The 57,671-nt window shown below is 49.7% G+C and carries 53 protein-coding genes (2 of these 53 running past the window's edge); 51 read left to right on the plus strand and 2 right to left on the minus strand.

The genetic code is table 11. The annotated features are described in order from the left end of the window. The 29 genes from NE473_RS00835 to NE473_RS00975 form a co-directional block, all read left to right on the plus strand. On the plus strand, positions 1–435 hold the 3' end of the coding sequence (locus tag NE473_RS00835) for an NAD(P)/FAD-dependent oxidoreductase (RefSeq protein WP_155560666.1). The gene continues 1,170 nt to the left of window position 1, outside the view; 435 of the gene's 1,605 nt are visible here — the last part of the coding sequence; its start codon lies off the left edge, out of view; it ends in the stop codon at positions 433–435. Positions 436–553: 118 nt separating this feature from the next. Continuing rightward, positions 554–1,417 carry a glutamate 5-kinase gene (gene proB, locus NE473_RS00840; protein WP_022032558.1) on the plus strand — a complete coding sequence of 288 codons (864 nt, stop codon included), beginning with the start codon at positions 554–556 and terminating at the stop codon, positions 1,415–1,417. An 11-nt stretch (positions 1,418–1,428) separates the two neighbouring features. After that, positions 1,429–1,650, plus strand: coding sequence for a DUF896 domain-containing protein (locus NE473_RS00845; RefSeq protein ID WP_022032557.1), 222 nt, complete (start codon positions 1,429–1,431; stop codon positions 1,648–1,650). Continuing rightward, positions 1,628–2,182, plus strand: a complete 555-nt coding sequence (locus NE473_RS00850) for a 5-formyltetrahydrofolate cyclo-ligase (RefSeq protein ID WP_006774737.1) — start codon at positions 1,628–1,630, stop codon at positions 2,180–2,182. Before NE473_RS00845 ends, NE473_RS00850 begins: the two co-directional genes overlap by 23 nt. Positions 2,183–2,216: 34 nt before the next feature. Next, on the plus strand, positions 2,217–3,470 hold the full coding sequence (locus NE473_RS00855) for a glutamate-5-semialdehyde dehydrogenase (protein WP_022032555.1): 1,254 nt from the start codon (positions 2,217–2,219) through the stop codon (positions 3,468–3,470). Positions 3,471–3,703: 233 nt separating this feature from the next. Further along, complete coding sequence (miaB, locus tag NE473_RS00860) at positions 3,704–5,146, plus strand: tRNA (N6-isopentenyl adenosine(37)-C2)-methylthiotransferase MiaB (RefSeq protein WP_256265132.1); 1,443 nt, start codon at positions 3,704–3,706, stop codon at positions 5,144–5,146. A 46-nt stretch (positions 5,147–5,192) separates the two neighbouring features. Next, on the plus strand, positions 5,193–7,838 hold the full coding sequence (gene mutS / locus NE473_RS00865; protein WP_412350404.1) for a DNA mismatch repair protein MutS: 2,646 nt from the start codon (positions 5,193–5,195) through the stop codon (positions 7,836–7,838). 63 nt (positions 7,839–7,901) lie between these two features. Further along, positions 7,902–9,890 carry a DNA mismatch repair endonuclease MutL gene (mutL, locus tag NE473_RS00870; RefSeq protein ID WP_055648869.1) on the plus strand — a complete coding sequence of 663 codons (1,989 nt, stop codon included), beginning with the start codon at positions 7,902–7,904 and terminating at the stop codon, positions 9,888–9,890. Further along, on the plus strand, positions 9,884–10,861 hold the full coding sequence (gene miaA / locus NE473_RS00875; protein WP_256265154.1) for a tRNA (adenosine(37)-N6)-dimethylallyltransferase MiaA: 978 nt from the start codon (positions 9,884–9,886) through the stop codon (positions 10,859–10,861). The genes mutL and miaA overlap by 7 nt, the downstream gene beginning before the upstream one ends. Continuing rightward, positions 10,839–12,119: a methionine gamma-lyase family protein gene (locus NE473_RS00880; protein WP_006774746.1), complete on the plus strand. Its 1,281-nt coding sequence runs from the start codon at positions 10,839–10,841 to the stop codon at positions 12,117–12,119. Before miaA ends, NE473_RS00880 begins: the two co-directional genes overlap by 23 nt. 132 nt (positions 12,120–12,251) lie before the next feature. Further along, complete coding sequence (locus NE473_RS00885; protein ID WP_006774747.1) at positions 12,252–12,503, plus strand: DUF4321 domain-containing protein; 252 nt, start codon at positions 12,252–12,254, stop codon at positions 12,501–12,503. Positions 12,504–12,552: 49 nt separating this feature from the next. After that, entirely contained in the window at positions 12,553–13,248 is a 696-nt protein-coding gene (radC, locus tag NE473_RS00890; protein ID WP_006774748.1) for a RadC family protein, read from the plus strand. After that, the gene (gene mreC / locus NE473_RS00895; protein ID WP_055648871.1) at positions 13,249–14,181 is read left to right on the plus strand and encodes a rod shape-determining protein MreC; all 933 of its coding nucleotides are present in this window, start codon (positions 13,249–13,251) and stop codon (positions 14,179–14,181) included. Between the two features lie 48 nt (positions 14,182–14,229). Further along, positions 14,230–14,748, plus strand: a complete 519-nt coding sequence (mreD, locus tag NE473_RS00900; RefSeq protein ID WP_006774750.1) for a rod shape-determining protein MreD — start codon at positions 14,230–14,232, stop codon at positions 14,746–14,748. Further along, on the plus strand, positions 14,741–17,605 hold the full coding sequence (locus NE473_RS00905; RefSeq protein WP_022032548.1) for a penicillin-binding transpeptidase domain-containing protein: 2,865 nt from the start codon (positions 14,741–14,743) through the stop codon (positions 17,603–17,605). Before mreD ends, NE473_RS00905 begins: the two co-directional genes overlap by 8 nt. Before the next feature lie 31 nt (positions 17,606–17,636). Continuing rightward, positions 17,637–18,302: a septum site-determining protein MinC gene (locus NE473_RS00910; RefSeq protein ID WP_055648872.1), complete on the plus strand. Its 666-nt coding sequence runs from the start codon at positions 17,637–17,639 to the stop codon at positions 18,300–18,302. 33 nt (positions 18,303–18,335) lie between these two features. Further along, the gene (minD, locus tag NE473_RS00915; RefSeq protein ID WP_022032546.1) at positions 18,336–19,127 is read left to right on the plus strand and encodes a septum site-determining protein MinD; all 792 of its coding nucleotides are present in this window, start codon (positions 18,336–18,338) and stop codon (positions 19,125–19,127) included. Positions 19,128–19,137: 10 nt separating this feature from the next. Then, positions 19,138–19,416 (plus strand): cell division topological specificity factor MinE, encoded by a 279-nt coding sequence (gene minE / locus NE473_RS00920; protein ID WP_002604016.1) that lies wholly within the window; start codon positions 19,138–19,140, stop codon positions 19,414–19,416. A gap of 2 nt (positions 19,417–19,418) precedes the next feature. After that, a complete protein-coding gene (locus tag NE473_RS00925) occupies positions 19,419–20,549 on the plus strand; it encodes an FtsW/RodA/SpoVE family cell cycle protein (RefSeq protein WP_006774756.1) in 1,131 nt (376 codons plus the stop codon). Positions 20,550–20,563: 14 nt separating this feature from the next. Continuing rightward, positions 20,564–20,959, plus strand: a complete 396-nt coding sequence (mgsA, locus tag NE473_RS00930) for a methylglyoxal synthase (RefSeq protein ID WP_006774757.1) — start codon at positions 20,564–20,566, stop codon at positions 20,957–20,959. A gap of 28 nt (positions 20,960–20,987) precedes the next feature. Further along, positions 20,988–21,938 carry a D-alanyl-D-alanine carboxypeptidase family protein gene (locus NE473_RS00935; protein ID WP_055649015.1) on the plus strand — a complete coding sequence of 317 codons (951 nt, stop codon included), beginning with the start codon at positions 20,988–20,990 and terminating at the stop codon, positions 21,936–21,938. 89 nt (positions 21,939–22,027) lie between these two features. Continuing rightward, complete coding sequence (locus NE473_RS00940; RefSeq protein ID WP_055648873.1) at positions 22,028–22,447, plus strand: hypothetical protein; 420 nt, start codon at positions 22,028–22,030, stop codon at positions 22,445–22,447. Between the two features lie 880 nt (positions 22,448–23,327). Next, positions 23,328–24,767, plus strand: a complete 1,440-nt coding sequence (locus tag NE473_RS00945) for a biotin/lipoyl attachment domain-containing protein (protein WP_055648875.1) — start codon at positions 23,328–23,330, stop codon at positions 24,765–24,767. 14 nt (positions 24,768–24,781) lie between these two features. Continuing rightward, a complete protein-coding gene (locus tag NE473_RS00950; RefSeq protein ID WP_055648876.1) occupies positions 24,782–25,486 on the plus strand; it encodes a YggS family pyridoxal phosphate-dependent enzyme in 705 nt (234 codons plus the stop codon). Further along, positions 25,483–26,004, plus strand: coding sequence for a cell division protein SepF (locus tag NE473_RS00955; protein ID WP_022032542.1), 522 nt, complete (start codon positions 25,483–25,485; stop codon positions 26,002–26,004). Before NE473_RS00950 ends, NE473_RS00955 begins: the two co-directional genes overlap by 4 nt. 151 nt (positions 26,005–26,155) lie before the next feature. Next, positions 26,156–27,244 (plus strand): 3-dehydroquinate synthase, encoded by a 1,089-nt coding sequence (gene aroB, locus NE473_RS00960; RefSeq protein ID WP_055649016.1) that lies wholly within the window; start codon positions 26,156–26,158, stop codon positions 27,242–27,244. A gap of 10 nt (positions 27,245–27,254) precedes the next feature. After that, a complete protein-coding gene (lspA, locus tag NE473_RS00965; RefSeq protein WP_006777007.1) occupies positions 27,255–27,773 on the plus strand; it encodes a signal peptidase II in 519 nt (172 codons plus the stop codon). Continuing rightward, positions 27,770–28,684, plus strand: coding sequence for an RluA family pseudouridine synthase (locus NE473_RS00970; protein ID WP_055649017.1), 915 nt, complete (start codon positions 27,770–27,772; stop codon positions 28,682–28,684). Before lspA ends, NE473_RS00970 begins: the two co-directional genes overlap by 4 nt. A 114-nt stretch (positions 28,685–28,798) precedes the next feature. After that, positions 28,799–29,440, plus strand: a complete 642-nt coding sequence (locus tag NE473_RS00975) for a cytidylate kinase-like family protein (RefSeq protein ID WP_055648877.1) — start codon at positions 28,799–28,801, stop codon at positions 29,438–29,440. A gap of 93 nt (positions 29,441–29,533) precedes the next feature. On the opposite strand, the gene glmS is transcribed toward NE473_RS00975, so the two are convergent. Then, a complete protein-coding gene (glmS, locus tag NE473_RS00980) occupies positions 29,534–31,351 on the minus strand; it encodes a glutamine--fructose-6-phosphate transaminase (isomerizing) (RefSeq protein WP_055648878.1) in 1,818 nt (605 codons plus the stop codon). Between the two features lie 490 nt (positions 31,352–31,841). Between glmS and NE473_RS00985 the strand changes: the two genes are divergently transcribed. The 13 genes from NE473_RS00985 to NE473_RS01045 all read left to right on the plus strand — a co-directional run bounded on the left by NE473_RS00985 (position 31,842) and on the right by NE473_RS01045 (position 49,337). Beyond that, complete coding sequence (locus tag NE473_RS00985) at positions 31,842–32,942, plus strand: ABC transporter ATP-binding protein (protein WP_006777003.1); 1,101 nt, start codon at positions 31,842–31,844, stop codon at positions 32,940–32,942. 15 nt (positions 32,943–32,957) lie between these two features. Further along, positions 32,958–33,824 carry a carbohydrate ABC transporter permease gene (locus tag NE473_RS00990; protein ID WP_022032536.1) on the plus strand — a complete coding sequence of 289 codons (867 nt, stop codon included), beginning with the start codon at positions 32,958–32,960 and terminating at the stop codon, positions 33,822–33,824. 32 nt (positions 33,825–33,856) lie between these two features. Further along, the gene (locus tag NE473_RS00995) at positions 33,857–34,732 is read left to right on the plus strand and encodes a carbohydrate ABC transporter permease (protein WP_118041451.1); all 876 of its coding nucleotides are present in this window, start codon (positions 33,857–33,859) and stop codon (positions 34,730–34,732) included. Positions 34,733–34,786: 54 nt separating this feature from the next. Continuing rightward, complete coding sequence (locus NE473_RS01000) at positions 34,787–36,151, plus strand: ABC transporter substrate-binding protein (protein ID WP_256265133.1); 1,365 nt, start codon at positions 34,787–34,789, stop codon at positions 36,149–36,151. Between the two features lie 19 nt (positions 36,152–36,170). Next, positions 36,171–36,908, plus strand: coding sequence for a glycerophosphodiester phosphodiesterase (locus tag NE473_RS01005; protein ID WP_055648882.1), 738 nt, complete (start codon positions 36,171–36,173; stop codon positions 36,906–36,908). 94 nt (positions 36,909–37,002) lie between these two features. Continuing rightward, positions 37,003–38,820, plus strand: coding sequence for a C40 family peptidase (locus NE473_RS01010; RefSeq protein ID WP_055648883.1), 1,818 nt, complete (start codon positions 37,003–37,005; stop codon positions 38,818–38,820). 97 nt (positions 38,821–38,917) lie between these two features. Next, positions 38,918–40,474, plus strand: a complete 1,557-nt coding sequence (locus NE473_RS01015) for an LCP family glycopolymer transferase (protein ID WP_055648884.1) — start codon at positions 38,918–38,920, stop codon at positions 40,472–40,474. A 195-nt stretch (positions 40,475–40,669) separates the two neighbouring features. Next, entirely contained in the window at positions 40,670–41,575 is a 906-nt protein-coding gene (locus NE473_RS01020) for a hypothetical protein (RefSeq protein ID WP_055648885.1), read from the plus strand. Positions 41,576–41,846: 271 nt separating this feature from the next. After that, complete coding sequence (gene ybiA, locus NE473_RS01025; RefSeq protein ID WP_055648886.1) at positions 41,847–42,434, plus strand: riboflavin biosynthesis intermediates N-glycosidase; 588 nt, start codon at positions 41,847–41,849, stop codon at positions 42,432–42,434. Continuing rightward, positions 42,421–43,338 (plus strand): NUDIX hydrolase, encoded by a 918-nt coding sequence (locus tag NE473_RS01030; RefSeq protein WP_055648887.1) that lies wholly within the window; start codon positions 42,421–42,423, stop codon positions 43,336–43,338. Before ybiA ends, NE473_RS01030 begins: the two co-directional genes overlap by 14 nt. Further along, positions 43,338–44,159, plus strand: coding sequence for a TIGR02452 family protein (locus NE473_RS01035; protein WP_055648888.1), 822 nt, complete (start codon positions 43,338–43,340; stop codon positions 44,157–44,159). The genes NE473_RS01030 and NE473_RS01035 overlap by 1 nt, the downstream gene beginning before the upstream one ends. A 173-nt stretch (positions 44,160–44,332) precedes the next feature. Continuing rightward, positions 44,333–47,917, plus strand: a complete 3,585-nt coding sequence (locus NE473_RS01040) for a response regulator (RefSeq protein WP_055648889.1) — start codon at positions 44,333–44,335, stop codon at positions 47,915–47,917. Between the two features lie 82 nt (positions 47,918–47,999). Beyond that, positions 48,000–49,337 (plus strand): MATE family efflux transporter, encoded by a 1,338-nt coding sequence (locus NE473_RS01045; RefSeq protein WP_305148602.1) that lies wholly within the window; start codon positions 48,000–48,002, stop codon positions 49,335–49,337. Positions 49,338–49,369: 32 nt separating this feature from the next. Here NE473_RS01045 and NE473_RS01050 read toward each other — a convergent pair whose 3' ends face one another. After that, a complete protein-coding gene (locus NE473_RS01050; protein ID WP_055648890.1) occupies positions 49,370–50,212 on the minus strand; it encodes a YitT family protein in 843 nt (280 codons plus the stop codon). 116 nt (positions 50,213–50,328) lie between these two features. On the opposite strand from NE473_RS01050, the gene NE473_RS01055 reads away from it, so the two are divergent. The 9 genes from NE473_RS01055 to NE473_RS01095 all read left to right on the plus strand — a co-directional run. After that, entirely contained in the window at positions 50,329–51,504 is a 1,176-nt protein-coding gene (locus tag NE473_RS01055) for a hypothetical protein (RefSeq protein WP_055648891.1), read from the plus strand. Between the two features lie 66 nt (positions 51,505–51,570). After that, positions 51,571–51,936 carry a hypothetical protein gene (locus NE473_RS01060; RefSeq protein ID WP_055648892.1) on the plus strand — a complete coding sequence of 122 codons (366 nt, stop codon included), beginning with the start codon at positions 51,571–51,573 and terminating at the stop codon, positions 51,934–51,936. Beyond that, positions 51,902–53,527, plus strand: coding sequence for an RtcB family protein (locus NE473_RS01065; protein WP_242866044.1), 1,626 nt, complete (start codon positions 51,902–51,904; stop codon positions 53,525–53,527). Before NE473_RS01060 ends, NE473_RS01065 begins: the two co-directional genes overlap by 35 nt. Before the next feature lie 62 nt (positions 53,528–53,589). Next, positions 53,590–54,213, plus strand: a complete 624-nt coding sequence (locus NE473_RS01070; RefSeq protein ID WP_055648893.1) for a DUF4317 family protein — start codon at positions 53,590–53,592, stop codon at positions 54,211–54,213. Positions 54,214–54,634: 421 nt separating this feature from the next. Beyond that, complete coding sequence (locus tag NE473_RS01075; RefSeq protein ID WP_256265134.1) at positions 54,635–54,928, plus strand: hypothetical protein; 294 nt, start codon at positions 54,635–54,637, stop codon at positions 54,926–54,928. Positions 54,929–54,984: 56 nt separating this feature from the next. Then, entirely contained in the window at positions 54,985–55,671 is a 687-nt protein-coding gene (locus NE473_RS01080) for a P-loop NTPase family protein (protein ID WP_256265135.1), read from the plus strand. Continuing rightward, positions 55,671–55,802, plus strand: coding sequence for a hypothetical protein (locus NE473_RS01085; protein WP_256265136.1), 132 nt, complete (start codon positions 55,671–55,673; stop codon positions 55,800–55,802). The genes NE473_RS01080 and NE473_RS01085 overlap by 1 nt, the downstream gene beginning before the upstream one ends. Continuing rightward, positions 55,799–56,452 carry a hypothetical protein gene (locus tag NE473_RS01090; protein WP_256265137.1) on the plus strand — a complete coding sequence of 218 codons (654 nt, stop codon included), beginning with the start codon at positions 55,799–55,801 and terminating at the stop codon, positions 56,450–56,452. Before NE473_RS01085 ends, NE473_RS01090 begins: the two co-directional genes overlap by 4 nt. A 22-nt stretch (positions 56,453–56,474) precedes the next feature. After that, a protein-coding gene (locus NE473_RS01095; protein ID WP_256265138.1) for a hypothetical protein crosses the window boundary here: on the plus strand, positions 56,475–57,671 show its 5' portion. The gene runs 348 nt beyond the window's last position; only the first 1,197 of its 1,545 coding nucleotides appear in the window; its start codon is at positions 56,475–56,477; its stop codon lies beyond the right edge, outside the window.

The raw sequence follows: 57,671 nt of genomic DNA on the forward strand, positions 1-57,671 counted from the left end.
CGTCTGGAGGAAGCTGCCTATCGGTGCGGCGGGGGGAAAATCCCGGTGCAGTTATACGGTGATTTTAAGAAGAAAAGGACAACCACAGCCTTTGGAGATGTTACGCCGGCGTTTGAAGGTAAGTATGCCATGGCGAACCTGCGGGAATTTTTCCCGGATACGCTGTCGGAATCTCTGATTGAAGGAGTAGAGGTGTTTAACGGGCGGATCGCCGGCTTTTCCAGAGGCGACGCCATTCTGGCCGGCGTGGAGAGCAGGACATCGTCGCCGGTACGCATACCGAGAGACGAGCGGTTTGAGAGCAGCGTAAAAGGCCTCTATCCCTGCGGAGAAGGCGCGGGCTATGCAGGCGGAATCACATCGGCTGCCATGGATGGGATTAAGACGGCGGAGGCGGTTGTATCGTGTTATGCGCCCCATCACGGTATGGCATGAGGAAAGCAGCTGTTCAGCCGGACGTTCTGCACGGCATCAGCGCCGTTTCATTGACGAATGGAAAAAAATGTTGTAAGATATGAGACAAAAAGACTGAACGAACATGATTGGAGACACCATGAAAACCGAAGTGCGGGAAAAGCTGAAGGATAAACAGAGGATAGTCATAAAGATCGGTTCGTCTTCCCTGACCCATACGTATACGGGAGACTTGAACCTGATGAAGATCGAGAAGCTGGTGCGCGTCATCAGTGATTTGAAAGGGGAAGGGAAATCCGTGGTCCTGGTTTCTTCCGGGGCAATCGCGGTGGGACGCCAGGCGCTCGGCCACCATACAAGACCGGTTACCATCTCCGAGAAGCAGGCGTTTGCGGCGGTAGGTCAGGCGCGCCTGATGATGGTGTACCAGAAGCTGTTTGCGGAGTATAACCAGGTGGCGGCGCAGGTTCTGCTGACAAAGGATACCATGATCAACGACAGCTCCCGCTATAACGCGCAGAATACGTTTGATGAGCTCTTGAAGCTGGGAACCATACCGATTGTGAATGAGAACGACACGGTTTCCACCTCAGAGATCCCTTACGTCGATAATTTCGGGGATAACGACAGGCTGTCCGCCATCGTAGCGGCTCTGATCGGCGCGGATTTACTCATTCTGCTGTCGGATATCGACGGCCTTTACTCCGATGATCCGAGACAGAATCCGAAGGCGCAGTTTATCCGCCAGGTGGATGAGATTACGCCGGAGCTCATGGATATGGGAAAGGCCACCTCTGGCAGCGATGTAGGGACCGGAGGAATGGCGGCGAAGCTGGCGGCGGCCCGGATTGCCACGGACAGCGGCTCCGACATGGTCATCGCTAACGGGGATGATGTGGAAGTGGTATCCCAGATCATGACGGGAGCTGATAAGGGCACGCTTTTCCTGGCCCATCCCAACTTTGATTTCGATCTGATGCACTACATAAATAACGAATATTAGGAGGATTATCCATGCAGCAGGAAAAAATAGACAGAATCAACACACTCTACCACAAGGCTCAGGCTGTGGGACTTTCAGAGGAGGAGAAGGCAGAACAGGCCGCCCTGCGAAAGGAATACATCGAGGCAATCCGCATGAGTTTAAGAGGAAATCTAAACAGTATTTCGATTCAGGAAGAGGACGGAACTATAACGGATCTGGGGAAAAAGCATGGAAATGTCGGGCAAGAGTGAAGTCAGGGAGTGGGTAAAGGAGAACCGTCTGGCTCTCACACAGAAGCAGGAGCTGGAATGGAATGATGCCATCTGCAAAAAGATTTTAAGCCTCCGGACCATACGGCAGGCGTTCTGTGTCTACTGTTACGTGTCCTTCCGTCACGAGGCAGGAACCGAAAAACTGATCACGAGCCTGCTGGAAATGGGAAAATACGTGGCGGTGCCGAAGGTGGAAGGAAAAAGACTGGTATTTTATGCGATCCAGGGGAAGCGGGATCTGGAAAGCGGCGTCATGGGGATTATGGAGCCTAAATTAAACTGCCTGCGCATCCGTGACGAATTCGCGCCGGTTATTGTGCCGGGAATCGCATTTGACAGGGAAGGACACCGGGTCGGCTACGGCGGCGGATATTACGACCGTTTCTTCGAGGAAGAACCGGATCATCCCAGATTTGGTATCGCCTATCCGTTCCAGCTTTTCGATTCTCTGCCGGCAGAATCTCACGATAAGGGGATGGATCTGGTAATCACTCCATACGATCCCGGCTGAAACCATTCATTTTGATAACAGGGAGGAACGCGATATGACACTTATTGAGACAGGAAAAAGAGCGAAGGAGACGGCGGGAGTTCTTGGAATTCTCGGTTCTGATAAGAAAAACGAGGGGCTGAGGGCTGCTGCCGCTGCTTTGCTGGAAGGCGAGGAAGATATTCTGACCGCCAATCAGGACGATGTGATTAAGGCGACGATAAACGGCATGAGCGCAGGTATGATCGACCGCCTGGAACTGACGCCCTCCAGGATCGAGGCCATGGCTGACGGACTCATCAGTGTGGCCGGTTTGGACGATCCGGTAGGCGAGGTGATCTCCATGAAGGTCCGGCCAAACGGTCTTACCATTGGACAGAAACGCGTTCCCATGGGAGTGGTCGGCATCATCTATGAAGCCAGGCCCAATGTGACTGCGGATGCCTTCGGACTCTGCTTTAAATCCGGCAACAGCGTGATCTTAAAGGGCGGAAGCGATGCGCTGGAGTCCAATAAGGCCATTGTCAGATGCCTCCGCGCCGGCCTTAAAAACGCCGGCCTTCCGGAAGACTGTGTTCAGCTGATCACAGACACCGACCGGGAGGTGACGAAGGAATTCATGCGTCTGCACGACTACGTGGATGTGCTGATTCCGCGAGGCGGAGCCGGACTGATTCGTTCGGTGGTGGAGAACAGTACAGTGCCCGTCATCGAGACGGGGACCGGCAACTGCCATATCTTCGTGGATGAGACTGCGGATTTCAAGATGGCTCTCGATATCATATTCAACGCCAAGACTCAGAGGATCGGCGTCTGCAACGCCTGCGAATCACTGGTGATACACAAAAAGATCGCAGAAGAATTTCTGCCGCTTTTAAAAGCCAGGCTCGATAAAAAACAGGTCGAGGTGCGGGCGGATGAAGAGGCCTGCCGGATCGTGCCCCAGTTTGTTCCGGCGTCGGAAGAGGATTGGGGGACGGAGTATTTAGACTATATTCTGTCTTTGAAGGTGGTAGATTCCATAGATGAGGCCATCGCCCATATCAACCGTTATAATACGAAGCATTCCGAGGCCATCATTACATCGGATTACGGGAATTCCCAGAGGTTCTTAAATGAGATCGATGCGGCCGCTGTCTATGTCAACGCTTCCACCAGATTTACCGACGGGTTCGAATTTGGGTTTGGCGCGGAGATCGGCATCAGCACTCAGAAGCTTCATGCGAGAGGCCCTATGGGGCTTAAGGAGCTTACCACGACGAAGTACATTATCTATGGAAACGGACAATGCAGGCCGCCGGCTCTGTAACTAAGGACGGCAGCGGTGCATTACGGCCTTCGGCCCCGTTTCGCTGCACAGGAAGCTGTTTGCGTATCTGAGTCCGCCTTGTTTACAGGGCGGACTTGATTCTTTTTTTCAGATGGACAGCCGCGGCATTTTTTGTGTTTGCAATAGAATTGATTTATGCTATAATATTCAAAGTCATTCCGGGCTTTTAGGGGAACGGAATGTGGAGTGAGATAAATGGAGGAAATCATTGAATGGATCATTTACATATGACGCATGAAGAAGCTTTAAAAGCGGCACCGGCAGAGGAACCGGGCAGACAGCAGTTTTTTATGGAGCGCTGCCGGCAGCTGATCGATGAGAGGAAGAAAAACGGGACGTATCGCGGAACCTTTCACATCGAGACCTTCGGCTGCCAGATGAACGCCAGGGATTCGGAAAAACTGACCGGAATTTTAGAGGCCTCCGGCTTTACGGAGACGGATACGGAGGAGGCGGATTTCGTCCTCTATAATACGTGTACGGTCAGAGACAACGCCAACCAGCGTGTGTACGGCAGACTCGGATACTTAAACCGTATAAAACAGAAAAATCCGGCTATGATGATCGCTCTCTGCGGCTGTATGATGCAGGAGGAAACCGTGGTGGAAAAGATAAAGAAGAGCTATCGCTTTGTCGACATCATATTCGGGACTCATAATATTTTTAAACTGGCAGAACTGATTTCTGAACGCATGGATGAGAAGAAGATGGTAGTTGACATCTGGAAAGAAACCGACCGGATTGTGGAAGAACTTCCCACGGACCGGAAGTATCCGTTCAAGTCCGGCGTTAATATTATGTTTGGCTGCAATAATTTCTGCAGCTACTGTATCGTTCCTTATGTGCGCGGCCGTGAGAGAAGCAGGAATCCCCAGGATATCGTGGGAGAGATCAGGCGTCTTGTCGCAGACGGCGTGGTGGAGGTGATGCTTCTGGGCCAGAATGTGAATTCCTACGGAAAGAATCTGGAAGAGCCGATGACATTTGCAAAGCTGCTTCAGGAGGTGGAGGCGATCGACGGCCTTCGGCGCATCCGTTTTATGACCTCCCATCCGAAGGACTTATCGGATGAACTGATTGAAGTGATGAAGAATTCTGATAAGATCTGCCACCATCTCCATCTGCCGCTCCAGTCCGGAAGCAGCAGGATCTTAAAGACCATGAACCGGAGATACACGAAGGAACAGTATCTGGAACTGGTGGAGAAGATCAGAGCCGCGGTTCCTGATATCTCTTTAACCACGGACATTATCGTCGGATTCCCGGGAGAGACGGAAGAGGACTTCTCAGAGACCATGGATGTGGTGAGAAGAGTTCGTTTTGACAGTGCTTTTACGTTTATTTATTCCAGGCGTACGGGTACGCCAGCGGCCGCCATGGAAGATCAGATACCGGATGATGTGGTGAAGAACCGGTTTGACCGTCTCCTTTCAGAGGTACAGGCAGTCTCGGCCGAGGTATGCGGACGCGACGTGCACACCGTTAAGAGTGTACTGGTGGAGGAACTGGATGATCATGTGGAAGGCTTCGTAACGGGCCGGCTTGACAACAACACCATCGTCCATTTTAAGGGGGACCGTTCGCTGATCGGTAAGATCGTGGATGTGTACCTCGATGAGTCGAAGGGCTTTTATTATATGGGAACCATGAAATAGCAACAGAACAGTACGACAGAAGAAAAGAGGAAAAAACGTGGCCGGAATGTCACCAATGATGGTCCATTATTTGGAAACCAAGAAGCAGTACCCGGACTGTATCCTGTTTTACAGGCTGGGGGATTTTTATGAGATGTTTTTTGAAGATGCGCTCACCGTCTCTAAGGAACTGGAGATTACTCTGACAGGAAAAGAATGCGGCCTGGAGGAACGGGCGCCCATGTGCGGCGTTCCCTACCATGCGCTTGATAACTATTTGTACAGGCTGGTCCAGAAGGGCTACAAGGTAGCCATTGCGGAGCAGATGGAAGATCCCAAACAGGCCAAGGGACTGGTAAAAAGAGAGGTTATCCGTGTCGTCACCCCCGGAACCATCACCAGCGCCCAGGCACTGGATGAGACGAAGAACAACTATTTAATGGGGATCGTTTATATCGACGAGCGGTTCGGCATTGCCGTTTCCGACATCAGTACAGGCGACTTCCTGGTGACTGAAGTGGCGTCGGAACGGGAACTGGCGGATGAGATCAATAAATTCTGCCCGTCTGAAATTATCTGCAACGATGCATTTTTCGTATCCGGTGTGGACACCGAGGAGGTCAAGAACCGGTATCAGACAGTCATCTCTGCCCTTGACAGCCATTTCTTCTCGGATGAAGGCTGCAGGAAGATCTTAAAGGAACACTTTAAGGTCGGCTCACTCGATGGACTGGGACTGCAGGATTACGATACGGGAGTGATTGCGGCGGGGGCCGTCATGGAGTACATGTACGAGACCCAGAAGAGCACGCTGTCCCATATTACGACCATCACGCCCTATTCTACCGGGGAGTTTATGATTATCGATACTTCTACCAGAAGGAATCTGGAGCTTTTGGAGACCATGCGGGAGAAGCAGAAGAGAGGAACCCTTCTGTGGGTTCTGGATAAGACGAAGACGGCCATGGGAGCCAGACTTTTAAGGACTTACATCGAACAGCCGCTGATCCATAAGGACGATATCATCGCCCGCCAGAATGCCATCGAAGAGCTGAATATGAACTACATATCCAGGGAGGAAATATGTGAATACTTAAATCCCATCTACGACCTGGAACGTCTGATTGGCCGCATCAGCTATAAGACAGCCAATCCCAGGGATTTAATCTCCTTTAAGAATTCCCTGGAGATGCTTCCGTATATCAAAGATCTTATGGGAGAGTTCACGACTCCTCTGTTAAAAGAGCTCTGGGAAGAGCTGGATCCGCTGGAAGATGTTCATGATCTGGTCTCCCGAGCCATCGTGGATGATCCGCCTGTTTCCTTAAGAGACGGGGGAATCATAAAAGAAGGCTACCACGAGGAGACGGACAAGCTGCGCCATGCGAAGACGGAAGGAAAGACGTGGCTTGCACAGCTGGAGTCCAGAGAGCGTGATAAAACAGGAATCAAGAATCTGAAGGTCAAATACAACAAGGTGTTTGGATATTACTTCGAAGTGACGAATTCCTTTAAAGGGATGGTTCCGGACTACTTTGTCCGCAAGCAGACGCTGGCTAATGCCGAGCGGTATACAACGGATGAACTGAAGGAACTGGAGGATATGATCCTGGGGGCGGAGGACAAGCTCTATACGCTGGAATACGGCCTCTTCTGTGAGGTGAGAGACACCATTGCTGCCGAGGTTCTGCGAATTCAGCAGACGGCCCGGGCGATCGCAGGCATCGACGTGATGACCTCCCTTTCCGCAGTGGCCACAAAAAATAACTACGTAAAGCCGCGCATCAACGAAAAGGGCGTGATTGACATCAAGAACGGCCGCCATCCGGTGGTGGAGAAAATGATGCGGGATGATCTGTTTGTTGCCAACGATACGTATCTGGATAATACGAAAAACAGGCTTTCCATCATCACCGGCCCCAACATGGCAGGAAAATCAACATACATGCGCCAGACGGCCTTAATCGTTCTGATGGCGCAGCTGGGCAGCTTCGTACCTGCAGATGAAGCCAATATCGGTATCTGTGACAGAATCTTTACCCGGGTGGGCGCCTCCGATGATCTGGCATCCGGCCAGAGCACCTTCATGGTGGAGATGACCGAGGTTGCCAATATTTTGAGAAATGCGACGAAGAACAGCCTGATCGTTCTCGATGAGATCGGCAGAGGAACCAGTACCTTCGACGGCCTGTCCATCGCCTGGGCGGTGGTGGAGCACATCAGCAATCCGAAGCTTCTTGGAGCCAAGACGCTGTTTGCCACCCATTACCATGAGCTGACGGAGCTCGAGGGAACCATAAACGGTGTCAATAATTACTGCATCGCCGTAAAGGAGCAGGGAGATGACATCGTATTTTTAAGAAAAATCGTGAAGGGCGGAGCGGACAAGAGCTACGGCGTTCAGGTGGCAAAGCTTGCAGGCGTTCCCGATTCCGTAATTGTACGGGCGAAGGAGCTTCTGGTGGAGTTAAGCGATGCGGATATCACGGCGAGGGCGAAGGAGATTGCGGAAGCAGGAGCGGGTACACCGAAGCATGCCGCCGTTCCCAGGCCGGATGAGGTGGATTTACAGCAGATGTCCCTGTTTGACACGGTTAAGGATGATGATATCGTCCGGGAACTGGGGGAACTGGAGCTGGGAAACATGACGCCCATTGACGCCCTAAACACATTGTACCGTTTACAGACGAAACTTAAGAACCGCTGGCAGTAAGACACAGTTACAATTCAGCCGTACGTCTGAATTGCCGCAAGAGATAAAGGAGCGATAAGCCATATGCCAAACATTACGCTACTGGATCAAAATACGATTAATAAGATCGCTGCGGGCGAGGTGATCGAGAGGCCGGCTTCTGTTGTAAAGGAGCTGCTGGAGAATGCCATCGATGCCAGAGCCACGGCGGTGACGGTTGAAATAAAAGAGGGGGGCACCACCTTTATCCGTGTGACCGACAACGGCTGCGGGATTCCGAGAGAAGAGGTTCCCCTGGCTTTTCTGCGCCATTCTACCAGCAAGATCAAGTCTGTGGAAGACTTATTTACGATTTCGTCCCTGGGCTTCCGCGGCGAAGCGCTTGCCAGTATTGCCGCTGTCTGCCAGGTGGAACTGATTACAAAGACCAGCGAAGCCCTGACGGGAAGCCGTTACCAGATTGAGGGCGGCATGGAACGGCCGCTGGAGGAGATTGGAGCGCCGGAAGGGACTACATTTATTGCAAGAAATCTGTTTTATAACACTCCGGCCAGAAGGAAATTCTTAAAAACACCCATGACGGAAGGGTCCCATGTAGCCGAACTGGTGGAAAAGATCGCACTTTCCCATCCGGAGATTTCAATTCGTTTTATCCAGAATAACCAGAATAAGCTGCATACCTCCGGAAACCACAATTTAAAGGACATCATCTATACGGTTTTCGGCAGGGAGATCGCGGCGAATTTACTGGAGGTGGAGGCGAAGAAGCAGGATATCTCCATCAGCGGCTTTATCGGGAAGCCCGTGATTGCAAGGGGAAACAGGAATTACGAAAATTATTTTATTAATGGGCGGTATATCAGAAGCAGCATCATATCGAAAGCCATAGAAGAGGCCTACAAGCCTTTTATGATGCAGCACAAGTATCCGTTTACCATGCTTCATTTCACCATTGAGCCTGAGCTTTTGGATGTCAATGTCCATCCGACCAAGATGGAACTGCGCTTCCGCGACGGAGAGATGGTGTACCGCATGGTCTATGACGCCGTTTCCGGGGCGCTGGCGCACAAGGAGCTGATTCCGGAAGTGGAACTGAATAAGGACAGGACGGATCAGGAGGCGAAGGAGGCGAGGAAACGCGAGCCGTCGCCGGAACCCTTTGAGCTTCGCAGGCTGGAGGCCATGAGCAGGCAGCAGGCGGCGTGTGCACCGGGATCGAAACGGCTGAAACCGGCAGAGCCGTCACTCATGAAAGATCCTGATTTTCTGGCTGAAAACTGGCTGAAGAAGCCGGCTGCGCCGCCAGAAACCAACCCTCTGCGCGGCCCGTCTCAGGAACCTGTCCCGAGCAGCCGGGAAGAAGCGGCGGCCGTTACAAAACCCGCTGCACCGGAAGGTGAAACTATTACACCGGAACATGATAATACAGCCGGAGCAGGAAAGCCGGAGCAGCTGGATCTCTTTGACGGAAAGCTTCTGGAGCCGAAATCAAGGCAGATGCACAAGCTGATCGGCCAGGTGTTCGATACCTACTGGCTGGTGGAATTTAACGAACAGCTTTACATTATTGATCAGCATGCGGCTCATGAAAAGGTTTTATATGAGAAAACCATGGCAACACTTAAAAACAGGGAATACTCATCCCAGATGCTGGATCCTCCTATCATTCTGACTTTGAATATGAATGAGGAGGTGCTGTTAAAAGAGCATATGAAGTATTTTTCGGACATGGGATTCGAGATTGAACCGTTTGGCGGCAGAGAATATGCGGTGAGAGGCGTTCCGGCCAACTTACTGTCCATTGCCAAAAAGGATTTGCTGATCGAGATGATTGACGGGCTCTCTGACGACGTTTCGACCCATAACCCTGACATCATTTATGACCGGGTAGCGACGATGTCCTGCAAAGCCGCAGTCAAAGGCGGAAACCGGCTGTCGGCGGCGGAGGCCAATGAGCTGATTGACCAGCTTTTGAATCTGGAGAATCCGTATGCGTGTCCTCACGGACGGCCGACGATTATCTCCATGAGTAAGTACGAGCTGGAGAAAAAATTTAAGAGGATTGTATCATGAAACCACTGATTATCTTGACGGGCCCCACGGCTGTGGGAAAGACAGCTCTGTCTGTCCGGCTGGCGAAAGCCGTTGGCGGGGAGATCATAAGTGCTGATTCCATGCAGGTGTACCGCCATATGGACATCGGCTCTGCCAAGGTGACACGGGATGAGATGGAGGGGATCCCCCACTATCTCATCGATATCCTGGAACCCACAGGAGAGTTTAATGTCGCCGTATTTAAAAAAATGGCGGCGGAGGCGGTCCAGGAGATCTATTCTCACGGCAGTATACCGATTGTTGTGGGAGGAACCGGTTTTTACATTCAGGCCCTTCTGTACGATATCGATTTTACGGAGCAGGGAGAGGAACGGGAAATCCGGGAGGAACTGGAACGGCTGGGAGAGGAACGGGGATCCGTTTTTCTGCACGATATGCTGGCGGAGATTGATCCGGAGGCTGCCATGGAGATTCATGCCAACAACCGGAAACGCATGATCCGCGCCATTGAGTTTTACAGGCAGACGGGGGAGAGAATCTCCGAACACAACAGGCGGGAACGTCAGAAGCAGTCCCCTTATGACTTTTTGTATTACGTCCTCACAGATGACAGGAAGACACTCTATGAGCGGATTGACAGACGGGTTGACGGTATGATGGAGGCCGGACTGGTTCATGAAGTGGAACAATTAAGAGATATGGGCTGCACGAAGGACATGGTCTCCATGCAGGGACTGGGATACAAGGAAATTCTGGATTACCTGATGGGGAATACGACCCTCGACGAGGCAGCTGCTATTTTAAAGCGGGATACGAGGCATTTTGCGAAGCGCCAGATTACCTGGTTTAAGCGGGAGCGGGATGTGCGGTGGCTGAATCTGGAAGACTTTGGCTGCGACAGAGAAAAAGTTCTGGAGAAAATACTTCAGGATATCAGAGAAACATATGGATTGGAGACAGAAAATCATGGAAATGGATGCGATGTATGAGCAGCTTGGAATCGAAAAAAGGGTTCTGGAGTTCGGAAAGGAGATCGAAGAACATCTTTCTGAACGCTTTGCCGCGATTGATGAGACGGCGGAGTATAATCAGCTGAAGGTGATAAAAGCCATGCAGGACAACCGCGTCAGCGACATACATTTTGCCGCAACCACCGGATACGGCTATAATGATCTTGGCCGGGATACACTGGAAGATGTTTATGCCAGCGTGTTCCACACGGAGAGTGCCCTGGTGAGGCCGGGCTTAATCAGCGGAACCCACGCGCTTCACGTGGCGCTGTCCGGCAATTTACGGCCGGGTGATGAGCTTCTCTCGCCGGTGGGAAAGCCGTATGACACGCTGGAGGAGGTCATTGGAATCCGGGAGAGCACCGGCTCTTTAAAAGAATACGGAGTCGTCTACCGTCAGGTGGATTTACTTCCGGATGGAAGCTTTGATTTTGATGGAATTGCAAAGGCAATCAACGAAAAAACGAAGCTGGTGACAATCCAGCGTTCAAAAGGGTATGCGACCCGGCCGACCTTATCGGTGGAGCGGATTGGTCAGCTGATCGCCTTCATCAGGACGGTAAAGCCGGATGTCGTCTGTATGGTAGACAACTGTTACGGCGAGTTTGTGGAACGGATAGAACCGGCCGATGTGGGCGCGGATATGATGGTGGGGTCTCTCATCAAGAATCCCGGCGGCGGACTGGCGCCGATCGGCGGCTACATCGCGGGAAGGAAGGACTGCATTGACCGCGCCTCCTACCGTCTGACTGCCCCCGGCCTTGGGCGCGAGGTGGGAGCCAGTCTGGGACTGAATCAGTCCTTCTATCAGGGACTGTTCCTTGCGCCAACCGTGGTGGCGGGAGCCTTAAAGGGGGCAGTTTTTGCTGCCAATGTCTATGAAAAACTGGGATTCGCCGTGGTTCCCAACAGCACCGAGTCACGCCATGACATCATTCAGGCTGTGACCTTTGGAAAACCGGAGGGGGTTATCGCATTCTGCCAGGGAATTCAGGCGGCCGCTCCGGTGGACAGCTTCGTCACTCCGGAACCGTGGGCGATGCCGGGCTATGATGCGCCGGTTATCATGGCTGCGGGCGCCTTTGTGCAGGGAGCCTCCATCGAACTTTCGGCCGACGGACCGATAAAACCGCCGTACGCCGTATATTTCCAGGGCGGGCTTACCTGGTACCATGCGAAGCTTGGAATTCTCATGTCCATGCAGAAATTAAAGGATGCGGGACTGATTACGTTATAGGCAGCCATTCGGTTTCCGTTTCCAGCTATGGTGTGAAACGGTAAAAAAGTGTATACACGACAACGTTTCTATGATAGAATAACAAGACAGGCATGGATTTTCCTGCCAAAAACGAACGAGGGGTAGTAACAGATGAAACGAAAAAACTGCTGGGTACTGCTTCTTCTGGTGCTGACGGGGATTGTGCTGGGCGGATTTATCGGGACGATGGCGCAGGATGTATCCTGGTTGTCCTGGCTGAATTTTGGACAGTCCTTCGGTTTCGATTCTCCGTTAATCATTAACTTCGGTATTCTGGTCATCACCTTTGGCCTGAGTATCAGGATCACCATGGCAAGCATCATTGGAGTGGTATTGGCTCTCATTACTTATCGGTTCATTTAACATACATATGTCTTTGACACGTACCTGGAGAGTAGCGGACAGGAGACATATGAGCAGAATTACGATGAAAGACATACCGGCGGATGACCGGCCTTATGAGAAGTGTCTGCAGACCGGCCCTGAGAGGCTGAGCGATGCGGAACTTCTCTCCATCATCATCCGGACGGGATCCAGGGAAGACAGTTCCCTGGCCCTTGCACAAAAGATACTGGCCTTAAACTACCCCAGCGAGGGTATTTTAGGGCTTTTGCATCTTTCGCTCCCCGAACTGACTCAGATCAAGGGAATCGGAAGAGTGAAGGGAGCTCAGCTTCTCTGTATCGGAGAACTGTCAAAGAGAATCTGGAAGAAGGCAGTTCTGGAAGATGTGGCCTCCTTTACCAATCCGGAAGACATTGTCAACTACTACGTGGAAGACATGCGGCACATGGAGCAGGAACAGATCCGCATCATGCTGCTGAACACCAAGGGCGTGCTCTTAAAAGATGTGCTGGTTTCCCAGGGTACGGTGAACGCTTCCGTCGTTTCACCCAGGGAGATTTTCATTGAGGCGCTGAAATACCATGCCGTGAATTTGATTGTGGTTCATAATCATCCCAGCGGCGATCCGGCTCCCAGCAGGGAAGACATCACTCTGACCAGGAGAATTATGGAAGCCGGAGATTTAATTGGAATCCGTATGTTGGATCATATTATTATAGGAGATAATTCCTATACCAGTTTTAAGGAACGGGGAATCATTTAGATGGAATCGAAACGCAGTAAATACGTCCTGATTGCCTTAACGGTGATCTGTGTGCTTTTAATCGGCCTTACATCAATCCATGACGAGTGGCTGACGCCTTTGAGAACCGGAGTCGGTTATTTTCTGATCCCGGTACAGTCCGGAGTGAACCGGGTGGGCTCCGCTATTTACGATGAGATCATGGATTATACAAAACTGAAAGATGCTCTGGAAGACAACAAGGAGATGAAGGACATCATCACCCAGCTTACGGAGGAGAATACAAGGCTTCAGGCGGAGGAATTCGAACTGAAGCGGCTGAGACAGCTGTATGAGCTGGATCAGGAGTACGGCCAGTACCATAAGGTCGGGGCCAGAGTCATTGCCAACGACTCCAGCAACTGGTTCCAGGTGTTCCGTATCGACAAGGGATCGAAGGACGGAATCGCCGTGGACATGAACGTGGTTGCAGGCGGCGGCCTGGTGGGAATCGTCACGGATGTGGGCGCCAATTACGCCACAGTCCGTTCCATTATCGATGATTCCAGCCGTGTCAGCGCCATGGCGATCCAGTCCGGCGACGGCTGTATCGTGGCGGGCGACTTGACATTGTTTAAAGAAGGGCGTCTCCGCATTACCAATGTGCTGAAGGACAGTGATTTAAAGGATGGCGATAAGATCGTCACATCCAATACCAGCTCTGTCTTTGTGCCGGGCGTTCTGGTAGGCTATGCAGCGGAAATTACCAATGACACAAATAATGTGACAAAATCAGGTTATTTAATTCCGGCGGCGGAATTTGACAGTCTGCAGGAGGTTCTGGTCATTACGGACCTCAAAGCGAAGATGATGGAGGAGGCAGGCCCGGAAGACGGTTCCACCGAAGAGACACAGGCCGGCGGGAGTGAAGCGGATGAGGCTTCTTCGGAAGAAGAAACCACCGCGGCACAGTAGCAGCTATGATGACGGAGCGAAGTAACGATATTGAAAGGAGCAGGGGCGATGAAACGAATCATTTTTAATATACTTATGATTATTTTGGCCTTTACGGTTCAGAACTGCATTTTTCCACTGCTTCCTTTTCTGTCCGCATCTCCGAATCTGCTGCTGATTCTGACCTTTTCCTTTGGATTTATCCATGGAAAGGAGGCCGGTATGTACTACGGCCTTCTTTCCGGTCTTCTGATGGACTTATTTTACAGCGGCCCCTTCGGATTCTATACGCTTATTTTCGTTTATGTGGGATATGTAAACGGAATCTGTACCAGATACTACTATGAGGATTACATTACGCTGCCGCTTATTCTCAGCGTGGTCAATGACCTGGCGTATAATCTTTATATTTATGTGTTCCGGTTCCTGATCCGGAAACGTCTCGGAATCGGATATTACTTTATGAACTTAATGCTGCCGGAGATTATCTTTACGGTGGTTACAACACTGCTTATTTACCGTATTTTCCTGATGTTTAACCGTCATCTGGAAGAGATAGAAAAAAGAGGAGATTCATCGATTGTTTAGAGATTTATTAGACATCTTAAAAGACTTTTTGAAGAAAATCATATCGTCAAGACTCCTGGTTCTGGGAGTTATCTGTATCGCCATGTATGCAGGGCTCATCCATAAACTGTTCAATCTGCAGATTGTAAACGGAGAACAGGCGCTGAATGATTATATGCAGCTGACGGAACAGACGCTTACCACAGCGGGGACACGCGGTAATATCTACGACAGGAACGGAAAGGTGCTGGCTTATAATAAGCTGGCTTATTCCGTGACTGTTCAGGATACAGGTGCATATAAAACAACGGCGGATCAGAACGCCATGTATTTAAGGCTGGTCCGTATTTTGGAGAAGCATGGGGAAACGGTACAGGGAAAGTTTGAGGTTGCCCTCGACAGCAACGGGGATATGATCTATACATCCTCCTCGGAGGCTGCCAGGAAGCGTTTCCTGAGGGATTACTACGGATTAAAGAGTGTGGAAGAGCTGGATGACGAGGACAATAAGTATCCTTCCGCAATTTCAGCCAGAGAGCTGTTTGAGAAGGCGTTCACCACAGCAAAATTAAATGAGATGAAGGATGCCGACGGAAATCCGGTCACCATGACGGACCAGGAGGCGCTGGACATCATCAACATCAAGTATGCGCTGCGTCTGATGTCTTACCGCAAATACGAGGCGACAACGGTGGCGACACAGGTTTCTGACGAGACGGTTGCGGATGTCTTAGAGCACACCGCCGATCTGGCAGGAGTCAACGTGGAGGAAACCACGATCCGGGCCTATAATGACAGTATCGCATTCGCCCCCATTATCGGTTATACCGGCAAGGTACAGGAGGACCAGCTGGAAGAACTGAAAAAGAGCCGTCCGGACTATGACGTCAACGATATTGTGGGAACGACGGGGATTGAAGCCGCGATGGAGCAGGAACTTCAGGGAACAAAGGGAAGTAAGACGATCTACAAGGACAGCCGCGGGCGGGTCAGGGAGACTCTCAACGAGACGGAATCCAAGGCAGGCAATGATATCTATCTTACACAGATCGCAGGGCTGCAGACCGGTATTTACCATCTGGTGGAACAGTCTCTGGCCGGAGTTCTGTTAAAGACCATACTGCCCGGCGACGTGGAGATTACGAGTACCACGGACGGATCCAACATGAAGATACCGGTCAAGGACGCGTATTTCCAGCTGATTAATAATAATATTCTGTCTCTGAAGCATTTTGAATCGGAAGAAGCCTCAGATGTGGAAAAGAATATCAACAGTAAATTCTTATCCTCCAGGGATCAGATTTTTTCTGAACTTCAAAATGAGCTTATGAGCAGTCATCCGGCTACGTTAAAGGACTTAGACCAGGATCTGGCCGCCTATATGTATTATATCTACACGTATCTGGCAAGCCCGACCGTGGGCATTATTAAGGAGGACCTGATTGATCAGACGAGTCAGGAGTATCTGGCATGGAAAGCCGATGAGATCAGTCTGCGCGACTACCTGTATTACGGAATTGCAAACGGCTGGGTGGATACGACGAAGCTGGAGACCGGTTCCAAATATTCCAACGCTGACGATACCTTCCGGACCCTGGTGGATTATGTTCTCGCGGAACTGAAGGAAGACCGGAATTTTACAAAGAGAATTTACCGTTATCTGATCAACGACGACGTTATCACGGGACAGGAACTGTGCCTGGCGCTGTTTGACCAGGGAATTCTGGAATACAATGAGGAAGACATCAACCAGTTAAAGGCAACCGGAGATGCCTATGCCTTTCTGATGAAGAAGATATCCACCCTGGAGATCACGCCGGCACAGCTGGCGCTGGCTCCGTGCAATGCGGGCGTGGTGGTAACGGATATCAGGACGGGAGAGGTGCTGGCCCTCGTATCCTATCCGGGATATGATAATAACCGGATCGGTGACAGCGCCTATTTCAGCCAGCTTCAGAATGATTTGTCACTGCCGCTGTACAACAATGCGACCCAGGCAAAGAAGGCGCCGGGTTCTACCTTTAAGCCACTTACGGCTGTTGCCGCACTGGAGGAACACGTCATCGGCATCGATGATACGATCGAGTGTACCGGACGGTATGAAGAGATTGATACACCGATTAAGTGCTGGATCTATCCGGGGCGCCACGGCCCGTTAAATATGGTTGGCGGCCTGCTGAATTCCTGCAACTTTTTCTTTGCGGATCTTGGTCACAGGCTGTCCATGGATGCCGAAGGAAACTACGTTCCGTCTCTCGGACTGGATAAGCTGCACAAGTATGCGGCCATGTTCGGTCTGGATCATAAATCCGGCGTGGAAATCGACGAGCTGGAGCCTCAGATTTCGGACATCGATCCGGAGCGTTCCGCCATGGGGCAGGGAAACCACGCTTATACCAATGTACAGTTATCGAGATATGTGGCGGCCATCGCCAGCAGGGGAAATGTTTTCGAACTCAGTTTACTGGATAAGATCACGGATTCTGAAGGTAATCTGATTAAAGATTATACCCCTGAGATTTCTTCTCATATTGACGCGGCGGATTCAACGTGGGATACTGTACAGCAGGGAATGAGGGAGGTTATCGCCAGTGGTACGGCGAAGAAGCTGTTTGCTGATCTGGAGGTTCCGATTGCAGGCAAGACCGGTACGGCTCAGGAGGCAAAGAACAAACCGAACCACGCCTTCTTTATTTCCTATGCGCCATATAACAATCCGGAGATCTGTGTGACCGTGAACATTCCGTACGGATATTCGGCTTCGAATGCCGCTAATATTGCAAAAAGCGTGTATCAGTATTATTATGGTGAAATTGATCTGGAATCAATTCTGAATGCCGGTGCGCGTGACGCGGCGAATGTCACGATTCGCGATTAAGAAGGGGAAGAGAAAAGGTCAGGTGGATATGATGCATAATACCGTAGTGATTAAAAGCAACAAGGCGGGCATGACCGTTTATCTGGAGCCGGAGGTCCCGTTTCAGACGCTTCTTGCCGATATTGGCAGGAAGTTTGGAGACAACACAAAATTCTGGGGTTCGGCTCAGATGACGCTGACGCTGGAGGGAAGAAAACTGACGGCGGAAGAGGAATTTGCGGTTGTTAACCAGATTATGGAGAATTCCAATTTAGAGATCGTCTGCCTCGTTGATACGGACGCAAACCGCATCGAACGCTGCGAAAAAGCACTGAATGAGAAACTGATGGAGCTGTCCTGCCAGACGGGACAGTTCTTTAAAGGCAATTTACAGGACGGAGAGACGCTGGAATCGGAAGCCAGCATCATTATCATCGGAGATGTGGAGCGAGGCTCCAGGGTCATAGCGAAAGGGAACGTGATCGTACTCGGTGCGCTTAAGGGCACCGTATGCGCCGGAGTTGCGGGCAATGAGGCCGCAGTGATTGTGGCATTAACCATGGCGCCGACGCAGCTTCGCATTGCGGACTGTACCTCCAGGCTGGACGGCCGGGGGAAGAAGCTGAGCCGCGGACCGATGACTGCTTCACTGGATGAAAATAAAGTCTCTATCAAACCAATGAAAAAAAGTGTGGAAATATTCCGAAAATTAATGTAGAATAGAATATGGATTGAATCAGGAGGATATGAGATGAGTGAAATCATTGTCATTACTTCCGGAAAAGGCGGGGTAGGCAAGACAACAACCTCTGCCAATGTTGGTACCGGCCTGGCCATTCTGGGGAAAAAGGTAGTTCTTATCGATACGGATATAGGACTGCGGAACTTAGATGTGGTCATGGGACTGGAAAACCGCATTGTCTACAATCTTGTAGATGTGGTAGAAGGCAACTGCCGTATGAAGCAGGCCCTGATAAAAGACAAAAGATATCCAAATCTGTTTTTACTTCCATCGGCTCAGACCAGGGACAAGACCTCTGTGAATCCGGGCCAGATGGTGAAGCTTGTTGATGATCTGCGGGAGGAGTTCGACTACGTTCTTTTAGACTGCCCGGCAGGCATCGAGCAGGGCTTTCAGAATGCTATCGCAGGCGCAGACAGAGCGCTTGTGGTGACGACACCCGAGGTTTCGGCGATCCGTGACGCGGACCGTATTATCGGGCTGTTGGAGGCTTCCGGCATGAAGACCATCGATCTGGTGGTGAACCGGATCCGTATGGATATGGTGAGACGCGGGGATATGATGTCCCTCGACGATGTGATGGACATTCTGGCCATCGACATCATCGGTGCCGTCCCGGATGACGAGGACATTGTCATATCCACCAATCAGGGCGAGCCTCTGGTTGGCATAGGAACACCGGCCGGACAGGCTTATATGGACATATGCAAACGCATAACCGGCGAAACGGTGCCGCTTCAGAACGTGGCGGCGCGCGGAGGGTTTTTCTTTAAGCTTTCCAGCCTCTTAAAGAGAGCGTAGGAGGGATGAGATGAGCCTGTTTCCTGTATTCCGTAAGAAGAATTCAGGAGAGATTGCAAGAAATCGTCTGAAACTTTTGCTGGTTGCGGACAAGGCGGACTGTTCTCCTGAAGTAATGCAGATGATAAAAGACGACATGATCCATGTGATATCGAGATACATGGATGTTGATTCCGACAGAATAGAGATACAGATGACGAAGATGAAGCAGCCGGACTGCGACAGCTACATGCCGGTGCTTTACGCGAACATCCCTATTCGTGATATACCTGACAAGGGGATATACTGACTATGCTTTTTGACTACAATTTTAAATACTATAATTACCGTTTAGTACTTTACATGGTGGCGTTATCCGTTATTGGAATCCTCGTGGTTGCAAGTGCATCCGGACAGGACTCCTCGACGGTTACAAAACAGATAATCGGTATTATGGTGGGCTTTGCCCTGGCCATAGGGCTTTCCATCATCGATTATCATAGAATTATTAATTTATATGCGCTGGATTACGCAGTATGCATCCTTCTTTTGGGTGCGGTGCTGGTGATGGGGCACACGGCGGGAGGAGCTACAAGGTGGATCGACGTTCCGGGTATCGGGCGGATACAGCCTTCCGAGTTCGTGAAGATCGGGCTTATCGTATTCTTTTCCTGGTATTGGAATAAATATCAGGAAAAGATGAATATGCCTGTTATGGTGGGGATTGCGGCCATACTGGCCGTGATACCCATCGCTCTTATCTTTGCGGAGCCGAACCTGTCGACCAGTCTTGTGGTCATTGTCATCATACTCTGTATGGTGTATACAGCTGGAATCAGCTACCGCTGGATTGGCGGCGTGCTTGCGGTTGCCATACCTGCAGGCGCATTGTTTATCTATCTGCTGACGCAGGGGTTAATCCCCTTTATCCACGATTACCAGGCGAGACGTATTCTGGCGTGGATCTATCCGCATGCGGAACAGTATGCGGAAAATATGTATCAGCAGAAGAATTCTATCATGGCAATCAGTTCCGGACAGCTTCAGGGAAAGGGACTTTTTAATACGACGATTGCATCCGTAAAGGATGGAAACTGGCTGGGAACCACCGGCGAAACGGATTTCATCTTTGCTATCATCGGAGAGGAGCTGGGTTTTATCGGCGGGGTGACCGTCATTGTGCTCTTCGGTCTCATCGTATTTGAGTGTCTTCGCATGGCATATAAATCCAGAGACATGGCGGGGCGGCTGATCTGCACCGGCATGGCGGCGCTTATCGGATTTCAGGCTTTTGCCAATATCGCCGTAGCGACACAGATTTTCCCAAATACAGGCCTTCCGCTTCCCTTTATCAGCTCGGGAGTCAGCTCCCTGATCAGTATTTTTATCGGGATGGGCCTTGTTCTGAATGTTGGATTGCAACGCAAAATTGGTAATTATTAAGGAGGTATATCGTTATGAATATAGGATTAGTTGCACATGATTCAAAGAAAAAACTGATGCAGAACTTCTGCATCGCCTACCGGGGGATTTTAAGCAAACACACCCTGTATGCGACAGGGACCACTGGACGTCTGATTGAAGAGGTCACGAATCTAAATATCCACAAGTATCTGGCTGGTCATTTAGGCGGTGAGCAGCAGCTGGGAGCACAGATTGAGCACAACGAGATCGATCTGGTAATCTTTTTAAGAGACCCGCTCTCAACAAAGGCCCATGAACCGGATCTTGTTAATATCATGAAAACCTGCGACATGCACAACATTCCGCTGGCAACCAATTTAGCAACTGCAGAGCTCTTAATCAAATCTCTGGACCGCGGCGACTTAGAGTGGCGTGAGATGTATAAGTAGGAGTCTGTAAGTGAAGAAGAAAATTACGATGAAAGCCGGCTGCGCATTTTTATGCGTGACGATGCTGTCGGGGTGTTCCAGCTTCAAAAAACTGGATGATCCCTATGATTTTGCGCAGAGGACGGCACTATATGAAGGACATACGCTTTCGGACCGGGCAGAGAGTTTTGCACATGATCTCTGTGTCGTCACGGCGGATACTCCATCCTCAGATCAGGCGGTTACCGCGGAAGCGGCGGCGGTCTTTGACCTGTCGGATAAAACGGTGATTTTCGGAAAAAATCCTTTCGAAAAGCTGTATCCCGCCAGTATCACGAAAACCATGACGGCTCTGCTGGCGATCAAATACGGGAATCTGTCCGATGAGGTTACGGTACCGGAGGAAGCTGTGATCACGGAGAGCGGCGCCACCTTATGCGGGATTAAACCGGGCGATAAACTGACCATGGAGCAGCTGCTCTACGGTCTTATGCTGCCTTCCGGAAACGATGCCGGTGCTGCAATCGCAGTTCACATGGATGGCAGCATTGAAAAATTTGCTGACCGGATGAATGAAGAGGCCAGAAAGCTTGGAGCGACAGGGACTCATTTTGTCAATCCCCACGGCTTAAACGATGAAAACCACTATACGACCGCGTACGATCTGTATCTGATTTTCAATGAGGCTATGAAATATCCTGATTTCAGGAAGGTGATCGGCACATCGTCCTATGATGCTGTCTACGCTCTGGCTTCGGGAGAGACGACGACAAAGACCTGGAAGCAGAGCAACTGGTATATGACCGGTGAACGGAATATGCCGGAAGGACTGACTGCGCTGGGAGGCAAAACAGGCACGACAAGGGCTGCCGGAAGCTGTCTGATCATGGCCAGCAGCGGCTCTTCGGGTATGGAATATATTTCCGTAGTCTTAAAAGCCCCTGATAGAACGGGCCTTTACGATAATATGTCAAATATATTGAATAAAATTGTAGATTAGTCGTTGCGTTTTATGGGGATTTGTACTATAATTACTTTAATATTAATAGACTTTTTATACAAATCATATAACTCAAGGAGGAGATCGCTATGGTGCAGATAATAGCAGGAAAAAAGGGTAAGGGGAAGACAAAACATCTGTTGGACAGGGCCAATTCCGCCATCAGGGATTCCAAGGGATCCATCGTCTATTTAGACAAGAGTTCCAAGCACATGTATGAGTTAAGCAACAAGATCCGTCTCATCAATGTCAATGAGTACCCGATTAAATCGAGTGAAGGGTTTATTGGATTTATCTGTGGAATCATTTCACAGGATCACGATTTGGAAATGATGTTTTTAGACAGCTTTTTAAAACTGTCGTGTTTAGAGGGTGAAGATATTACAGACACCATTACGACTTTGGAAAGAATTGGTGAAAAGTATCACGTGACCTTTGTTCTCAGCGTATCCATGGACGCGGAGAATCTGCCTGAGAAAGCACAGGCCGATGTGGTTGTTTCATTATAATCATACATAGACAAAAGAGGAACGTATCTGACTAACGTTGAGGGTATTGGCGGGAGTCAGATGCGTTTTTTGTTTTTTGGCGGAGGGACGCGGACGTGCCGGAGTCTTGCCGGAAAAGCGGCGGGGGACGGGCGGAGTCCTGGCTCATGTTCCCTCGGGGGCAGGCTCCAGGCCCGGAGAGGACGCTGCGCAGGGGGATCGGGCAAATTCCGCCGAACTCCTGATGAGTTCGCCTCCATGTCCCCTTTCGTCCGGGCGTTGATCGCCCTCCCTCACCCCCTGCTCCGCGCCCTCTCCGGACCAGGAGTCTGCGACCCTCGGTAAAATTCGCCAGGACTCCGTCCGTCCCCCGCCGCTTTTCCGGCAAGACTCCGGCACGTCCGCTGACTTTCTCCCGCTAAAAGGGTTTTGATAATAGACAGATATGGCTAGTAATTTCTTTCTTTTAAATTTTGCCGCTTGGTCATTTAAAAAATAAAGCTGGAAAAAACCAGCGGACGTGACATAGACTTGGCGGAAAGGAGTCATGGAGCGGGTGGGGAGGTTTGGCGATTTTTACCGAGGGTCGATGTGCCTTAGCCGGGAGAGGGCATGGAGCAGGAGGTGAAGGAGGGTGATCAACACCCGAGTGAAAGGGGACATGGAGGCGAACTCATCAGGAGTTCGGCGGAATTTGCCCGATCCTCCTGCGGAATGTCCTCTCCGGGCTTAGGCACATCCCCCGAGGGAACATGAGCCAAACCTCCCCGCCCGCTCCATGACTCCTTTCCTCACAACCTAAACCTCGTCCGCGTATTCTCCGCGTATCTTCCGCGTATCTTTCGCTTGAACTTTTTGCATTTACCTCTTATAATAACTAGAAGGGAAAGGAGGCGCTCTCTTGGCACAACAAAAGGTAAGGCCCCGAAAGAAGGAGGCGGCCCCGAAAAAAAAGAATAAAAAGATCATTAAATACAGGAAGCCGCTTCATATCAATGTCGGAATGATCATCTTTGCATTGATTTTTGTTTATATGGTGTTCAGCGTCTATACCTACATACGGAGGGACAAGATCCAGTTCTATGAAGTACAGGAAGGAAGCATCGTGAATAATACCGATTATACCGGTATTATTTTGAGAGAAGAAGAGGTGAAGACTGCCGACAGATCCGGATACATTAACTATTATGTCCGGGAAGGAAAAAGGGCGTCGGTGGGAACTCGGATCTATTCCATTGATGAAACGGGAAATATCGCGTCATTCCTGGAAGAAAATATGGAGGAAGGCGTTACGCTGACGGCGGAGAATCTGGCTGATTTAAAAAAACAGCTGACGGTATTCAGTCTTACGTATGATGATAACCGGTTTAATTCGGTATACGATACGAAGTATTCGCTGGAAGCTGACGTGATGGAATACATGAATTTTAATGCGCTTGATCATGCGGGTAACCTCCTGGATGAGGCGGGAATTAATTTCCAGCAGGTGCGGGCCGATGAGGCGGGCGTTGTCTCCTACGGCGTGGATACTTATGAGAGTCTTAATATTTCTGGTATTTCGGAGGCGGTATTTGACCGCAGTAAGTATACGAAGACGATTACAAAGGCGGGGAATCTGATTGAAAAAGGGATTCCTGTCTATAAGATGATTACGTCGGATTTGTGGTCGGTGGTATTTCCGATGAGTGATGACGATGTGAAGGCGTATGGCGATAAGACGAGCCTGACAGTTACCTTTTCCGGTCATGACTTAAAAGCCGCAGGTAATTTTTCGATGATTACCGGAACGGACGGGAAACCGTACGGCAGACTGGATTTTGACAAATATATGGTTCAGTTTGCTTCGGACCGCTATGTGGATTTTGAGATTATCTCTGATAAGGTGGACGGGCTGAAGATTCCGGCCAGCGCTGTGACGACGAAGGATTTCTATCTTGTTCCCATGGAGTATTTGACCCAGGGCGGAGACAGCTCCGAAAGCGGATTTAACAAGGAGGTCTATTCGGAGTCCGGAAGCTCTGTGGTATTTGTTCCGGCGACGATCTATTATTCCGAAGAGGACAACTACTATATTGAGATGGGCGGAGAGAATGGCTTTAATGCCGGCGATTATATTGTGAAGCCGGATTCTACGGACCGCTATCAGATTGGGGCGAGCGCGTCCTTACAGGGTGTATACAATATCAATAAGGGATATGCCGTGTTCAAGCAGATCGATGTGCTGGCGTCCAATGATGAATACTATACGATAAAGAAGAATATGACGTACGGTCTGGCTGTATACGATCACATTGTTCTGGATGCGTCGACAGTCAGTGAAGGGGAATTAATCTATCAGTAAAGAGGTGCTGCAATATGGTAAAAGAAAATCTGGAAGAGGTAAACAGACGGATTTCGGAGGCCTGCAGACGGGCAGGAAGAAACCGTGAGGATGTGACGCTAATCGCTGTCAGCAAGACGAAACCGGTCTCCATGCTGGAAGAGGCGTATGAGACGGGCATCCGGGATTTTGGTGAAAATAAGGTTCAGGAGCTGTGTGAGAAGCATGAGGTGCTTCAATCGGATATCCGCTGGCACATGATTGGCCATTTACAGCGAAACAAGGTGCGCCAGGTGATTGATAAGACCGTCCTGATCCACAGCGTGGATTCTGTCAGACTCGCAGCCCAGATCGAAGAGGAGGCTGCAAGAAAGGGGATTTCCACAGACATTCTACTGGAGGTAAACGTGGCGGAGGAGGAGAGCAAATACGGCTTCCGCCTGGCAGAAACGGAGCAGGCGATGAGGGAAATTGCAGCATTTCCCCATGTGCATATCCGGGGATTGATGACAATTGCGCCTTTTGTAGACAATTCCGAAGAAAATCGGCCAATTTTTAAAAAATTATATCAATTTTATGTTGACATGCGTGGAAAAAACATTGATAATGTTACTATGAGTATGCTCTCAATGGGTATGACCGGAGACTATGAAGTAGCGATAGAGGAAGGAGCAACTCTGGTAAGAGTCGGTACCGGCATTTTTGGTACAAGATATAAGATTGGAGAGAATGAAGGATGAGCATAATTAGCAAATTGCTGGAGAGTGTGCATTTAAACGGTGACGATGAAGAGGATGACTACTACTTAGATGACGATTACGAAGATGAAGACGACAGACCTGCCAGAAAAGGACTCTTTGCCAAAAAAGATGACGATGACTATTACGATGATGAGGAAGAGTACGATCAGAAACCGCGCTTTCTGTCACGTTCTCCCAAGGTAGTACCGATGAAACAGCGCTCCATGATGGAAGTATCCATGGTGAAGCCGACGTCCATCGAGGATGCCAAAGAGATTTGTGACTATATGCTGGCCGGGAAAGCAGTAGTGCTGAACATGGAAGGAATCCATACGGAAGTGGCACAGAGAATTATTGATTTTACATCGGGTGCGACATACTCTATGAACGGCAATCTGCAGAAGATCTCGAATTACATATTTATAGCAACTCCGGAATCCGTAGAGCTTTCCGGTGATTTTCAGGACTTGCTGAATAATGGTACGCTGGATATGGGCGGAATGAATCTTCGTCTGTAGCCATGGCGATAAAAGACAATCAGAATTTATGTATAGTACAAGCAGACAATCTTCCAATCACCGGCCTGCCGGCGCCGCGGTATTTTTCGTGACGGGGACCGCCAGGAAGGAAGATTGTTTGCTTTCTATTTTACTTTGGAGGAGCCGCATGATGGAGAAAAGAATTCCGGTACACATGGATGGAAAAAAAGTTTACGATATTGTAATGGAACAATCCTTCGGACAGCTGGAGGAAGAACTGCGCGTGATGAATCTGGGGGACCGGAAGATCTGTGTCGTCACGGATTCCAACGTGGCCCCACTCTATTTGGAGGAAGTGGAGCGAATCGTGTCAGCCTGCTGCAGGAAGACGGAACACTTCATTTTTCCGGCAGGGGAGGAGAATAAGAATTTAAATACGGTGAAGGATCTCTATGAGACCCTGATTTTAAAGAAGTTTGACCGCCATGATTATCTGCTGGCCTTAGGCGGCGGTGTAGTGGGAGATTTGTGCGGCTTTGCGGCTGCCACGTATTTGAGGGGGATTTCATTTATTCAGGTTCCCACCACCCTTCTTTCCCAGGTGGATTCCAGCATTGGAGGGAAGACCGGGGTTGATTTTGATGCCTATAAGAATATGGTGGGCGCCTTCCATATGCCGAAGCTGGTCTATACGAATATTTCTACACTGAAAACCCTTACCGACGTTCAGTTCTCTTCCGGTATGGGGGAGATTATCAAGCATGGCCTGATTAAAGATGCGGCATACTATGATTGGCTGGGAGAACACTGGCAGGAGATCAATGAGAGGAATTTGTCTGTCTGTGAGGAGATGGTGCTGATCAGCAACCGGATTAAGCGCGATGTCGTGGAGGCGGATCCGACGGAACAGGGAGAACGTGCACTGTTAAATTACGGTCATACGCTGGGCCATGCGATTGAAAAGCTGGCTGGTTTTAAACTGATGCACGGCCACTGTGTGGGGCTGGGCTGTATCGCGGCGATGGGCATCTCTGCAGCCAGGGGCACAATGCCGGAAGAGGCGCTTACGAATTTGAAAGAGAGAATGGAGCGTTTTCACATGCCTCTTACAGTCAGCGGACTTTCAGCTGAGGATATTATTGAAACGACGAAGAGCGATAAAAAAATGGATTCCGGAACGATCCGTTTTGTTCTGCTGGAAGAGGTGGGTAAGGCTTATCTCGACAGGACCGTTACGGATGATGAAATGAATGCGGGACTCTCACGCATTTTGGCATAAGGAGACTTACATGAAACAGAAAGCAAAACTTGTTACAGGACTTATCATAGGATTTCTGGCGGCAATCGGGCTGGATCAGTGGACGAAGCTGCTGGCGGTGAATCATTTAAGGAACCAGCCGCCTTACGTGATCTGGGATGGGGTATTTGAATTTTTGTATTCGGAGAACCGCGGCGCGGCCTTTGGAATGCTCCAGGGAAAACAGTGGTTTTTCCTGATTATCGCGGTGATTGTGGTGGCTGCGGCTGTGTACGCGGTTTTCCGCATGCCGGCTTCGAAAAAGTATCTGCCGCTGCATTTGATCGCCATGTTTCTCTCTGCCGGAGCGATAGGAAACATGATCGACCGGTTTACGAGGGGGTATGTGGTGGACTTTTTGTATTTCAAACTGATTGATTTTCCCATCTTCAATGTGGCGGACTGCTATGTGACGGTGTCCATGTTTTTCTTTATCCTGCTGTTCCTGTTTCTGTATAAAGAAGAGGATTTGAATTGCCTGTCAGGCCGGAAGGAAAGGGAAGCGGATTGAAACAGCAGTTTGTGGTAGAAGAGGAAGATAAAGCCATCCGTATCGATAAATACTTGTCAGAACGGTGTCCTGAGCTCTCCAGGTCTTATCTTCAGAAGCTTCTGAAGGCAGAGGCTGTATTTGTAGGCGGAAAGCCGGTTAAGAGCAATTATAAGACGGCGGCCGGAGACTTGATCGAATTGGAGGTTCCGGAGGCTGTAGAGCCCGAAATCGTTCCGGAGGAGATGGATCTGGATATCCTGTATGAAGACTCCGATATTATTCTGATCAATAAACCGAAGGGGATGGTGGTGCATCCTGCGGCGGGACATTACAGCGGAACTCTGGTAAACGGCCTGATGGCCCACTGCCGGGCTGATTTATCCGGCATCAACGGCGTGATGAGACCGGGAATCGTCCACCGCATCGATATGGATACGACAGGCGTTCTCATCGTCTGCAAAAACGATATGGCGCATAACTCCATTGCTGAGCAGTTGAAAGTGCACTCCATAACGAGAAAGTATTATGCCGTGGTTCACGGCGTGATGAAGGAGGATGAGGGGACTGTAAGCGGGCCCATCGGCCGCCACCCGGTGGACAGAAAGAAGATGTGCATTAATGAAAAAAACGGCCGGGATGCCGTGACCCATTACCGTGTGCTCGAGCGCTTCCGCCAGTTTACGTATGTGGAATGCCGATTGGAGACGGGGCGTACCCATCAGATCCGCGTTCATATGGCAAGCATCGGGCATCCGCTTCTGGGAGACGCGGTATACGGTCCGGCGAAGTGTCCTTATAAACTTACCGGGCAGACACTGCATGCGGGAGTGCTGGGGATCGTACATCCGAGAACCGGTGAATATATGGAGTTTACGGCTCCGCTGCCGGAGTATTTTGAAGAATTATTAAGGAAATTACGTACCACCTAGAAGAGTTTCTGGGTGGTATTTTTAAAGAAACTGTTAAAAATATATAAATATATAGATTTTTCTGAAACTTTGATGTATAATAAGCATATAAGATAACTGGAAGGAGCGGTCTATATGAGCGGAAATTTAGTAATTACAATAGGAAGACAATGCGGTAGTTCCGGTAAGATCATCGGACAGAAGTTAGCCGAGGAGATGGGTGTTAAGTGCTATGATAAGGAATTACTTGCACTGGCAGCCAAGAACAGCGGTTTATGCGAGGAATTATTTGAGACTCATGACGAGAAGCCGACTAACAGCTTTCTGTATTCCCTGGTTATGGATACATATTCCATGGGATATACGACGTCCGGCTATATGGATATGCCGATTAATCATAAGATATTTCTTGCACAGTTTGATACCATCAAACAGCTGGCAGATCAGGAATCCTGTGTAATCGTCGGACGATGCGCCGATTATGCACTGGCAGACTATCCGAAGGTCGTGTCTGTGTTTATCACGGCCAGCGACGAGGACCGCATCGCTTCCCTGAAGAAGCTTTATAATGTGGAAGAAGCAAAAGCAAAAGATATTATGGTAAAGACGGATAAAAAACGTGCGAGCTACTATAATTACTATTCCAGCAAGAAGTGGGGCGATACGAGAAGTTACGACCTCTGTATTAACCGGAGCGCGGTGGGTGTGGACGGCGCGGTGAAGATGATTCGTGCGTTTGCGGAAACCAAGCTGGAATGGCTGAAAGAGAATTCATAAAGACAAACAAATGTGTGACCCGGCAACGGGTGCATCAGGGATACAGAGAACGGCCGCAGGAGGAATTGGCGATCCTGCGGCCGTTCTCTGTTTTTATTCCACGGTAACGGATTTGGCCAGATTTCTTGGCTGATCCACATCGAGGTTCTTGCCGGTGGAGGCGTAGTAGGCGATCAGCTGAAGGACAACCGCGATGGGGAAGACGGTAAAACGATCGCCGATCTTCGGAATGCGGATATGAATATCGGCGATCCCTCCGTCTAAGACGGCATCCTCCCTGGTGATGAGAATCACGAAGGCGCCGCGTGCCTTCACCTCCCGGATGTTGGAGATGGTCTTCGCAAAGACTTTTTCCTGTGTGGCAATGGCGATAACGGGCACCTCCTCCGTGATCAGGGCGATGGTGCCATGCTTCAGTTCTCCGGCTGCATAGGCTTCCGCGTGAATATAGGAGATTTCCTTCAGCTTCAGAGCACCCTCCAGGGAGAAGGCGTAATCCAGCCCCCGGCCGATAAAAAATGCATCGGATTTGTTGATCAGATGTGTGACCAGGGCTTTGATGGAATCTTTCTGAGCAATCATGGCTTCCATGGCCGGAATGGCATCTAACAGCTTTTTCATGAAATCGGCGGCCTGGGAGACGCTGTATTTGCCGCGTACGAGGGCCATACGGCAGCCGATCATATAAAGGGCGGCCAGCTGCACGGAATAGGCTTTTGTGCTGGCTACAGCGATTTCAGGGCCGGCATGGGTATAGAGGGTGTAATCGCTCTCACGGGCGATCGTGGACCCTTTTACATTGACGATGGATAATGCGGCAGCGCCGTAATTTTTCGCCAGTCGCATGGCGGCCAGCGTATCGATGGTCTCTCCGGACTGGGAGATGATGATGACCAGTGTATCTTCGCCGATCAGCGGCTCCTCATAACGGAATTCCGATGCCACCGATACGGTAACGGGGATTCTCAGAAGCGGTTCCATCATGCTTCTGGCCACCATCCCGGCATGCATGGCGGTACCGCAGGCGACGATGTGAATCTGGGAACAGGATGTAAAGACATCGTCGGGGATCTGATCATCGGTAAAATCGGGCAGTCCCTTGTTCAGACGGGGGAGTATGGTGTTCCTCAGCGCCTCCGGCTGTTCGTGGATCTCCTTCAGCATGAAATGGGGAAAGCCGTTTTTCATGGCGGCATCCATGTTCCAGTTGACTTCCATCAATTCGGGCATCTCCTCGTGGCGGTGGAGATTGTAGAGATGGACTTTATAGGAGGTCAGACGCACGATGTGATCTTCCGGGACGACAAAGTACTGCCGCGTATAGGGAATGAGCGCCGTTAAGTCGGAGGCTACGAAGGAGCCTGAACGCGTGTAAGCCGCTACGAGAGGACTTACGTTCCGGATGGCATAAATCTCTCCAGGATAGTCTTCGAACATGATACAGAAGCTGTAAGAGCCTCTAATTAAGGCGACAAGACGGGTGATGGCCTCCAGCGGGTCTCCCTGGTAGAGACTGTCGAGCACCCAGGCAGCCACTTCGCTGTCCGTCTCGGAGTGAAGCCTGCCCTGTAAGTGAAACTGTTCGGTCAGCTGATGGTAGTTTTCAATGATTCCGTTGTGTACCAGAGTTACCTTTCCTGCCTGATGGGGATGGGTGTTCTGAGTCGTCACTCCTCCGTGGGTCGCCCACCTCGTATGGCCCAGGCCGCAGTGGGAGACATCTGTAATCCGTTCCATTGTCTCCCTTAAGTTTGCCACCTTGCCGGTCCGGCGAACCAGGCAGATGTGGGAGTTCTCCATGCAGAGTGCGACTCCGGCACTGTCGTACCCGCGGTATTCCAGCTGGGAAAGTCCGTTTAAAAGTATTTTCTTAGAGTCAAGGGGTCCTGTATAACCAATAATTCCACACATAATTGTTAATCTCCTCTCATTTTTCCTGAAAAATGCCGCACAAAAAAGAGACTGTCTGTTTCTCGTCTTTGAGAACGGCAGCTTTTTCAGCTTTGGTTTTTCATTTTGTCGGTTAGTCTGTAATTTTTATCTGTTATGCTGTTCTGTCGTATCAGTCCGGTTCCTGTCCGTTTGTTTTGCGGTTACCCGCATATTTCGTTCAGGATACACGCCCGGATGGCATGGAAGAGCATCCGCCGAATTCTTCGATAAACTCTTCTCCTCGTTAACCTTCAGTACCGGTTTTCACCGTTCACGCTCGTACTTACAGGTGCATGGCGCTTAGCTTTGCTATTGAAATTTATGCCTCCTCATAAATTTAGTCTATTATATCCCGAACTGTATGGTGCGTCAATAGACGGTTTACAACGTTTTTACTTAAACTTTCTTTTTCATTTTACATTACTCTTATAAAATTAGAGCATACCGGAAAGAAAAGGAAGGGAATGTGATGGCGAGTTTATCGTTGGTAAATGTGTGCAAAACCTATAAGAATGGTTTTGAGGCGGTGAAGAATGTGAGCCTGGATATCAGGGATCGGGAATTTCTGATACTGGTGGGACCGTCGGGGTGCGGGAAGTCGACCACACTCCGGATGATCGCCGGGCTGGAGGACATTTCCTCCGGCCAGCTCTGGATTGACGGTCAGCTGGTCAACATGCTGGAACCAAAAAACAGAGATTTGTCCATGGTGTTTCAGAACTACGCGCTGTACCCTCATATGACGGTGTATCAGAATATGGCGTTTGGGCTGAAAGTGCGGAAGACTCCTAAGGAGGAGATTGACAGACGGGTGAGGCAGGCGGCGAAGATCCTGGACATCGCCCACCTTCTGGACCGAAAGCCCCACGCGCTGTCTGGTGGCCAGAAACAGAGAGTGGCGATCGGCAGTGTGATTGTAAGACAGCCCAAAGCGTATCTGATGGATGAACCCCTGTCCAACTTAGATGCAAAGCTGCGGTCGCAGATGAGAGTGGAGCTCTCCAAACTGCACCGGGAACTGGGGGCTACCGTGATCTATGTGACCCACGATCAGGTGGAGGCCATGACGCTGGGGACGAGGATTGTCGTTATGAAGAGCGGGAAAATTCAGCAGGCCGCCACCCCTGGGGATTTATATCAAAATCCCGTGAATAAATTCGTGGCTGGTTTTATCGGTTCTCCGGCAATGAATTTTCTGCCGGTATGGGTGGAACGGCGTGACGAGAGAGTCTGCCTGGAATTTGGCAGCAGCAGGCTGTACGTCAACCGTATGTGCGCCTCCCGGCTGATCGAAGGCGGATACATGGGAAGAAGGGTGTATCTGGGGATCAGACCGGAAGACTTTCATGAGACGGGCCCTGGAGAAAATGCGCTTTTATTTGAAGTGGAAATCAGGGAAATGCTGGGGGCCGAACAGCTTCTCTATGGAAACAGCGGGCGAAATGAGCTCTGCGTCCGTATGAAACCGGAATTCAAAGCGGAACCGGGAAGTACGGTGACGGTCTTTGTCGATATGGACCGCATCAAGCTGTTTGACATGGAGACAGAAGACAATATTTTATATCTGTAAGGAGTGAATGTTCAAATGAAAGTGAATGCAATGGTAAAGAAGGCCGGCCCATACGCCTATCTCGTCCCGGCCCTGGCGGTTTTCGCGGTTTTCCTGTTCTATCCCTTTTTTAAGACCATCTATTTAAGCCTCTATAAAACGAACAAAATGGGGCAGGCCAGGCTCTTTGTGGGAGCCGGAAACTATAAGGACTTATTAACGTCCTCCTCATTTTTAAACAGCCTCGTCGTGACGGGCGTGTTCGTGGCGATTGTGGTCTCTGTAAGCATGCTGCTGGGACTTTTAACGGCTCTGCTGTGCAATAAGACGTTTCCGGGAATCCGGATCTTCAGCACAGCCTATGCGCTTCCAATGGCGATTGCCTCCAGCTCGGCAGCCATGATCTTCAAAATTATGCTTCACCCGTCGATTGGCATTGTAAACAAGCTGACGGGACTTAATATCAACTGGATCAGTGATCCGAACTATGCGCTTCTCTGTGTGGCTCTCGTGACTGCATGGCTGAACAGCGGGATCAATTTCCTGTATTTCAGCGCTGGACTCAGCAATATCGATGAATCAATCTATGAAAGGGCGTCCGTGGACGGCGCCGGGGCGTGGGCCAAATTCTTTCACCTGACACTGCCGGGACTCAGCCCCATTCTGTTTTATACGCTGGTGGTCAATATCATTCAGGCATTTCAGTCCTTTGGCCAGGTTAAGGTGCTGACACAGGGAGGACCGGGAGAATCCACCAACTTAATCGTATATTCGATCTACCGGGATGCGTTCTTTAACTACCGGTTCGGAGGCGCGGCAGCGCAGTCGGTTCTTTTGTTCGGCATCATCATGATTCTCACACTGTGCATGTTCCGGCTGGAGAAGAAGGGGGTAAACTACTGATGGATTCTATCATAACTGCAGAGAGAAACAAAATGAGCGAGGCGGAGATCGCCAGACTCTACCAGGAGGCCAATCGGAAGGCTCTGATCAAAAGAAGAGTGGAACGGACCGGGCTTGTAACTGTAAACATCGCAGCGGCTTTTGTAATCCTGCTGCCCCTTTTCTACGCTGTGAGCATCGCTTTTATGCCCTCCAGTGAGCTTTTTACCACGGAACTCAATCTGTTTCCGTCAAGTCCTACCCTGGATAATTTTAAGGAGGCCATGAGAAAAATTCCGCTGGGACGGTTTATTCTCAACTCATTTATTGTGGCGGGCGCCATCACCTTTGGGCAGATCATATCCTGCTCACTGGCGGCATTTTCCTTCTCCTTTTTAGACTTTAAAGGCAAAAATATCCTGTTCATGATCGTTATGGCGACAATGATGATACCGGGCGAGGCCACTATCATATCCAATTACTTAACCGTCAGCCGCCTTAAATGGCTGGACAGCTATCAGGTGCTGATTATCCCCTACCTGACATCGGCCATGGGGATCTTCCTGTTTCGGCAGTTTTATATGACGTTTCCCATTTCGCTGTATGAATCGGCGAAGATTGACGGATGTTCGAACCTGAAATTCATTTTCCGGATTCTGATTCCGCTTACGAAGGCGGCAATCGGAGCTATGGCAGTCTATACCTTTATCAATGCCTGGAACATGTATATGTGGCCGCTTCTCGTTACCGGCTCTGATTCCATGCGGACCGTGCAGATCGGAATCGGAATGCTGGACAGCGTGGATTCCCAGTCCATATCCATGATGATTGCCGGTGTGGTGATGATCATTATACCGTCCATCTCGGTATTTTTGATCGGACAGAAACAATTGATCCATGGAATGTTTTCGGGAGCCGTCAAAGGTTAGCGATAAAGAAATCCCGATGCAGATAAATAAGAAAAAATTTCTGGAGGAATAAGCATGAAAAGAACTACAATTGCTGCCTGCATGGCCCTTATGGTGGCAGCAGGAAGCGTGACGGGCTGCAGCAGCCAGACTGGAACAAACGAGAGCAGTACGACGGCGCAGGATTCGGCTGCGGGAACAGAGGCGTTACAGAGCGATGCGGCAGGAAATAAGACTGACGGTGTGACCATCACCTTCTGGCATTCCATGGGAGGTGTGAACGGCGAGGCAATCAATATGCTGGTGGAGCAGTTCAATAAAGAGAACACGGCTGGGATTACCGTGGAAGCGCAGTACCAGGGAAGCTACGACGATGCGATCAACAAGTTAAAGAGCGCTCAGATCGGCAATATGGGAGCCGACCTTGTCCAGATCTATGACATTGGCACCCGGTTTATGATCGATTCCGGCTGGGTGGTGCCCATGCAGGATTTAATCGACGGGGAGGGCTGGGACTTAAGCCAGGTGGAACCGAATATTGCGGCTTATTACACGGTGGATGACATTCTCTACTCCATGCCGTTTAACTCCTCCACGCCGATTCTGTATTATAACAGGGATATGTTTGAGAAGGCAGGAATCACGGAGGTTCCGGACAGCCTGCTCACAAAGGGAGGCGCCGGAGAAGTGATTTCCCTGGGGATTTACGGATGGTTTTTTGAACAGTTTACCTCCAAACAGGGAGCAGACTATGCGGATAACGGCAATGGCAGAAGTGCGGCTGCGACAGCCGTGGCTTTCGATAAAAATGGCGCAGGGGTTAAGACACTTACCGCCTGGAAGGCTCTGGCAGACCAGGGATACGCTCCCAATGTGGGACGTGGAGGAGATGCCGGGCTGGCTGATTTCAGCGCAGGAAAGGCTGCCATGACGCTGGGGTCCACAGCATCCTTAAAACAGATTTTAAATGATGTAAACGGTAAATTTGAAGTTGGAACCGCCTATTTTCCTAAGGTAAGCGATGAGGACCAGGGCGGTGTGTCGATCGGAGGCGGTTCTCTGTGGGCTTTAAACAACGAAGACCCGGAGAGACAGAACGCTGTCTGGCAGTTCGTAAAATTCCTTGTTTCTCCGGCCAGCCAGGCTTACTGGAATTCCCAGACCGGTTACTTCCCGGTGACGTTAGCCGCACACGAGGAGCCTGTTTTTAAAGAAAATATCGAAAAATATCCCCAGTTCCAGACTGCCATCGACCAGCTTCATGATTCCACGCCCCAATCAGCAGGAGCGCTTCTCAGTATTTTCCCAGAGGCGAGACAGATCGTGGAAACAGAAATAGAAAATATGATGAACAACGGTACTTCACCGGAAGATACGGTGATAAAAATGGCTGAAAGCATCAATAAATCCATAGAGGATTATAATCTCTTGAACGAGTAAAGAAAAGGAGTACGGGATGATGAAAACGAAGGTTTGGGCACACAGAGGGGCGTCGGCCTGTGCGCCGGAAAATACGCTGGAGGCATTTGAACTGGCGGTCAGTCAGGGTGCGGATGGCGTGGAGCTGGATATTCAGATGACAAAGGACGGCTCTCTGGCCGTGATACATGACGAGACCGTGGACCGGGTCTGTGACGGCAGCGGCTGTGTGGCGGATTTAACGATGAAGGAGTTAAAGAGGTTTCGCTGCAGCAGACTCCACCCGGAGTTCGGGGAGGCGAGGATACCGGAACTGGGAGAGGTGCTTTCGCTGCTCAAACCTACGAAACTGACCGTTAATATCGAACTGAAGACAGGCATCGTCCGTTACAAGGGAATCGAAGAGGCCGCCATAAAGCTGGTGAAGGAGATGGGAATGGAGGAACGGGTGATCTATTCGTCCTTCCACCACCCCAGTCTCCTAAAGGTGAAACGGCTGGATCCGGATTCCAAAACGGGACTTTTATATTCAGATGGCTGGATCCATGCAGCTTCCTACGGGAAAAAGCTGGAGGTGGACGCGCTTCATCCGGCACTCTATCATCTTCGCTCCGGAAAGCTTATCAAAGAAGCGAAAGAGAAAAAGCTGCCGCTCCACGTATGGACGGTGAACGAGGAGGGGACCATGAGGATCCTGGCAGAACAGAAGATTGCCGCCCTGATCACCAACTATCCGGATGTGGCCATGAGGGTAGTACGTGAAACGAGCAAATCCTGAATCTTAATAAACAATTAAATCTTTTTCTCTGTTTTTTGACGGAACAATATGGTATATTCTTACTTTAGAAATGATTACAGGAAGATGAAAACCGATGAAACGAAGCAAAACCGTCAAAAACCAGACGATATCCGCCATTTTCATGGCTCTTTTGGGAACCGCGGTCCACGTGGGGTCCCAGTCTTATCTTTCATTCTACGATGTACCAGAACATAAACCGGCGCGGACTGTGGTCTCCATACCACCTGCCGTGCCGGAGAAGATAATGCCGGAAGAAACGGTACCGGCGACAGAGGCGGAAGAAGTATTTTCGCCTTCTCTTGCTGTGCTGAACCTGGCTTACCTCTATCCGGAGGGGGAGGAAGACACAGATGCACAGAACAGCGTGGCGGGACAGATTCTCCGGGTATTATCCGTAAAGGATTCGGAATGGCTGGCCTCTGTCTATGATTTATCCAATCGAAAGCCTGTGGAAGCCGCTGCAAAGCTGGGACTTCCTGCGGAGAGCGTAAGGGGACGCTATAATCCGCTGGATGAAATGCAGAAAGTGGATGATCCCGACAGCTGGGAACTTTCTGAGTGGTCGCATATCGACATGGTCTTTACTGATGAAAACGGAAACAGAATCATGGCCGATTCCAATATTAAGGAAATTATGGCTATGGCAAATACCTATTATTATTACACGGATCCTGAGGACTCGGATGCGTTTCTGGATTATGCGACCAGTCTCTGGGACAGGTCACACTCCATCCATTATTCCATCGGAGAGGTCTACTACTGTGACGGCTGTCTGGAGGAAACGCCCGGTGAATCAGAGTCTGTTGGTGACTTAGAGTCTGTTGGTGAATCAGGGGCTGCCGGTGAATCCGAATCTTTCCGTGATCTAAAGTCTGCCGTTTTGGAGGAAACACAGGAGGAAGCTGCTGAAAGCAGTTTTGCGGGCTCACTGGAGGGGACACAGAACGAAACAGATACGGAGCTGAGTGCCGCTGCTGCAAACGGACAGGAATCCGCGGAGACGGCGGAAATCGGTCCCGGGATAGGGACTTCTGCGGCTGAAACGGCTGCGGAACAGGAGACAACCGCTGAGATTGGTCCGGGAATCGCACTGATGGAATCTTCCAGGGCCTCCGAGGCGGAAGTAGAAGTGGAAGTGGAAATCCTGGCGGAAGAGGCGTCTCCTGAGGTGAAGTGCCCGGGGCATGTGGACCTTCATATTACAGCCGCCGTTGCGGGCGTCTCATCATCGGGGAATTCCCTGTTCTCCATTGCAGAGCAGCTGACAACCGGAAAGCGGGAATCCGTTTTTCCCGGCTGGACGGATGAGAACAAAAATGCTGTTCTGGAACTGGCTGCTCAGGACTGGAAGGTGGTCTATGGACTGACGGTTTCGTCTGCTTATATCACGAATCCCCTTTCCCAGTCCGAGATGGAGTATTACGTAAGCCTTCTTCCCGCCGATATTTCACCGGAACGAAGGCGCCTGATCCGCTATGCCCTGTCCTCTGTGGGAACCGTTCCGTACTACTGGGGCGGAAAGCCGTCGGCACCGGATTACGACGGAAACCACTTCGGTTCGCTGGTAAATGCGGATGAAAAGGGCCGTACGATGAAGGGACTGGACTGTTCCGGCTGGATCAGCTGGATCTACTGGTCGGCGCTGGGAAAGCGGCTGCCGGCAGAGAGCACCGACGGACTCGCCGGATGCGGCGCTGCCGTGGCGAGAGAAGAGTTAAAGCCGGGAGATATAATTGTCAGATTGGGTGAGGAAGGACATGTTGTCATGTTCCTGGCCTGGGAATCGGATCATAAAATGAAGGTGGTACACGAGTCCAGCGGCAGTGTAAATAATGTGACAATCAGTACCATGCAGGCCGACTGGCCTTATTATAGAAAGCTGATTGACTGAGAAATGTAAGAGAAAAGCAAGAAACAGGCAGGCTGTTTCTGGTAGAATAAGTAAGGTTTGCCAAAGTAAAACACAGGAAAGGACTGAATAACCTGTTATGGATTATGAGGATGAATTAGACCGCATGCGCGCACAGAAGAGACGCGGCAGCGGGGCAAAGAGAAAGGTGGATAACCGCGGCGGGCGGGCGTATTACGAGACCGGGGATGGAAGAAACCCGAGGGTGGAATATACGGGACGGCCGGATGTACACCAGAAGCTGCGGCAGGAACGGATGCGTAAAAAGAAAAAGAAGAAACGGCTGCTGATGATGGAACTGGCCGTTCTGGCGATACTGGCAGTAAGTGCATTTTTCATTTTTGGCAAGGGAACGAATCAAAAGGGATACTGGACGATTGCAGTGTTCGGCGTGGATTCCCGTGATGGCAATCTGGAAAAGGGCGCGCTGTCCGATGTAGAGATGATCTGTAATATTGACAAGGCCACAGGGGAGATCAAGCTGGTATCCGTATACCGTGATACATATTTAAAGATCAACAGCGAGGGAACGTATCATAAGATCAATGAGGCTTATTTTAAGGGCGGCCATAAGCAGGCGGTAGAGGCTCTGAACGAAAACCTGGATTTAAAGATTGACGATTACGCTACCTTTAACTGGAAGGCTGTAGCGGAGGCTATCAATATTCTGGGTGGTGTGGATATCGAGATTACTGATGCGGAATTTTCTTACATAAACGGTTTTATCACTGAGACGGTTAATTCCACCGGGATCGGTTCCTATCAGCTGAAGAGCGCGGGTATGAATCATCTGGATGGAGTGCAGGCGGTCGCGTATGCCAGACTTCGACTGATGGATACCGATTTTAACAGGACGGAGCGCCAGCGAAAGGTAGTAACGCTCGCGTTGGAAAAGGCAAAACAGGCCGATTTCGGTACATTGAAGACGCTGGTATCTGCAGTATTCCCTCAGATTTCAACGAGTATTGGCATCGATGATTTGTTTACGATTGCTAAGGGGATCACAAAGTATCATATCGGCGAGACCGCCGGTTTCCCATTTTCCAGGACAACCATGAGAATCGGGAAGATGGACTGTGTTATTGCTACGACACTGGAAAGCAATGTCATTCAGCTTCATCAGTTCCTGTATCAGGATGAAAATTATACTCCGTCGTCTGCGGTAAAGTCCATCAGCGCGAGAATCTCGGAGGAGAGCGGGATCAGCGAACCGGGGAAGAATGCTCCCACAGGCGGCGGCTCTACGAAAAAGAATCCAGGGGCAGCTTCCGCGCCCAAAGAGACGGCTCCTCCTGAGACGGAAAGCATAGCAGAGGAGAGCGTGGAAGAAACCATGGAAACCACGGAGGAGACAGAAGCAGAGACGACGGAAGAGGAGACTGCCGCGTCTGAGACCTATGAGGACGGAAGTCTCATAGGCCCGGGCGCCGGTCTTGATGGTGCGGCGAAAGAACCGGAGGAGACAAAGGGAACGAAAGCGCCGGAGGAAGAAACTAAGGCAGAGACAAAGGCCTCTGAGCCGGCTGCGCCTGAACCGACGAAGGCTCCGGAGACTCAAACTCCCCCGGCGCCTGGTGATAAAGGTCCGGCCGGAGGTTCTTCCGGAGGTCCGGGAGAAGTGGGACCTAGTGTTTAACCGGTCAGTAAAATGAGATTATGGCTTCGAGTTTACATAAATATATTATGTAAACTCGAAGCCGTTTTTCTATGCGGTGCATTAGAATTCGAAATGAAAACTTTAAGAAAACTTTAGTCTTTCTCTTCCCTTATCTTTAGAATCCGGGTGTACGATTAAGAAAAAGAAGAGAGTGAAAATGGATTGGAGGGTGTCATGAAGAAAATTATCTGTATTCTGGGGACAATGCTCGCGGCATTGCTGCTGATGGCCTGCAATGGAATGTCGTTCAGCGGCAGCAGGCTGGGGAATGGCAGCCAGCTTATTATGAAGTACAGCATATTTAATACCACGGATTCCCAGTACTTCGAGATGGATCAGGGGGACGTGATCGATGCCGATATTGTGAGTGATTCCGGAAAGCTGTCGGTAACCATTCAGAGTGAAGATGGGGAAACGGTATATGAAAACGAGGACGTACCGACAGGTACATTCCAGATCGAGATCAGGAAGAAGGGGATTTATAAGATTAAAGTAACGGGAAGGAAGGCGAAAGGCAGTTTAAGCTTTATAAAGAGTACGGAGCAGGATTCCCTGGAAGCGAATCTGGCAGCGCTGAGCAATTCTTATTATGAGGGGCAGTCTTCACGGGCTTTTCAAATGCTGCAAAAATCCATTTTCAAAAAAATGCTGGCAAACGGCTGGCTGGATGAGATGAGCGGCTTGAAAAACGCCAGATGGAATTACGATACCTTTACGAATTACACGGTTTTAGACCGTGACCCTGCGCTTCATGAGGAGCAGGGGGAGTTGTACTGCTGCACATTTTCCGCCGATCACGACAGATATGGTTACATCGTAATGTCGTATAACGGCGACGGCCTGTCAAAAATCCGCGCAGTTGAAACTCCATATCTCTATGATTTCCTGTCTGAACGGGATCAGATTGAGAAGGAGCTGGAAACCTCCGGAGTGGATTTATCAACGGCCTCTGCACGAAGAGCAGAAGTATTGGGAGAGGACGGCAGCGATCCGGCAGAAGGAATTTCCTTTACCGACAGCAAAGGAAACCAATATTTCTACCGTTTTTCAAAGGACGGGTCAGCGGGAAATAAAAAATGAAAGCCGTGCAGCAGGCTGTGCTTAGACAAAACTATATGCCATTCCGGAATTTGGGGATTGTCCATGAATGGCATGTAAAAGAAGAGCTGGATGTAGTATAACGGAAAAGCAGAACTATGGATTGAAAAATTGATGGTTCTGCTTTTTACAATGTACTTGACAAATGAACGGGACTGCGTTAAGATTAGTGCAATAGATGATGGTAACAAGATGATAATAACTAACTGATAATAACTAAAAGAAAATAAGAGAAACGGTGAAAGGGGACGCCATGAGAAACGGGATCTACGATCTGGAAACTTTAAGAAAGGCCTATAACAGAGGCGATCATTTAAAATATCTGTTTTTCTGGGGACATACGCCGCCTGCGGACGGGCATATCAACGAGTCGTGCTTCAGTCAGTGGTGGATGGACCGGTTTACGGTTGATGGTACGGAATATACGTGTGCGGAACAGTTTATGATGGCGGAAAAGGCCAGGATGTTTGGTGACGGGGAGATGCTCTCCATGATTCTTAAGGCCAGGCATCCGAAAGAGATGAAAGCGTACGGGCGTGCTGTCAAAAATTTCGATCAGGATAAGTGGGATGGCGCATGCTATGAGATTGTTAAGCGGGGGAATCTGGCGAAGTTTTCCCAGAATCCGGAGTTGTGGGATTATTTGAAGTCCACGAAAAGGCGAATCCTGGTGGAAGCGAGTCCGAGAGACCGGATCTGGGGCATCGGTATGGGAAAAAGTAATCCTGATGCGGAATGTCCTGTGAAGTGGCGGGGAACGAATTTCCTGGGCTTTTCCCTGACGGAGGTCCGCGACCTTCTCCTGGAAAAGGAAGAGGGGGAAACGGATGAAGAAGAATGAACTGCGTGACCGGAACGGGCTGACAGAGGCTGAGTTTCTGAGCCGTTACGAACCGGGTGATTACGTGCGGCCGTCTGTTGCGGCTGACATGGTTATCTTTACCGTCATGGAGACGGAGGAGGAGAATTACAGGAAGCTTCCGGAAAAAGAACTGGAAGTACTGCTGATTCAGAGAGGCGTCCACCCCTATCTGGGCTGCTGGGCACTTCCCGGCGGCTTTGTACGGCCTGATGAGACGACGGAGGCGGCAGCCAAACGGGAACTGAAGGAGGAGACAGGAGTGGATCACGTCTATCTGGAGCAGCTCTATACCTTCAGCGAGCCGGAGAGAGACCCGCGTACATGGGTTATGAGCTGTTCCTACATGGCGCTCATCGACTCTTCCAAGGTCCGGGTGAAGGCCGGGGACGATGCGGATCAGGCGGTCTGGTTTCGTACTTCCTTCCGCTTAATGGATGAACACATCGAGTACAGAAAGAACATGACCTATGACGGTATGAAGACGATACGCACAAAACGGTATGAACTGGAATTAAGCCACGAGGACGTGGTGCTGTGTTCCTTAATAGAAAAAAAGATTGTAAAAACAGAACACGAAACAGTTACGGAATACAGAATTTTGGAAAATGACGGGCTGGCCTTCGACCATGCGAAGATCATTGCCTACGCATTGGAACGGCTGAAGGGAAAGGTGGAGTATACGGATCTCGCCCTCCATATGATGCCAAAGGAGTTTACACTGACCCAGCTGCAGCAGGTGTATGAGGTCATCCTGGGGAAAACGCTGTTAAAAGCGGCGTTCAGGCGTAAGATTGCCCATCTGGTGGAGGAAACCGATTCCTTCACGGAGAATGAGGGCCACCGTCCCTCCAAACTGTTCCGCAGAAAATTGGAGGAAGAATAATGGACAGAAAAGCGACGGCGCGGGAAACGCTCCGGATTCTGGAACAGGGATATTATCTGTATGGAGACCAGAGGATTTCCATCGAAGAAGCACATAGAAAATCAGTAAAGGGAAGCGTACTGATCACCCCGGAGGAGGGGACCCGGCTGCTGAAGGCGTATGAAGACGGCAATCGCACAGGAGACGCGCAGAGCTGTTGCACCGTGGGAGATATCTCCACCGTGGAGGCAGCCTGGAAGTTGTTCCTGGAGGGAAAGAAGGACATCGCCATCCTGAATTTTGCCAGCGCCAAGAATCCCGGCGGCGGTTTCCTGAATGGAGCCATGGCCCAGGAGGAAAGCCTGGCTGCCTCCAGCGGGCTTTACAAGACGCTGACCGTCCACGAGGAGTATTACAGAAACAACCGGGCATGCCCCTCCATGATGTATACGGACCACGCCATCTATTCTCCGGAGGTAGTGTTCTTCCGGGACGGAGGTTTCCGGCTCCTGGAGAAGCCGTTTCTTTCGTCGGTCCTGACTCTGCCGGCCGTCAATATGGGCCAGGTCCTGTTAAAGGGCGAAGACTGCGGTACGGCGGAACATGTGATGCGACGCCGGATGCAGCTGGCGCTCGCCATTTTTGCAGAGAGAGGAGCGAAGAATCTGGTCCTGGGAGCGTACGGATGCGGAGTATTCAGAAACGATCCGGTAAAAATCGCCGCATGGTGGGAGGAACTGCTGAACGGAGAGTTCAGAGGCATTTTCGGACAGATCGTATTTGCAGTTTTGGACAGAAGTAAAAATAAAGCGTGCCTCAACGCATTTTTGGAAAAATGGTAAAATAAAGGGTGGATATGGGAGAAATACTGGCCGTCAGGCGGGATTGCTCCCATTTTATATGAGGTCAAATGAATTGCATATTATGGGGTTCTATGCTAAAATTGGTACAAATGGCCAAAAGGAAATGAGCCTTTGGCAGGCAGGAACGACACCTGCAGGAGGAGTAACGGAAGATGAACGAGCAGATAACAGCCAGGGAATGTGTGAAAGCGCTTTGCTCCGCCTGGTTTGAACGGCGCAGTATGGAGGAGACCATTGTTTTTTTTGCCGATGATGTCATGTTTATCGGCACTGGTGAAGGTGAATCCGCCCACGGAAAGAATGAGATGGCCAATTATATCACCCAGGATATTCAGGAGATACCGGAGCCGTTTACAGTGGGAGTCACCATCGTTCATGAGCAGCAGATTGGTGAAAATATCTGCAATATCTCGATCGGGCTGACGTTAAAAAATACCTTGTATTCCTGGCTGCTGCGCGGCTTCGCTGTCCTGATGAGGGAGCATGGCGCGTGGCTGGTTAAAAGCCTTCATTTCGCAGAGCCCAGCGGCAAGCAGAGGGAGGCGGAGCACTATCCGCAGACGCTTGTCATGGAGAATCTGGCAAAACAGCGTCAGAAGCTTCTGGACGATTCTCTGCCGGGCGGCATGATGGGGGGATACATAGAGGAAGGATTTCCTTTTTACTTTATCAACCGGCGGATGCTGGATTATCTGGGCTATGAGAATGAAGATGCCTTTCTTCAGGATATTGGCGGGTTGATTACCAACTGCATGCATCCGGCGGACCGGGAGATGGTAGACCGCCAGGTGGCCCGTCAGCTGGAAGATTCGGATGAGTATGTGATCGAGTACCGGATGAAAAAGTGCGACGGCTCTTATATCTGGGTCCATGACCAGGGACGTGTGGTGACGGCGGAAGACGGCCGGCCGGCGATCATGTCTGTCTGTGTCGATGTTACCGCCCAGAAGCAGGCAAGGGAAGAGGTACTGAGCCTTTATAATAACATTCCAGGCGCCGTATTCCGGTGCCGTTTTGATGCGGAATTTTCTGTGATTGATGCCAATGACGGTCTGTTTGAGTTCCTTGGATATACCAGGGAAGAGTTTGCACAGATGGGCAATGCCATGGCTTCCGTGATTTATCCCGATGACCTGCGGGAGATGACAGACCGTCTGAACAGACAGCTGACACACAGCAATACGATTCACAATGAGAACCGTCTGATCTGCAGGGACGGAACGGTTAAATGGATCTCCATCAAGGCACAGCTGCTGACGGAATCGGGCGGTGAACAGTATTTCTACTGTGTTTTCGTGGATATTACGGAGGAGAAGCTTCTGCAGGACCGCATGCGGGAACTGTATGAAAAGGAACTGACTTATTTCGCGGAGATGTCCTCTTCTGACGGCAGTATTCAGGGGCGTATGAATGTCACGCAGAACCGGGTGGAAAGCTATCTTTCCACTTTGGATATCAGCCTTACCAGTACGGATCATACTTATGATGAGTCGATTGAGAGCCTGGCAGCCTGTGTTGTGGATGCCGCGTATGGAGAAGAAATCCGATGGTCTCTGCGGCGTGAGAAGCTGCTGGAAGACTATGCTGCAGGGAAGACGGATTATCATTATGAGTTTCTGTGCAGATATAACGGAAACGCCTTCTGGGGCAGCATGAATTTCAAATCCTGTTTAAACCCGGAGACCGGTGATATTATCGTGTTTTTCTATGTCATGGATATTACGGAGCAGAAACTGACGGAACGTCTGCTAAAGAGTATCGCGGAGCTGGATTACGACAGCATTACCGATGTCGATATCCGGCGGGATACGTACCAGCAGGTCTCCTTCAACAGCTCGGAGAAGAACCTGATTCCGTGGCAGGGAGAATTTCAGAAAGAGATCACCAAGATTGCGGAGCAGTACATGGACAGCGCGGCAGGAAACGAGTATTTGAGACAGCTGGACAGCGGCTATATGAAGGCGATGCTAAAGGATCAGAATACCTATTCCTTTGTGACGGAGATGCGGGATGAATACGGAAACGTAAGGGTTAAGCGTTTTAAAGTGTTTTATATCAGCAGAGAGCTGGGGCGGATCTGCATTGTGCGCACTGATGTGACCGATATTGTGCGGGGAGAACAGCGCCAGAAGGAAGAACTGGCGGCGGCGCTGGCCGCGGCGGAGCAGGCCAATGCGGCGAAAAGTGATTTTCTGTCCAGAATGAGCCATGAGATCCGGACTCCCATGAATGCCATCATCGGTATGAGCACCATTGCGGCCAAATCCATCGGGGACGATGAACAGGTGGCTGACTGTATCTCCAAAATCGGCATCTCTTCCCGCTTCCTGCTGTCCCTGATCAATGATATTCTGGATATGAGCCGGATTGAAAGCGGAAAGATGCTGTTGAAGAATGAGAAGATCCCCATGGAGGATTTCCTCTGCGGAATCAATTCCATCTGTTATCCGCAGGCGGCCTCAAAGGCAGTGGAATACGAGTGTATTGTGGACCCGGTTCTGGATGATTACTATATCGGCGACGCCATGAAGCTGCAGCAGGTTCTGATCAATATCTTAAATAATGCGATCAAATTTACCGGAGAGAGCGGGAAAGTCACCCTTTCGGCCTCTCAGCGGAGCAGGATGAAAAACGATGCCGTCCTGCGTTTCATCATTAATGACACCGGTATCGGCATGAGTGAGGAGTTCCTGCCTCATATCTTTGAGCCGTTTACCCAGGAGTCCATCGGCACTACCGCCTTATATGGCGGAACGGGTCTGGGGATGGCGATCTCCAAGAGCATTGTGGATATGATGGATGGCAAAATCACGGTGCGTTCCATCAAGGGAATCGGGACGGAGTTTACCGTGGATGTGAAGCTGGGGATTACGGAAGAGGAGAAGCTGCGCCACAATCAGAAAAAACAGAATTTTAATTTCTCCCATTTGAAGACGCTGGTCGTGGATGACGACGTGGCCGTCTGCGAGAGCGCCGTTGTGACGCTTCATGAGATGGGAATCAAGGCGGAATGGGTGGACAGCGGACGCAAGGCCGTCGACAGAATCAGGGAGTGCTGGGCCCGTGGGGCCTATTATGATATGGTCCTCATTGACTGGAAGATGCCGGAGATGGACGGGATCGAGACGGCGAGACAGATTCGCCGGATTGTGGGGCCGGATGTCACGATCATTATTATGACGGCCTATGACTGGAGTTCCATTGAACACGAGGCGAAGCTGGCCGGAGTTAATCTGCTGATGAGTAAGCCCATGTTCAAGTCTTCCCTGGTGTCTGCATTTTCAAGGGCGCTGGGAGAGAAGGAAGAGCAGGAACAGGAGGCCGCAGGCTTTGACTTTGATTTCTCCGGAAAACGTGTGCTTCTGGTGGAAGATAATGCGATCAATACCGAGGTGGCGGCGCTGCTGCTCACTGACCAGGGCTTCGCAGTGGATACGGCGGAAAACGGACTGCGCGCGCTGGAGATATTCAGCAAATCGGAGCCGGGATACTACGATGCCATCTTAATGGATATCCGGATGCCGATTATGGACGGTTTGTCTGCTACCGTCAATATCCGCCATCTAAGCAATCCGGACGCCAGGGATATTCCGATTATTGCCATGACGGCCAATGCCTTTGACGACGATATTGAAAAGAGCAGGGCGGCGGGAATGAATGCGCACCTGGCAAAACCCATAGAACCGGAACGGCTGTATCAGACTCTGTATGATTTTATTTTTGGAAAGGAGGAGTGACACTGATGTGTGAAGACGCTCATGACGATTTAGGAGGCAGAAGAGAGTGATAGACAATCAAAAGACCGTTTTATTTGAGCAGATGCCGGTGCCGAAGGCGGTTATGAAGCTGGCAGTTCCGACTATTTTAAGTTCCCTGGTTATGGTAATCTATAATCTGGCGGATACTTATTTCGTCGGAATGATGAACAATCCGGTGCAGAATGCAGCAGTTACGCTGGCTGCGCCGGTTCTGCTTGCGTTTAACGCAGTCAACAATCTGTTTGGCGTGGGCAGCTCCAGCATGATGAGCCGGGCGCTGGGACGGAAGGACTACGATACGGTCCGCCAGAGCTCTGCCTTTGGATTCTACTGTGCGCTGATCTGCGGTTTCCTGCTTTCTTTTGCCTGTACCATCTTTCAGCAGCCTCTGCTGACGTTGTTAGGCGCCGACGTGAATACGGCTCAGGCTACGGAGGAGTATTTAAAATGGACTGTGTCCTTCGGCGCGGCGCCCGCTATACTGAACGTGGTTATGGCATACCTGGTGAGATCAGAGGGGGCAGCGCTCCATGCCAGCATCGGAACCATGAGCGGCTGTCTGTTAAATATAATCCTCGATCCGATTTTTATTCTCCCGTGGGGGTTTAACATGGGAGCCGCCGGAGCGGGACTCGCCACATTTTTATCCAACTGTGTGGCCTGTATCTACTTTTTTATCCTGCTTTATGTGCGCAGATCGAATACTTTTATCTGTATTCTTCCGAAGAATTTCCGCATGAAGAAGGCTATTATTCTCGGCGTGTGCGGCGTGGGAATCCCGGCAGCCATCCAGAACCTGCTTAACGTGACCGGAATGACGATTCTGAATAATTTCACCTCTTCCTACGGCGCCGATGCGGTGGCGGCCATGGGGATCACACAGAAGATCAATATGGTGCCGATGCAGATAGCACTTGGGTTTTCCCAGGGAATTATGCCGCTGGTCAGCTACTGTTATGCCAGCGGGAATCGAAAACGAATGAAGGAGGCAGTTCTGTTTACCGTGAAAACACTGCTTCCGTTTCTGTTCGTAGTGTCTCTGTGCTATTATATCGGAGCGGGAAGTCTGACCAGAGCGTTCATGAACAATGAGGCCATTATTGCCTATGGAACGAGATTCCTGCGGGGCTTCTGTCTTGCGCTTCCGTTTCTCTGTATGGATTTCCTTGCCGTCGGTGTATTTCAGGCGGTCGGTATGGGCAAAGCGGCTCTTACCTTTGCGGTGCTCCGTAAGATTATCCTGGAGATTCCGGCGCTCTATGCACTCAATTACTTATTTCCGCTTTACGGTCTGGCATACGCCCAGTTTACGGCGGAGTTTGTCCTGGGAATCACGGCAGTATGGATGCTGGCCCGGATTTTCAGAAAAATGCGGGAAGGCGAGGCTGCTGCGGGTTAAAGTGCAGCGGAGTATTCCGCAACGCGGCCGTTTCAGCGCTTGGGCCGGTAGATGATCTCGTTGACGGTATAAACTGTGACAAATGCATTTTTGTCCGTTTTCATGATATAGGACATCAGCAGGGCATACTCATTTTTGTCAACGATGGTGATGATCTCTTTTTTCGGCTGGTGATCGTAGGCGCCGATGGCTTCATAGATGGTGGCTCCGCTGTGGAGCTGGTTTAAGATGAAGTCCCGGATTTCTTCCTCGTGTTTCGAGATGATACATACTCGTTTCTTTAAGTTGAAGCCGAAGATGAAGTGATCCAGTACAATGCCGTTTAAATACGTTCCCAGTACGCTCAGCACCACGATTTTCTTATCGTAAACCAGGGCGGAGGACAGCGCGACGCACATGCCGGCCAGGGACATGGCTTTGCCTAAATCCATGTGAAAATATTTATTCAGAAATTTTGCAGCAATGTCCAGGCCGCCGGACGATGCGTTCCGGTTAAACAGCATGGCAAGTCCGATGCTTACCACAAAAATGTAGCAGAGCATGTCCAGAAATGCATCATTTGTGATCGACTGATTATTGGGGAAAATCAACTCAAACACACCCAGGATTACAGGAAGCAGAAGTGAGGTATATACGGTCTTTGCACCGAACTCCCTGCCGATGAAGAGAAACCCCAGGATCAGAAGAAGGATGTTTAATACAAGGGTGATGGCCGAAATGTTCAGCGGGATAAAATTGCCCAGAACGATAGCCAGACCGGAGATGCTTCCCACTGACACATGGCTGGGGATCAGAAAAAAGAATACGGCGGCAGCCACGATGATGGTGGCTGCGGTTATCATTGTAAATTCGCGGATTACTTCCCATTTTTTCATATGGAACCTCCAAATAAAGATAGTAATGTTCTTCCCGGCACATAACCGCCGGGAGTCGTTCTGTCTGGTATTGTAACATAACAGAAGCATTCTTGCGAGAGGTAAGAGGAAAATACATGAAAAGCAGAAATGACAGATGGATTGCAGCAGCGGCCTGTATTGCTCTTTGCGGAGTACTGACTGCATGCGGACAGAAGGAAAAGATACAGGATATTGAAACCACAGTCCCATCACATGCGGAAGAGGAGCAATCCGAGGGGGATCATGACCGCAGGCCAGAGAGTGAGACTCTTTCTTCAGACGGTGCGGAGAACGGGTACCGGATCATAGAGGACCAGACATTTGAAGCGAACTTAAATCCTTTGGGAGAGGTAACCTTCGTCTCCTTTGAACCGGAGGACAGGGCAAATTCCTTTGCAGACGCCATCTTTGAGCTGAAGGACGGAGACAGGACCATTGCGGTTTTAGAAGGTATCAGCAGAGACAATATACGGGAAGGGGAACGGCTGCAAAAGGTAGAGGCGGTGTCATTTCCGGACTATAACAGCGACGGATACAGTGACATTATTATTATCTGCAGCTATCTGTCTGTGTCGGAGACGGCAGCAGGCGCTGTCTATTCCGAGGTGAGAATCTATCAGGGGAGTGAGAGCGGAACGTTCACTCTGGAGAAGGGGCTGTCAAAGGATGCGGATGCCGCGCTTGCGGAAAAGACTGTTCAGTCCGTCCTGGGATTTCTGGGGGCGGGAAAGAAGAGTGAAGCACCCTCCGGCTGGAAACAGGCATACATCGATTATATTCAGGCACAGGACGAGGAAGAGTGGGACGGCTATCAGCTGATCTATATCGATGATGACGACATCCCGGAGCTGGTGAAGATTGGAAACAGTGAAGCGGTTGGCTGCATGATTGCTGCCTGGGATGGCGGCCAAGTGGTTGAAAACCAGCTGAACCGGCTTTATTTCAGTTATATTGAAAAAGAAAATCTTCTCTGTAACTCCGAGGGGAGTATGGACTACTATTACGATCTGGTATACAGCCTGACAGCTGGCCGGTTATCTCTGATCGCCAGCGGTTACTATGGCGCAGGGGATCGTTCCAACCTTGAATTCGATGAAGACGGGAATGTTATCTATCAGTATGAATGGAATGGGACGCCGATGTCCCGTGAGGAATACAGTCAGGCTTTCAATGCGGTCTATGATACCTCGAAGGCCAGAGACGGGTATGAGTGGGGGCAGTGGCTGACTCAGTCACAGACGATTCAGAAAATCAGTGAAATGCAGCAGTGACATTGCAAAGAATCGATAATTATGGTAAGCTATAGATAAATTTTGTGAGAAAGAGAGGCGTCAGTTATGGATAAAAACGGATTGGATTTTGTTGTTGAAAAGTCAAAGGAATTAATGAGTGCGTCAACGTGCAGCAGTGAGGCAAAGGCAGCAGCCCAGGCCTGGCTTGATGCGGTTGGCACTGACCGGGAAGCGGAAGAGACAAAGAAGTATGTGGAAGAACTGGAAGCAGATATCATGCCGATTGACGGTTTGATCGGTTTCGCAGAATCCGAACATGGCGCCCAGGTTTTTGGTGCGGATAAGGCCCTGGAGGTTGCGGCTCATGCAAGAGAGATCAAAGCCGCCGGAGCAAAATACTGTGACTGCCCGGCCTGCGCTGCGGTGGAAGCGATTCTTGATAAGAAGGATATTCTTCTGGGTCAGAAGTAAGGATGAACCGGAATACTTTGCAAGGGCATCGGTCAGCTATGACCGGTGCCTTTTACCACATGAAACAAGAGAAGGCAAGAAAGCGAATAACATGGAATTAAAATTGAATTTTGAAAACCGGTCCTGCGGCGTGTCTGTTTTTCTTCCGGAAGGAACGAAACCGGATAAAAAAGCGCTGGATGAGCTGAATCGTATGATGGAGCTGGAGCATACCGTGGAATGCATGAAGGAAGCGGGCTCTTTTTTTAAGAATCCGGACAGCGCCGTGAGAAAGGCCGCTGTGACACCGGATTTCCACAAGGGAGCCGGAATTCCCATCGGTACGGTACTGATGACAGAGGGCTTTGTGATCCCCCAGGCTATGGGCAATGATATTAACTGTGGGATGAGGCTGTATACCACGGACCTGAAGGAAGAGGAGCTGGAAGGGAAGCTGTCTGTTCTGCTGCCGGAGATCCGGCGTATTTTCTTTGAGGGCGGACGCGGGATTGCCATGAATGGGATTCAGAGGGAGGCCATGCTGAGAGAGGGGCTCACCGGCCTTCTGGAAACCTCCGGAGAGGCAGCTGGAACGGGAATCTGGAGGTTCTACGATCGAGAGGAACAGGAAGAGGAACTGGAGCGTACTGCGTTCAAAGGAAGCCTGTGGGCCGAAGAGACGGAAGGACTGGAGGATTTTATCGGTGACGCCCATACACTGACCTATGACGATCAGATCGGCTCCATAGGGGGCGGCAATCATTTCGTGGAGATGCAGCGCGTGGCTGAGATCTATGACGGGCAGACTGCCAATGCGTGGGGAATAAAGAGAGGTGCCATTCTCATTATGATCCATACAGGCTCGCTGATGATTGGCCATCAGAGCGGCAGAATCAGCCAGATGATAACAAGAGGGCTGTATCCGAAGCTCATTCCCCATCCGGATAATGGAATTTATCTTTTGCCCGAAGGAGAGGGAGAGGGCAGGGAATGGCGTCGTTTCCGCAGCACTACCGGCAACGCCGCTAATTTTGGATTTGCCAACCGGATGTTCCTGGGACTGATGCTTCAGAATGCCGTTGAAAACAGGGTGCATCCGTTTGATATGAAGCTTCTGTACGACTCACCACATAATTTTATCTGGGAGAAGGAGCCGGAGGGGAGAAAATCCTATATTCACCGGAAAGGCGCATGCTCGGCCAGAGGAATGGCTGAGATGGAGGGAACTCCTTTCGCTTATTATGGGGAACCGGTGATGATTCCGGGTTCCATGGGAAGTTCCAGCTATCTGTTAAGAGGCATGGGAAATCCGGACGCTTTATGGAGCGCAAGTCATGGCGCCGGACGAAGACTGTCCAGGGGGGAGGCGATCCATGGCAGTGACCGTGAATTCCAGGAATTTATGAAGAAGTTTCACATCGTAACTCCCATTGACCCTAACAGAAGTGATTTAAAGGGACGGAACGATATCTTAAAGAAGTGGGAGGAGTCCATCCGTTCTGAGGCACCCTATGCCTATAAGGACATCGACAAAGTGGTGAAGGTTCATGCAGATCATGGTATGGCCGGCCTGGTGGCGAGAATGGAACCGGTGTTTACCATAAAAGCATAGGCGGAAGGAAACAGAATAAGAATAAAAAGGCAGAAAGGCATTGGAAAGGTAATAGACAGAACATGATAAACAGAGACGATATGCTGGAACTGACAAGGCGTATGACCCTTGCGAGAACCTCCTTTACGAGGATTGCAGGCTGCTATGTAGACAGAGATGGGGATTTTGAGGGGAGTTTTAATACGAATTTCCTGAAAGTCCCGGCTCCGGAGAGGACAAAAAAGCTGAAACTGGCGAAGGAGATTCCATTCTCAGCGACAAATGTTAATCTGAAGAAGTATGAATTTACACAAGACATGCGGAAACCGGGGAGTATGTGGCAGCTGCTTATGGCGATGAATGAGTGCGGATTAAAGAATGATGCCCTGATGGACACCTTTTACGACCTGATCATGGAAAAATACCATAAGAATGAACCGTATGCGATACTTGTCTTTCATGACCGATACGACATTCCGGCAAAGGGGTCTGACGGGGAACGGCAGTGGGAGTCAGAGGAAGTGTTTGAATATATGATCTGTGCCATCTGTCCGATGACTGGGGAATATGAGCCGGGAAAACCGGAATGTGGATTTTTGTTCCCGGCATTTACGGACAGAAGCGGAGACCAGAACCATATTAATATCTTTCAGGCGGACGCCGGGCGGCCTCGCGGGGAACTGCTGGAAATATTGGGAATGGGATGAGAAAAGCTGAGGGCCGGGCTGATCAGGCAGCCCGGCTTTTGAACTTGAATGAATAATTGCTTTATCAATGATAATTCCGGCATGCGCTATGCATACACAGATGAGATTATTTTTCGAGATAAGGCCTGGTTGTGTTTAATCATGATCAGCGCAAGGAGTAGGTGGCAGTGGAGGAAAACGAAAGATGGATCAGTTATTCGATAGGGAAAAATATTTTTTACGAATAGTTGAAAACCAATTGAAACCATGGTACGATAAAGAGAGCGATTTCCAACTATGCGCGAAACAACACTTTAACGAATAGTTGAACCAAAAACAGATTACCAGATCGTATTTACATATGATTTGATGATCTGTTTTTATTTTGCGCTGATTACGGCTACTGCCGTGATTATAAAATAATTTAAGGAGGTATTCTCTCATGAAACTGAAAAATGCTTTAAGGAAGTATCGTGCACTTCCAGTTGCTACGGGGTTAATGTCTGTAGCTATGTGCGTTCCTGCCTTTGCGGCTGATTCGTCTGGGTCTGTAACTGCCGCTGACTGGGCGCCTGTGATTACGAACCTTACCGCTCAGATTTCCGTAAGTACCATTATTGCGGCTCTTGCTACTTTTATGGCCGCTGGTATCGGTCTGGTCTTTATGTGGTGGGGATTACGTAAGGCTGTCAGAACCATTATGGCCGCTTTCCGTAAGGGAAAATTATCTGTGTAGTACTCTCCTGTCGGGGTTTAAAAGCCCCGACATTTTTTTAACAAGGCGGTGATTGTATGGAAACAAATTTATTAGACGGCAGTTTAAATCCGGTTAATATTGCACGTGTTATGAAGCATAACCATGACTTTTTAAAGTCTCACCCGAATTACTTTAAACCGGAAGGACTGCTTATATTTTGTGGTGAACAGGGGTCAGGAAAAACGCTTTCCGCTGTTCAGTATGTGCGGAAATTATGTGATGAATACCCCCGTGCTATTCTCTGTACGAATGTTCAGATCGAGGGGCTTAATCCTGATACTCAGGTGATTGAATATGACGGTCTTAACTGCTTAAAGAATATTGAAAACGGTTATTACGGTGTGATCTATCTGATCGATGAAATTCATCTGGAGTTTAACTCTTTAGAGTCGAAAAACATTGATATCGAGGTTATGGTCGAGGTATCTCAGCAGAGGAAACAACGAAAACATATCATAGGTACAAGTCAGGTCTATGGCCGTCTTGCAAAACCGTTTCGGGAGCAGATTCGCAACGTAGTATTGTGTGCAAACTTCTGTAAGATTTTGCAGATTAATACACTGATTGATGGTTCGAAATCGACTGAAAAAGATGGTCATTTAGTTACGGATACGGTTAAGAAATTTTACTGGTTCCATAATCCTGATCTGTATGACAGTTATGATACTTATGCAAAGATGAAGCGTTATAAAAAAGAATGGAACGGGAGGAAATTAAGCTGATGAAAGAAGCAATTGATTTGTTCGCAATTCTGGTAGGTTATGCGGCTCCCTATGCGGTTGTATTTGCATTGGGACAGCGGCTTGTAAATCTGTTTATCGGTATGGCCTTTAAGGGGCGGATTGACTTATGAGGAGGTTAATATATGTTGTATTATTTAGTTTGGTTCTTTTTGTTATGGGGGGTACTCCGGTGTTTGCGGCTGATTATGAGGTGTACGCGCCGGATTTTTCCGAAACTCTGGATAATGTTCCGTCTCCGGTTTCCGGTGAAATAAACGATTTAGATTTTGAATCGTGGCAGGAAATGGTTGCTTCTCCATCGGAAGCGTCGCCCTCTTCTGCTACTTATAATATACAGGTAATGTCATCGTATTCTGGTGTCTATGATGGTTCGATCTCTACAAGCGTACTGACATATTTCAGGGGTATGACAGAGAAGCTTTCTCCTAGTTCTCATTATGTCCTGTTCCGTCAATCCCAATACATATACCGGCTTGTATATGGTGAAAATCTGGTCTGTAACGGGAGCCGTTTTACTGGTACTGACATGATGTATATTACCTATGATACCCGTGATTATGTCCTGTCTTCTGGTAATGAGGGATCGTTTAGCTTAAATGCCGGAAACTATATCGTCTATTCCGATATCGGTGACATATACCCTGTACTCGTCGAGGGGGTGAAAAATTATGAATTTAAAGCGCTTCTGTTCCTTTGTACTATGTATCTGCTGTTTGTCATTGTCCGTAGCTTCTTTAACGTGGGCGGATACCGCATCTGACAGTAATGCAGATGGTAATGCTATGACATTTGATAAACCTATGCTTTTAGCGGCTGTTGAAGCTTCTCCGTTATATGCTAAAGTAAATGATTCTTGGCAACAACTTAATCAGGACTCTTCCGGTTATATTATGCTTCCGTCTACTGCGACTCAGTTAATGTATCAGTTTAAAGGTCAGTGCAATATACGCATGCTCGTAGACAGTTCTGACTTAGGGCGTTTTGGGGCTATGTCTTATCAGCTTATGCCAGATAATACCGACTCATATTGGATATATGATAATTTTTATAATTATGTAGATGATGATGGAATGTTTTATCTGTCTGCTTATGCTCCTTATTGGGGGAATATTTACTTTGATTACTCTCCCGGCTCCAGTGTCCAGATTAAGTTTAATACTTATACTGCTCCATCTGAGAATCTGAAAATAAATGGGGTATATGATAATAGTGATAATCCGTTTTTGACAAAGACAATTAGCCTCTTAAATCGATCTATGTATCCTAAGTCTGTTATGTATTGGAATAACCGTTACTATTTTTTTTCGTTCCCTTCTGGTGGCGTATTTAAAAAAGGGTATGAGTATGAAGTTACTTGCTTCTCTTCTTTTCCGTCTGGTAGTTATTTCTACATGGAAGGTGTTGATTTTTCTCGGTCTGTTGATGGCCAGTATGTGACTTTTCGTTTTAAGCCTACAAGGGATATTTTGAGTAATCAGTTAAAATTCTGTGTGCAAAAGGCTGTAGGTAATGAAAATGTTCAGGGTGCGTTTTATTATGTATCATCTTCTTCCAGTTATATTCCGGCGTCTGATACTGGCCAACAAGGTCAGACTACAGCCGCCAACACAACTATCATCAAAAATGTGGTCACGAATATCAGTAACACTGTTAGTAATATCAGTAACCAGATAACCAACACGACGAATACGATCACGAATACCATTACCAACACAACGAATCAGATAAAAGAAGCGGTGAGTCAGTCAGCTAATCAGATATCGCAGACAGTTACTAATACGTCAAATCAGATAAAGGATTCTGTAAATCAGTCGGCTGAGAAAATATCTCAAACCGTGACGAATAAGGTAAACGAGGTAAACGGTACAATTAACAGTGTAGGTAAGGAAACTCAGAAGAAAATAGATGATATGCAAAAGGCCGTTGTAGATAAACTGGAGGATACAAAAACGGGAATTATCACGGGGATTATAGACGGT

It is taken from the genome of Hungatella sp. SL.1.14 (genome assembly GCF_024460495.1).
Taxonomy (GTDB): domain Bacteria; phylum Bacillota; class Clostridia; order Lachnospirales; family Lachnospiraceae; genus Hungatella; species Hungatella hathewayi.

Bases quoted from the DNA above. Each gene is read 5' to 3' on its own strand.
- proB (WP_022032558.1), top strand. From the start codon at position 554: ATGAAAACCGAAGTGCGGGAAAAGCTGAAGGATAAACAGAGGATAGTC.
- NE473_RS00845 (WP_022032557.1), top strand. From the start codon at position 1,429: ATGCAGCAGGAAAAAATAGACAGAATCAACACACTCTACCACAAGGCT.
- NE473_RS00850 (WP_006774737.1), top strand. From the start codon at position 1,628: ATGGAAATGTCGGGCAAGAGTGAAGTCAGGGAGTGGGTAAAGGAGAAC.
- NE473_RS00855 (WP_022032555.1), top strand. From the start codon at position 2,217: ATGACACTTATTGAGACAGGAAAAAGAGCGAAGGAGACGGCGGGAGTT.
- miaB (WP_256265132.1), top strand. From the start codon at position 3,704: ATGGATCATTTACATATGACGCATGAAGAAGCTTTAAAAGCGGCACCG.
- mutS (WP_412350404.1), top strand. From the start codon at position 5,193: ATGTCACCAATGATGGTCCATTATTTGGAAACCAAGAAGCAGTACCCG.
- mutL (WP_055648869.1), top strand. From the start codon at position 7,902: ATGCCAAACATTACGCTACTGGATCAAAATACGATTAATAAGATCGCT.
- NE473_RS00880 (WP_006774746.1), top strand. From the start codon at position 10,839: ATGGAAATGGATGCGATGTATGAGCAGCTTGGAATCGAAAAAAGGGTT.
- NE473_RS00885 (WP_006774747.1), top strand. From the start codon at position 12,252: ATGAAACGAAAAAACTGCTGGGTACTGCTTCTTCTGGTGCTGACGGGG.
- radC (WP_006774748.1), top strand. From the start codon at position 12,553: ATGAGCAGAATTACGATGAAAGACATACCGGCGGATGACCGGCCTTAT.
- mreC (WP_055648871.1), top strand. From the start codon at position 13,249: ATGGAATCGAAACGCAGTAAATACGTCCTGATTGCCTTAACGGTGATC.
- mreD (WP_006774750.1), top strand. From the start codon at position 14,230: ATGAAACGAATCATTTTTAATATACTTATGATTATTTTGGCCTTTACG.
- NE473_RS00910 (WP_055648872.1), top strand. From the start codon at position 17,637: ATGCATAATACCGTAGTGATTAAAAGCAACAAGGCGGGCATGACCGTT.
- minD (WP_022032546.1), top strand. From the start codon at position 18,336: ATGAGTGAAATCATTGTCATTACTTCCGGAAAAGGCGGGGTAGGCAAG.
- minE (WP_002604016.1), top strand. From the start codon at position 19,138: ATGAGCCTGTTTCCTGTATTCCGTAAGAAGAATTCAGGAGAGATTGCA.
- NE473_RS00925 (WP_006774756.1), top strand. From the start codon at position 19,419: ATGCTTTTTGACTACAATTTTAAATACTATAATTACCGTTTAGTACTT.
- mgsA (WP_006774757.1), top strand. From the start codon at position 20,564: ATGAATATAGGATTAGTTGCACATGATTCAAAGAAAAAACTGATGCAG.
- NE473_RS00935 (WP_055649015.1), top strand. From the start codon at position 20,988: ATGAAAGCCGGCTGCGCATTTTTATGCGTGACGATGCTGTCGGGGTGT.
- NE473_RS00940 (WP_055648873.1), top strand. From the start codon at position 22,028: ATGGTGCAGATAATAGCAGGAAAAAAGGGTAAGGGGAAGACAAAACAT.
- NE473_RS00950 (WP_055648876.1), top strand. From the start codon at position 24,782: ATGGTAAAAGAAAATCTGGAAGAGGTAAACAGACGGATTTCGGAGGCC.
- NE473_RS00955 (WP_022032542.1), top strand. From the start codon at position 25,483: ATGAGCATAATTAGCAAATTGCTGGAGAGTGTGCATTTAAACGGTGAC.
- aroB (WP_055649016.1), top strand. From the start codon at position 26,156: ATGGAGAAAAGAATTCCGGTACACATGGATGGAAAAAAAGTTTACGAT.
- lspA (WP_006777007.1), top strand. From the start codon at position 27,255: ATGAAACAGAAAGCAAAACTTGTTACAGGACTTATCATAGGATTTCTG.
- NE473_RS00975 (WP_055648877.1), top strand. From the start codon at position 28,799: ATGAGCGGAAATTTAGTAATTACAATAGGAAGACAATGCGGTAGTTCC.
- glmS (WP_055648878.1), bottom strand. From the start codon at position 31,351: ATGTGTGGAATTATTGGTTATACAGGACCCCTTGACTCTAAGAAAATA.
- NE473_RS00985 (WP_006777003.1), top strand. From the start codon at position 31,842: ATGGCGAGTTTATCGTTGGTAAATGTGTGCAAAACCTATAAGAATGGT.
- NE473_RS00990 (WP_022032536.1), top strand. From the start codon at position 32,958: ATGAAAGTGAATGCAATGGTAAAGAAGGCCGGCCCATACGCCTATCTC.
- NE473_RS00995 (WP_118041451.1), top strand. From the start codon at position 33,857: ATGAGCGAGGCGGAGATCGCCAGACTCTACCAGGAGGCCAATCGGAAG.
- NE473_RS01000 (WP_256265133.1), top strand. From the start codon at position 34,787: ATGAAAAGAACTACAATTGCTGCCTGCATGGCCCTTATGGTGGCAGCA.
- NE473_RS01005 (WP_055648882.1), top strand. From the start codon at position 36,171: ATGAAAACGAAGGTTTGGGCACACAGAGGGGCGTCGGCCTGTGCGCCG.
- NE473_RS01010 (WP_055648883.1), top strand. From the start codon at position 37,003: ATGAAACGAAGCAAAACCGTCAAAAACCAGACGATATCCGCCATTTTC.
- NE473_RS01015 (WP_055648884.1), top strand. From the start codon at position 38,918: ATGGATTATGAGGATGAATTAGACCGCATGCGCGCACAGAAGAGACGC.
- NE473_RS01020 (WP_055648885.1), top strand. From the start codon at position 40,670: ATGAAGAAAATTATCTGTATTCTGGGGACAATGCTCGCGGCATTGCTG.
- ybiA (WP_055648886.1), top strand. From the start codon at position 41,847: ATGAGAAACGGGATCTACGATCTGGAAACTTTAAGAAAGGCCTATAAC.
- NE473_RS01030 (WP_055648887.1), top strand. From the start codon at position 42,421: ATGAAGAAGAATGAACTGCGTGACCGGAACGGGCTGACAGAGGCTGAG.
- NE473_RS01035 (WP_055648888.1), top strand. From the start codon at position 43,338: ATGGACAGAAAAGCGACGGCGCGGGAAACGCTCCGGATTCTGGAACAG.
- NE473_RS01040 (WP_055648889.1), top strand. From the start codon at position 44,333: ATGAACGAGCAGATAACAGCCAGGGAATGTGTGAAAGCGCTTTGCTCC.
- NE473_RS01045 (WP_305148602.1), top strand. From the start codon at position 48,000: ATGCCGGTGCCGAAGGCGGTTATGAAGCTGGCAGTTCCGACTATTTTA.
- NE473_RS01050 (WP_055648890.1), bottom strand. From the start codon at position 50,212: ATGAAAAAATGGGAAGTAATCCGCGAATTTACAATGATAACCGCAGCC.
- NE473_RS01055 (WP_055648891.1), top strand. From the start codon at position 50,329: ATGAAAAGCAGAAATGACAGATGGATTGCAGCAGCGGCCTGTATTGCT.
- NE473_RS01060 (WP_055648892.1), top strand. From the start codon at position 51,571: ATGGATAAAAACGGATTGGATTTTGTTGTTGAAAAGTCAAAGGAATTA.
- NE473_RS01070 (WP_055648893.1), top strand. From the start codon at position 53,590: ATGATAAACAGAGACGATATGCTGGAACTGACAAGGCGTATGACCCTT.
- NE473_RS01075 (WP_256265134.1), top strand. From the start codon at position 54,635: ATGAAACTGAAAAATGCTTTAAGGAAGTATCGTGCACTTCCAGTTGCT.
- NE473_RS01080 (WP_256265135.1), top strand. From the start codon at position 54,985: ATGGAAACAAATTTATTAGACGGCAGTTTAAATCCGGTTAATATTGCA.
- NE473_RS01085 (WP_256265136.1), top strand. From the start codon at position 55,671: ATGAAAGAAGCAATTGATTTGTTCGCAATTCTGGTAGGTTATGCGGCT.
- NE473_RS01090 (WP_256265137.1), top strand. From the start codon at position 55,799: ATGAGGAGGTTAATATATGTTGTATTATTTAGTTTGGTTCTTTTTGTT.